Annotated in this window: 50 protein-coding genes and 3 tRNA genes (1 of these 53 running past the window's edge); 31 read left to right on the forward strand and 22 right to left on the reverse strand. The window is 31.1% G+C overall.

Features of this window, described 5'->3' with window-relative positions:
• Nucleotides 1-117: 117 nt before the first annotated feature.
• Nucleotides 118-1,908 carry a hypothetical protein gene (locus tag Q4512_RS12355; RefSeq protein ID WP_303425130.1) on the forward strand — a complete coding sequence of 597 codons (1,791 nt, stop codon included), beginning with the start codon at nucleotides 118-120 and terminating at the stop codon, nucleotides 1,906-1,908.
• A 92-nt stretch (nucleotides 1,909-2,000) separates the two neighbouring features.
• On the opposite strand, the gene lptB is transcribed toward Q4512_RS12355, so the two are convergent.
• From lptB to Q4512_RS12375, 4 genes are all read right to left on the reverse strand, one after another.
• Nucleotides 2,001-2,741, reverse strand: coding sequence for an LPS export ABC transporter ATP-binding protein (gene lptB / locus Q4512_RS12360; RefSeq protein ID WP_303425133.1), 741 nt, complete (start codon nucleotides 2,739-2,741; stop codon nucleotides 2,001-2,003).
• A 74-nt stretch (nucleotides 2,742-2,815) separates the two neighbouring features.
• Nucleotides 2,816-3,166, reverse strand: a complete 351-nt coding sequence (locus Q4512_RS12365; RefSeq protein ID WP_303425136.1) for a carboxymuconolactone decarboxylase family protein — start codon at nucleotides 3,164-3,166, stop codon at nucleotides 2,816-2,818.
• A complete protein-coding gene (gene tatC, locus Q4512_RS12370; protein ID WP_303425139.1) occupies nucleotides 3,159-4,001 on the reverse strand; it encodes a twin-arginine translocase subunit TatC in 843 nt (280 codons plus the stop codon). Before tatC ends, Q4512_RS12365 begins: the two co-directional genes overlap by 8 nt.
• Nucleotides 4,001-4,966: an SIS domain-containing protein gene (locus Q4512_RS12375; protein WP_303425143.1), complete on the reverse strand. Its 966-nt coding sequence runs from the start codon at nucleotides 4,964-4,966 to the stop codon at nucleotides 4,001-4,003. The genes tatC and Q4512_RS12375 overlap by 1 nt, the downstream gene beginning before the upstream one ends.
• A 197-nt stretch (nucleotides 4,967-5,163) precedes the next feature.
• Between Q4512_RS12375 and Q4512_RS12380 the strand changes: the two genes are divergently transcribed.
• The 5 genes from Q4512_RS12380 to Q4512_RS12400 all read left to right on the forward strand — a co-directional run bounded on the left by Q4512_RS12380 (nucleotide 5,164) and on the right by Q4512_RS12400 (nucleotide 10,530).
• On the forward strand, nucleotides 5,164-7,365 hold the full coding sequence (locus Q4512_RS12380; RefSeq protein WP_303425145.1) for an ATP-dependent DNA helicase RecQ: 2,202 nt from the start codon (nucleotides 5,164-5,166) through the stop codon (nucleotides 7,363-7,365).
• 178 nt (nucleotides 7,366-7,543) lie between these two features.
• Complete coding sequence (locus Q4512_RS12385; protein WP_303425148.1) at nucleotides 7,544-8,476, forward strand: peptidylprolyl isomerase; 933 nt, start codon at nucleotides 7,544-7,546, stop codon at nucleotides 8,474-8,476.
• A gap of 227 nt (nucleotides 8,477-8,703) precedes the next feature.
• Nucleotides 8,704-9,132, forward strand: coding sequence for a hypothetical protein (locus tag Q4512_RS12390; protein WP_303425151.1), 429 nt, complete (start codon nucleotides 8,704-8,706; stop codon nucleotides 9,130-9,132).
• Nucleotides 9,133-9,228: 96 nt separating this feature from the next.
• On the forward strand, nucleotides 9,229-9,927 hold the full coding sequence (locus Q4512_RS12395) for a lipopolysaccharide assembly protein LapB (RefSeq protein ID WP_303425154.1): 699 nt from the start codon (nucleotides 9,229-9,231) through the stop codon (nucleotides 9,925-9,927).
• A gap of 57 nt (nucleotides 9,928-9,984) precedes the next feature.
• Nucleotides 9,985-10,530, forward strand: coding sequence for a YfiT family bacillithiol transferase (locus Q4512_RS12400; RefSeq protein WP_303425157.1), 546 nt, complete (start codon nucleotides 9,985-9,987; stop codon nucleotides 10,528-10,530).
• A gap of 33 nt (nucleotides 10,531-10,563) precedes the next feature.
• Here Q4512_RS12400 and Q4512_RS12405 read toward each other — a convergent pair whose 3' ends face one another.
• Nucleotides 10,564-11,505, reverse strand: a complete 942-nt coding sequence (locus Q4512_RS12405; RefSeq protein ID WP_303425159.1) for a hydrogen peroxide-inducible genes activator — start codon at nucleotides 11,503-11,505, stop codon at nucleotides 10,564-10,566.
• Nucleotides 11,506-11,608: 103 nt separating this feature from the next.
• Here Q4512_RS12405 and Q4512_RS12410 point away from each other — a divergent pair, with 103 nt between their 5' ends.
• Nucleotides 11,609-12,088, forward strand: coding sequence for a Dps family protein (locus tag Q4512_RS12410; RefSeq protein ID WP_303425162.1), 480 nt, complete (start codon nucleotides 11,609-11,611; stop codon nucleotides 12,086-12,088).
• 94 nt (nucleotides 12,089-12,182) lie between these two features.
• Here Q4512_RS12410 and Q4512_RS12415 read toward each other — a convergent pair whose 3' ends face one another.
• Entirely contained in the window at nucleotides 12,183-12,647 is a 465-nt protein-coding gene (locus tag Q4512_RS12415; protein ID WP_303425164.1) for a DUF2141 domain-containing protein, read from the reverse strand.
• Between the two features lie 158 nt (nucleotides 12,648-12,805).
• On the opposite strand from Q4512_RS12415, the gene Q4512_RS12420 reads away from it, so the two are divergent.
• Nucleotides 12,806-13,417: a trimeric intracellular cation channel family protein gene (locus Q4512_RS12420; RefSeq protein WP_303425165.1), complete on the forward strand. Its 612-nt coding sequence runs from the start codon at nucleotides 12,806-12,808 to the stop codon at nucleotides 13,415-13,417.
• Between the two features lie 49 nt (nucleotides 13,418-13,466).
• Here the strand turns inward: Q4512_RS12420 and Q4512_RS12425 are convergent, their stop codons facing one another.
• The gene (locus Q4512_RS12425) at nucleotides 13,467-15,620 is read right to left on the reverse strand and encodes a M3 family metallopeptidase (protein WP_303425167.1); all 2,154 of its coding nucleotides are present in this window, start codon (nucleotides 15,618-15,620) and stop codon (nucleotides 13,467-13,469) included.
• Between the two features lie 54 nt (nucleotides 15,621-15,674).
• Nucleotides 15,675-16,382: a peptidylprolyl isomerase gene (locus tag Q4512_RS12430; protein ID WP_303425169.1), complete on the reverse strand. Its 708-nt coding sequence runs from the start codon at nucleotides 16,380-16,382 to the stop codon at nucleotides 15,675-15,677.
• 2 nt (nucleotides 16,383-16,384) lie between these two features.
• On the opposite strand from Q4512_RS12430, the gene Q4512_RS12435 reads away from it, so the two are divergent.
• Both Q4512_RS12435 and Q4512_RS12440 read left to right on the forward strand, forming a co-directional pair.
• Nucleotides 16,385-17,026, forward strand: coding sequence for a CoA pyrophosphatase (locus Q4512_RS12435; protein ID WP_303425172.1), 642 nt, complete (start codon nucleotides 16,385-16,387; stop codon nucleotides 17,024-17,026).
• A 50-nt stretch (nucleotides 17,027-17,076) separates the two neighbouring features.
• Complete coding sequence (locus Q4512_RS12440) at nucleotides 17,077-17,889, forward strand: 1-acyl-sn-glycerol-3-phosphate acyltransferase (protein ID WP_303425175.1); 813 nt, start codon at nucleotides 17,077-17,079, stop codon at nucleotides 17,887-17,889.
• Here the strand turns inward: Q4512_RS12440 and Q4512_RS12445 are convergent.
• Together Q4512_RS12445 and Q4512_RS12450 are read right to left on the reverse strand one after the other, a co-directional pair.
• The gene (locus Q4512_RS12445) at nucleotides 17,886-18,530 is read right to left on the reverse strand and encodes a hypothetical protein (protein WP_303425180.1); all 645 of its coding nucleotides are present in this window, start codon (nucleotides 18,528-18,530) and stop codon (nucleotides 17,886-17,888) included. The two genes, Q4512_RS12440 and Q4512_RS12445, sit on opposite strands and share 4 nt — an antisense overlap.
• A 4-nt stretch (nucleotides 18,531-18,534) precedes the next feature.
• Nucleotides 18,535-19,029: an RNA polymerase sigma factor gene (locus Q4512_RS12450; RefSeq protein WP_303425182.1), complete on the reverse strand. Its 495-nt coding sequence runs from the start codon at nucleotides 19,027-19,029 to the stop codon at nucleotides 18,535-18,537.
• A gap of 130 nt (nucleotides 19,030-19,159) precedes the next feature.
• Between Q4512_RS12450 and Q4512_RS12455 the strand changes: the two genes are divergently transcribed.
• On the forward strand, nucleotides 19,160-20,431 hold the full coding sequence (locus tag Q4512_RS12455; protein WP_303425184.1) for an NAD(P)/FAD-dependent oxidoreductase: 1,272 nt from the start codon (nucleotides 19,160-19,162) through the stop codon (nucleotides 20,429-20,431).
• 177 nt (nucleotides 20,432-20,608) lie between these two features.
• Here Q4512_RS12455 and Q4512_RS12460 read toward each other — a convergent pair whose 3' ends face one another.
• From Q4512_RS12460 to Q4512_RS12470, 3 genes are all read right to left on the reverse strand, one after another.
• Nucleotides 20,609-20,842: a hypothetical protein gene (locus tag Q4512_RS12460; protein WP_303425187.1), complete on the reverse strand. Its 234-nt coding sequence runs from the start codon at nucleotides 20,840-20,842 to the stop codon at nucleotides 20,609-20,611.
• Nucleotides 20,843-20,844: 2 nt separating this feature from the next.
• A complete protein-coding gene (locus Q4512_RS12465) occupies nucleotides 20,845-21,291 on the reverse strand; it encodes an SRPBCC family protein (RefSeq protein ID WP_303425190.1) in 447 nt (148 codons plus the stop codon).
• A gap of 107 nt (nucleotides 21,292-21,398) precedes the next feature.
• The gene (locus tag Q4512_RS12470) at nucleotides 21,399-22,250 is read right to left on the reverse strand and encodes a T9SS type A sorting domain-containing protein (RefSeq protein WP_303425193.1); all 852 of its coding nucleotides are present in this window, start codon (nucleotides 22,248-22,250) and stop codon (nucleotides 21,399-21,401) included.
• 212 nt (nucleotides 22,251-22,462) lie between these two features.
• Between Q4512_RS12470 and Q4512_RS12475 the strand changes: the two genes are divergently transcribed.
• The 9 genes from Q4512_RS12475 (at nucleotide 22,463) to Q4512_RS12515 (ending at nucleotide 35,907) form a co-directional block, all read left to right on the forward strand.
• Nucleotides 22,463-24,397, forward strand: coding sequence for a peptidylprolyl isomerase (locus Q4512_RS12475; protein ID WP_303425195.1), 1,935 nt, complete (start codon nucleotides 22,463-22,465; stop codon nucleotides 24,395-24,397).
• Nucleotides 24,394-25,257: a peptidyl-prolyl cis-trans isomerase gene (locus Q4512_RS12480; protein WP_303425198.1), complete on the forward strand. Its 864-nt coding sequence runs from the start codon at nucleotides 24,394-24,396 to the stop codon at nucleotides 25,255-25,257. Before Q4512_RS12475 ends, Q4512_RS12480 begins: the two co-directional genes overlap by 4 nt.
• Nucleotides 25,220-26,677 (forward strand): peptidylprolyl isomerase, encoded by a 1,458-nt coding sequence (locus Q4512_RS12485; protein WP_303425201.1) that lies wholly within the window; start codon nucleotides 25,220-25,222, stop codon nucleotides 26,675-26,677. Before Q4512_RS12480 ends, Q4512_RS12485 begins: the two co-directional genes overlap by 38 nt.
• A 1-nt stretch (nucleotide 26,678) precedes the next feature.
• A complete protein-coding gene (locus Q4512_RS12490; protein WP_303425204.1) occupies nucleotides 26,679-27,632 on the forward strand; it encodes a MoxR family ATPase in 954 nt (317 codons plus the stop codon).
• 401 nt (nucleotides 27,633-28,033) lie between these two features.
• On the forward strand, nucleotides 28,034-30,808 hold the full coding sequence (locus tag Q4512_RS12495; RefSeq protein WP_303425207.1) for a bifunctional aconitate hydratase 2/2-methylisocitrate dehydratase: 2,775 nt from the start codon (nucleotides 28,034-28,036) through the stop codon (nucleotides 30,806-30,808).
• 452 nt (nucleotides 30,809-31,260) lie between these two features.
• Nucleotides 31,261-33,531 carry an aconitate hydratase gene (locus tag Q4512_RS12500; protein ID WP_303425210.1) on the forward strand — a complete coding sequence of 757 codons (2,271 nt, stop codon included), beginning with the start codon at nucleotides 31,261-31,263 and terminating at the stop codon, nucleotides 33,529-33,531.
• A gap of 121 nt (nucleotides 33,532-33,652) precedes the next feature.
• Entirely contained in the window at nucleotides 33,653-34,324 is a 672-nt protein-coding gene (locus tag Q4512_RS12505; RefSeq protein WP_303425212.1) for a Crp/Fnr family transcriptional regulator, read from the forward strand.
• A 72-nt stretch (nucleotides 34,325-34,396) separates the two neighbouring features.
• Complete coding sequence (locus Q4512_RS12510) at nucleotides 34,397-35,272, forward strand: anti-sigma factor domain-containing protein (protein ID WP_303425214.1); 876 nt, start codon at nucleotides 34,397-34,399, stop codon at nucleotides 35,270-35,272.
• A 170-nt stretch (nucleotides 35,273-35,442) separates the two neighbouring features.
• Nucleotides 35,443-35,907 carry a TlpA disulfide reductase family protein gene (locus Q4512_RS12515; protein WP_303425216.1) on the forward strand — a complete coding sequence of 155 codons (465 nt, stop codon included), beginning with the start codon at nucleotides 35,443-35,445 and terminating at the stop codon, nucleotides 35,905-35,907.
• A 74-nt stretch (nucleotides 35,908-35,981) separates the two neighbouring features.
• Here the strand turns inward: Q4512_RS12515 and Q4512_RS12520 are convergent, their stop codons facing one another.
• From Q4512_RS12520 to Q4512_RS12545, 6 genes are all read right to left on the reverse strand, one after another.
• On the reverse strand, nucleotides 35,982-40,691 hold the full coding sequence (locus tag Q4512_RS12520) for a choice-of-anchor Q domain-containing protein (protein WP_303425218.1): 4,710 nt from the start codon (nucleotides 40,689-40,691) through the stop codon (nucleotides 35,982-35,984).
• Between the two features lie 129 nt (nucleotides 40,692-40,820).
• Nucleotides 40,821-41,573: a LytTR family DNA-binding domain-containing protein gene (locus tag Q4512_RS12525; RefSeq protein ID WP_303425220.1), complete on the reverse strand. Its 753-nt coding sequence runs from the start codon at nucleotides 41,571-41,573 to the stop codon at nucleotides 40,821-40,823.
• 10 nt (nucleotides 41,574-41,583) lie between these two features.
• A complete protein-coding gene (locus Q4512_RS12530; protein WP_303425222.1) occupies nucleotides 41,584-44,502 on the reverse strand; it encodes a sensor histidine kinase in 2,919 nt (972 codons plus the stop codon).
• A gap of 135 nt (nucleotides 44,503-44,637) precedes the next feature.
• Nucleotides 44,638-44,721 (reverse strand) — tRNA-Leu (locus tag Q4512_RS12535).
• Between the two features lie 54 nt (nucleotides 44,722-44,775).
• Nucleotides 44,776-44,848: transfer RNA gene (locus Q4512_RS12540), tRNA-Lys, on the reverse strand.
• A gap of 107 nt (nucleotides 44,849-44,955) precedes the next feature.
• Nucleotides 44,956-45,028: transfer RNA gene (locus tag Q4512_RS12545), tRNA-Lys, on the reverse strand.
• Between the two features lie 156 nt (nucleotides 45,029-45,184).
• Between Q4512_RS12545 and Q4512_RS12550 the strand changes: the two genes are divergently transcribed.
• On the forward strand, nucleotides 45,185-45,703 hold the full coding sequence (locus Q4512_RS12550) for a shikimate kinase (RefSeq protein WP_303425225.1): 519 nt from the start codon (nucleotides 45,185-45,187) through the stop codon (nucleotides 45,701-45,703).
• Here the strand turns inward: Q4512_RS12550 and Q4512_RS12555 are convergent.
• Complete coding sequence (locus Q4512_RS12555; RefSeq protein ID WP_303425227.1) at nucleotides 45,695-46,198, reverse strand: phosphoribosyltransferase family protein; 504 nt, start codon at nucleotides 46,196-46,198, stop codon at nucleotides 45,695-45,697. The genes Q4512_RS12550 and Q4512_RS12555 overlap by 9 nt on opposite strands.
• Before the next feature lie 53 nt (nucleotides 46,199-46,251).
• Nucleotides 46,252-46,626 (reverse strand): RNA-binding S4 domain-containing protein, encoded by a 375-nt coding sequence (locus Q4512_RS12560; RefSeq protein WP_303425229.1) that lies wholly within the window; start codon nucleotides 46,624-46,626, stop codon nucleotides 46,252-46,254.
• Nucleotides 46,627-46,792: 166 nt separating this feature from the next.
• Between Q4512_RS12560 and Q4512_RS12565 the strand changes: the two genes are divergently transcribed.
• Nucleotides 46,793-47,881, forward strand: coding sequence for an FKBP-type peptidyl-prolyl cis-trans isomerase (locus Q4512_RS12565; RefSeq protein WP_303425232.1), 1,089 nt, complete (start codon nucleotides 46,793-46,795; stop codon nucleotides 47,879-47,881).
• Nucleotides 47,882-47,951: 70 nt separating this feature from the next.
• Here the strand turns inward: Q4512_RS12565 and Q4512_RS12570 are convergent, their stop codons facing one another.
• On the reverse strand, nucleotides 47,952-48,539 hold the full coding sequence (locus tag Q4512_RS12570) for an outer membrane beta-barrel protein (RefSeq protein WP_303425235.1): 588 nt from the start codon (nucleotides 48,537-48,539) through the stop codon (nucleotides 47,952-47,954).
• 177 nt (nucleotides 48,540-48,716) lie between these two features.
• Between Q4512_RS12570 and tgt the strand changes: the two genes are divergently transcribed.
• The 9 genes from tgt to Q4512_RS12615 all read left to right on the forward strand — a co-directional run.
• Complete coding sequence (tgt, locus tag Q4512_RS12575; protein WP_303425238.1) at nucleotides 48,717-49,847, forward strand: tRNA guanosine(34) transglycosylase Tgt; 1,131 nt, start codon at nucleotides 48,717-48,719, stop codon at nucleotides 49,845-49,847.
• A 16-nt stretch (nucleotides 49,848-49,863) separates the two neighbouring features.
• Nucleotides 49,864-50,940 (forward strand): LptF/LptG family permease, encoded by a 1,077-nt coding sequence (locus Q4512_RS12580; protein WP_303425240.1) that lies wholly within the window; start codon nucleotides 49,864-49,866, stop codon nucleotides 50,938-50,940.
• Nucleotides 50,927-51,829, forward strand: a complete 903-nt coding sequence (locus tag Q4512_RS12585) for a DMT family transporter (protein ID WP_303425242.1) — start codon at nucleotides 50,927-50,929, stop codon at nucleotides 51,827-51,829. The genes Q4512_RS12580 and Q4512_RS12585 overlap by 14 nt, the downstream gene beginning before the upstream one ends.
• Before the next feature lie 54 nt (nucleotides 51,830-51,883).
• Nucleotides 51,884-52,837: an acetyl-CoA carboxylase carboxyltransferase subunit alpha gene (locus Q4512_RS12590; RefSeq protein WP_303425244.1), complete on the forward strand. Its 954-nt coding sequence runs from the start codon at nucleotides 51,884-51,886 to the stop codon at nucleotides 52,835-52,837.
• Nucleotides 52,838-53,005: 168 nt separating this feature from the next.
• The gene (dnaB, locus tag Q4512_RS12595) at nucleotides 53,006-54,541 is read left to right on the forward strand and encodes a replicative DNA helicase (RefSeq protein WP_303425247.1); all 1,536 of its coding nucleotides are present in this window, start codon (nucleotides 53,006-53,008) and stop codon (nucleotides 54,539-54,541) included.
• 36 nt (nucleotides 54,542-54,577) lie between these two features.
• Complete coding sequence (locus Q4512_RS12600) at nucleotides 54,578-55,591, forward strand: AI-2E family transporter (protein WP_303425250.1); 1,014 nt, start codon at nucleotides 54,578-54,580, stop codon at nucleotides 55,589-55,591.
• A gap of 55 nt (nucleotides 55,592-55,646) precedes the next feature.
• Nucleotides 55,647-56,564, forward strand: coding sequence for an aminotransferase class IV (locus tag Q4512_RS12605; RefSeq protein WP_303425253.1), 918 nt, complete (start codon nucleotides 55,647-55,649; stop codon nucleotides 56,562-56,564).
• A complete protein-coding gene (locus Q4512_RS12610) occupies nucleotides 56,557-57,288 on the forward strand; it encodes a sulfotransferase family protein (RefSeq protein WP_303425256.1) in 732 nt (243 codons plus the stop codon). The genes Q4512_RS12605 and Q4512_RS12610 overlap by 8 nt, the downstream gene beginning before the upstream one ends.
• A gap of 52 nt (nucleotides 57,289-57,340) precedes the next feature.
• Nucleotides 57,341-57,671 carry the 5' end (the start) of an asparagine synthetase B gene (locus tag Q4512_RS12615; RefSeq protein WP_303425258.1) on the forward strand. The gene runs 926 nt beyond the window's last position, so the window shows 331 of its 1,257 coding nt (coding positions 1-331); its start codon is at nucleotides 57,341-57,343; its stop codon lies off the right edge, out of view.

The raw sequence follows: 57,671 nt of genomic DNA on the forward strand, positions 1-57,671 counted from the left end.
TTAAAATTAAAAGGTATTTGTGTAACAAGAAGTAACTTCGGGCAAATCATTATGTTTTTTATATTAGCACGATGAAGAAGTTGAACCTATCACAGAAATTTTAAAATGGTATAGCTTATGATAGAAGTATTATTTGAAAAAAAATCAGCTGGTTTTAAAACGTTCCTATTTCTATTATTTATTGTTACATTTTATTCCTTTAGCCAAGAAAATGTTATTAATGCAAAGGTGGAAGTAGATAAGTTTGGAAATTTATTTGTTAATAATACAATTTCAAATTTAGACAAACAAAAAGACACAATAATAGTTCATAGTAGAATATTACTACATAAAGATCAAGCGTCTTTAATAGGAAGCATTAAGCTAGGTAAGGTTGTATATAAACAATACTTACCTAGAGCTAATGATTTTAGTTTTTCTGTAAATCTTTTAAAAGAAAAAACCGATAGTTATAGAATGACTAAAGATTTCTTTTTGGCTTCAATAAGTTATTTAGGAACTTTAAAACAAGATTTTGGTAAAAAAAGGAAATTTAATATAGAAGCTAAACTGCCAGAAAAATTTCCTTTAATTTATCCTAATATAGAAGATTTGGAAAGAGCTTATTTATATCCACCACCAATTATAGCTGGTGATTTTTATAATACTACAATAAATGGGTTTGATGTATATAATTTGAATGCCTTAAAAAAAAGTAAGGAAAAAGTAAAAGATATTATTGAGGTAATAAACGATGCTTATCGTTTTTATTTGCAAACATATCCAGAGCGAAATAGTAAACCAAAAATAATATTTGTGCCTTTTATAAGTAAAACGCTTTTAGGAAAAACCTTGGATAATGTTATTCTTTTAAATTCTAAAATGTTAAAAGATACAGCAAGGCTAGAAATACGTTTACTAGCACATGAGGTTGCGCATTTGTTTTGGGGCGTTAGTGGTTTGCGTTTTAAAGAGTCGGTTTTAACAGAAGGAATTGCCGAATATATGTCTTTAAAATATCTAGATTTTAAAAAAGAAAAAAAAGAATTAAAAAGTCTACTAAATAAAAAAGGCTATAGAAGTGAAGGCTTTAGAGAAGCTAGTTTAGTTTCAAAAAAAATAAAATCGGAAGATAGAAGTGTAATTAGTTATAGCTTTTCAACGCTTTTATTTTTATACAATGAAAAAGAGAATAATAATTTATATACGGTTTTGTCTCAGTTTTATAAAGAAAAATCGTCAAGCAATACTACTATTTCTTTAAATGAACTTCAAGAGTTTTTAGAAGGAAAGGAGTTGCCTTTGATAGCTTCAAATGTGCTTCCTGATTTTTTTATTACGGAAACAGAAAATAATTTAATTATTAACGGATTCACTATAAATAATACGAAAGTAGAAGTTGTAAAAGCGCTTACTAATGGTACAGAAGAAAAGCATTCTCTATCTTTTACTTATAAGAATGACACCTACACTTTTCCTAAAACTAACCTAGAAAAAATAACTATAGATCCAGATTATAAAGTTTTACAATTTTCAAGATTAAATGATGTTTGGCATAAAAATGAAACTTCTTATTCTAGTAAAAATAGATACTTTAATATAGAGGATGTTAATCCTAAGGTATTAACAATTTCAGATCAATTATTAAGCTACTTAGAGACAAAAGACAACTTAATTTTAAACGATTTGACTTGTGAAGCTAATGTTTGGTTAGCAGATAGTTATAAAAAATTAAAGGATGAAATCTACAAAGATGTAGAAGGTGATATTATAATTACAGGAGCTTCCACGTATTATAATAAAGGATCAAAAAGTATGACCATTAAAATGGTTTATTATACGAAGTCCTCCAATACCTCTCAACTTGTTTATTTACGACTTTATTTAGACGAAACGTTGCATTATGTTCAGAAGCTAAAAAAGTATTAAACTAACTTGTTTGATATTTTTTATTGCTAAGGTCTTTTTTTAATTAAATGCAAAAAAATCAAAATGAAGACTTATGCAATCAGGAGTAGTTGTTAGAAATCTAATTTTTTTCTTCTAAGTTCAAAGTTCTGACCAAGATATACTTTACGTACCATTTCATCTTCGGCAAGTTCTTCTGGTTTTCCAGCTTTTAAAATACCCCCTTCAAACATTAAATACGTTCTATCTGTAATGGCTAGAGTTTCTTGTACGTTGTGATCTGTAATTAAAATACCAATATTCTTTTTGGTAAGTTGTGCAACAATACGTTGAATATCTTCAACTGCAACAGGGTCTACTCCAGCAAAAGGTTCGTCCAATAGAATAAAATTAGGGTCTGTAGCAAGCGCACGTGCAATTTCGGTACGTCTACGTTCTCCACCAGAAAGTAAATCGCCTCGACTTTTTCTAATATGTCCCAAACCAAACTCTTCAATAAGCGATTCCATTTTATCATGTTGCTCTTTTTTGCTTAATTTGGTAAGTTGTAATACACTTAGAATATTGTCTTCTATACTTAGTTTTCTAAACACCGAAGCTTCTTGTGCTAAATAACCAATACCATTTTGAGCACGTTTGTACATGGGGTATTTGGTAATGTTGGTGTCTTCAAGAAAAATATTTCCACCATTAGGTTTTATTAATCCAACAATCATGTAAAACGAAGTTGTTTTTCCGGCGCCATTAGGTCCTAAAAGACCAACAATTTCTCCTTGATTCACTTCTAAAGAAACGTCTTTTACCACTTTTCTTCCGCTATAGGATTTCATTAAATGTTCTGCTCTAAGTTTCATATGTACAATGCTTGTTGTTAAAAATAATAAAAACCAAAATACTAGGGTGTATGTACTAGTAATTTAAGTAAAGTTTAACCTTGTGCTTCTTCTAAGGCATCCCAATATTCGTATGCTTTTCGTAAATGTGGAATCACTATAGTTCCACCAATTAAATTGGCAATACTTAAAGATTCTACTACTTGCTCTTTAGTAAGCCCTTCTTTGTGGCATGCTTCTAAATGGTATCTTACACAATCGTCACAACGTAAAACCATAGAAGCTACAAGGCCCAGTAATTCCTTTGTTTTTTTGTCTAAAGATCCTTCCGCGAAAGCGTTAGTATCTAAATTAAAAATACGTTTGATTACTTTATTATTATCTGCAAGAATTTTATCATTCATTTTAGAACGATACTCGTTAAACTCAGTTACTATATTAGACATGCTTTTTTATTTTATTTTCAGGGTTTTTTTTAGAATCTCTTTTTACTACAACTTTTGAAATATAAATACTTACTTGATATAGTATTAATATTGGTATCGCCACTATAATTTGACTTGCAATATCTGGAGGCGTTATAATTGCAGAAAGAATTAGTACGATTACTAAAGCGTATTTTCTGTATTTTTTAAGGAATTCTGGTGTCACTAATCCTACTTTAGTTAAAAAGTAGATAATAATAGGAAGCTCAAAAATTAAACCCGAAGCTATTACTGTAGCTCGAACCAAACCAATGTAGCTTGCTAAATCGAAATCGTTATGTACTTCTTGGCTAACAGAGTAGGTGCCTAAAAAGTTAATCGATAAAGGAGTTACTATATAATAACCGAAAAGAACACCTATAAAAAATAATATAGAGGAAATAATAATAAATCCACTGGAGTGTTTGCGTTCGTTTTGATGCATTCCCGGACTAATAAAGGCCCAGAGTTGGTATAATATATAAGGAAAAGAAATTATAAAGCCAGCGTATACAGAAGTCCATAAATGTGCTGAAAATTGTCCTGCAAGCGTTCTACTTTGAATTTCAAACGGAAAACTTTCTCCACAAAAAGACGAGTTTTCAATACCAATTAATTCGCTTGCACTACACAGCCATCTGTAGGTAGGGAAAGACATTTCTTTAGGTCCAAGAATAATAACATCGAAAATAAAGCCTTTAAATAAAAAAGCAACAATACCACAAAGCACTACTGCAATACAAATACGCACTAAATGCCATCTTAAATCTTCAAGATGATCTAGAAAAGACATCTCGTTTACATTTTTTTTCGCCATTATATAATACCTTCTCTAATTAAATCATGCACGTGTACCACTCCGGCAAAGGTACCGTTTTCTTCTACTAGAATTTGCGAAATGCCATAAGTCTCCAAAACCTCCATGGCATCTACAGCCATTGCGTTAACATCAATTCGTTTCGGGTTTTCGCTCATAATATCTTTAGCTGTGAGTTTCGAGAAATCGTCTACTTTAGTTAACATTCTACGTAAATCACCATCTGTAATAATTCCAATAATTTTATTGTTTTCAACTACAGCAGTAACACCAAGCATTTTTTCGGTGATTTCTACAATAACCTCTTTAATACTAGTTTCTGGAGAAACTTTTGGTTTCTGGTTTATAGAAGATATATCCTGCACTCTTAAATATAATTTTTTACCTAATGCACCGCCAGGGTGATATTTAGCAAAGTCTTTACTCGAAAAGCCACGTAATTCTAATAAACAAACAGCAAGCGCATCACCAAGTACTAGTTGTGCAGTGGTACTAGTTGTTGGTGCAAGGTTATTAGGGCAAGCTTCTTTTTCAACATAGGCGTTTAAAACATAATCTGCTTGTTGTCCTAAAAAGGAATCTTTATTACCAGTAATGGCAATCATCTTATTATTTGCATTTTTTATTAAAGGAACGAGTACTTTAATTTCTGGTGTGTTTCCACTTTTAGAAATACAAATAACGACATCGTCTTCCAGAATTAAACCTAAATCACCATGAATGGCATCTGCTGCATGCATAAAAATAGATGGAGTGCCTGTAGAATTTAATGTCGCTACAATTTTTGTCGCTATTATTGCGCTTTTACCAATTCCAGTAATGATTATTCTACCCTTAGAATTGTATATAAGGTTAACAGCATCTGCAAAATCATCATTTACTAAACTAGATAAATTTAAAATTGCTTTGCTTTCTAATTCAATGGTTTTCTTTGCTGTAGATATAATAGAATGAATATTGCTCAAAATTTATGAGTTTTTTAGGTTGTTGCTAATAAAGATTTTTTTATCTTTAATGTTGGTCAATTTTTTATAATTTGTATTCTATAAAAATGTAATGCAAAGTTAACGAAAAATAAATGAGGTTGATTATATACACTAGTAATTAATAGCAAAAAGAATTTAGTGTATTTTTATTATAATTTTAATATTAAAAGCAATACATGTCTATTATTGAAAAGGACTTACACGTCTCCCTAAAAAAATATTTTGGATTTAGTAAGTTTAAAGGATTACAAGAAGGTGTTATTCAGAGTATTTTGTCTGGCAAAAACACATTTGTTATTATGCCAACTGGAGGAGGTAAATCATTATGTTACCAATTACCAGCCCTAATGCAACAAGGTACAGCTATAGTTGTTTCTCCTTTAATTGCATTAATGAAAAATCAAGTGGATGCCATACGTAGTGTTTCCGAACACGATGGTGTTGCGCATGTTTTAAATTCTTCGTTAAATAAAACGGAAGTAAAACAAGTAAAACAGGATATAACAGATGGTGTTACAAAACTATTATATGTTGCTCCAGAGTCATTAACAAAAGAAGATAATGTAGAGTTTCTTCGTACGGTTAAAATTTCATTTATGGCTGTAGATGAAGCGCATTGTATTAGTGAATGGGGACATGATTTTAGACCAGAATACAGAAACTTAAAAAGTATTATTCAACGTATTGGCGATAATATACCAATAATAGGTCTTACAGCTACGGCCACACCAAAAGTACAAGAAGATATATTAAAAAATCTTGGTATGCAGGATGCTAAAACTTTTAAAGCATCTTTTAATAGACCAAATTTATATTACGAAATACGTCCTAAAACCAAAAATGTAGATGCAGATATTATTCGTTTTATTAAACAAAACGATGGGAAATCTGGAATTGTATACTGTTTAAGTAGAAAACGAGTTGAAGAACTAGCCCAAGCTTTACAAGTAAATGGAATAAAAGCAGTACCATATCATGCCGGTTTAGATGCTAAAACCAGATCGAAACATCAAGACATGTTTTTAATGGAAGATATTGATGTAGTCGTTGCAACTATTGCTTTCGGAATGGGAATAGATAAACCTGACGTTCGTTTTGTAATTCATCATGATATTCCAAAAAGTATTGAAAGTTATTATCAAGAAACTGGTAGAGCAGGACGTGATGGTGGCGAAGGGCATTGTTTAGCATATTATGCATATAAGGATATTGAAAAGTTAGAAAAATTCATGTCAGGGAAACCTGTTGCTGAACAAGAAATTGGGCATGCATTACTACAAGAAGTTGTCGCTTTCGCGGAAACTTCTATCTCTAGAAGAAAATTTATTTTACATTATTTTGGTGAAGAATTTGACACCAAAACTGGAGAAGGTGGTGATATGGATGATAATGTACGTCACCCAAAAAAACAACAACAAGCTAAAGAACAAGTGAAAATTGCTTTAGAAGTTGTAGCAAGTACGAACGAAAAATATAAATCTAAAGACTTAGTAAATGTATTAACGGGTAAAGAAAACGCCTTAATAAATTCGCATAAAACTAACGAACAACCCTTTTTTGGTAAAGGAAGTAGTAAAGATAAAATATATTGGATGGCTTTATTAAGGCAAGCACTTGTAGCTGGTCTATTAAAGAAAGATATAGAAACTTATGGTGTAATAAAACTAAAAGAGGCAGGTAAGGATTTTATAAAAAATCCGAAATCTTTTATGATGACCGAAGATCATGTTTTTAATAAAACCAATGACGATTCTATAGTTACAGCATCTAAAGGTAGTGGTGCCGTTGCAGATGCTACTTTAATGGCAATGCTTAAGGATTTAAGAAAGAAAAACGCAAAGAAACTTGAAGTGCCACCATTTGTTATTTTTCAAGACCCATCTTTAGAAGATATGTCTTTAAAATATCCAATTACTATGGAAGAGCTTTCTAATGTGCATGGCGTTGGTGATGGTAAAGCAAAAAAATATGGTAAAGATTTTATTTCACTTATTTCTAAATATGTTGAAGAAAACGATATTATTAGACCAGACGATATGGTTGTTAAATCTACAGGAACCAACTCCGCATTAAAACTTTATATTATTCAAAATGTAGACAGAAAATTACCATTAAGCGATATTGCTTCAGCAAAAGGAATGGAAATGGCTGCATTTATTAAAGAAATGGAAGCTATCGTGTTTTCGGGAACTAAGTTAAATATAGATTACTGGATTAATGATCTTTTAGATGAAGACCAACAAGAAGAAATTCATGATTACTTCATGGAATCGGAAACCGATAAAATTGATGTCGCTATTGAAGAGTTTGATGGCGATTATGATGATGAAGAATTACGACTTTACAGAATCAAGTTTATTAGTGAAGTGGCTAATTAGTGATTTAGACATATACTAAAGTATTAAAGAAAGAGTTAAGTAGCAAAAGTATTACTTGACTCTTTTTTTGTTACCTATCGTTCGTCATCAAAAATAGGATGCTATGAAACTTTCTATCATTAACTTTTTAACTTGAAACTTAGTTTCCTATCTTTGCAGCTTATTAAAAAACAACAAGATGCAAGACGGATTATACGCAAAATTTAATACAACAAAAGGCGAAATATTAGTAGCTTTAGAATACAAAAAAACTCCAGGAACAGTAGGTAACTTTGTTGCTTTAGCAGAAGGAAACTTAGAAAACGAAGTAAAACCACAAGGAACTCCTTATTATGATGGATTAAAATTTCATAGAGTAATCCCAGATTTTATGATTCAAGGAGGTTGCCCTCAAGGAACAGGAACTGGAAATCCAGGTTATAAGTTTGATGATGAGTTTCATCCCGATTTAAAGCACGATGCACCAGGAGTATTATCTATGGCAAATGCAGGGCCAGGAACAAATGGAAGTCAATTTTTTATCACACATATCGAAACACCTTGGTTAGACGGTAATCATACTGTTTTTGGTAAAGTAATAGAAGGACAAGATGTAGTAGATGCTATTGCACAAGGAGATGAAATTACAACTTTAGAAATTGTAAAAGTAGGAGCAGAAGCAGAAGCATTTAATGCTGTAGAAGCATTTAGAACTTTTGAAGGTTCTCGTGAAAAAAGAATAGCAGAAGAAAGAGCAGCTCAAGATGCCGCTTTAGATAAAATATCTGCAGGATTTAATAAAACAGAAAGTGGGTTACGTTACCAAATATTACAAGAAGGTAATGGTGCTAAAGCAGAAAAGGGTAAAACTGTTTCTGTACATTATAAAGGACAATTAGCAGATGGAACTGTTTTTGATTCCTCTTATAAAAGAAAAGAACCAATTGAGTTTCCATTAGGAGTAGGTCAAGTTATTTCTGGTTGGGATGAAGGAGTACAACTTTTAAAAATTGGAGATAAAGCACGTTTTGTAATCCCTAGCCATTTAGCTTATGGTAGTGCAGGAGCAGGTGGAGTAATTCCCCCTAATGCAACGCTTATTTTCGACGTAGAGTTAATGGATGTGAAATAAACGATCCTTTTATAGATTTAATAAACGCCTCATTTTAATGAGGCGTTTTTTTATATAAACAATAAAAATCGTTGAAACGCATTTAATTTCGGTTAAACGACTGTTTTTGTTTTTTTACACATTGTTTTTTAACTGTTTTAGTATACCGTTAGTCTAAAAATAGTAGTACTGTCTTCTCCTATTTTTATTTTTACTTTATTTTTGTAGCACCCCAAATTTACTGCATAATGAAAAGTATAAAAGAAACAAATCTCTATCAGGAGGTGTTAAAAGAGCTGAATTATAGTTACGGAAATGTATTTATTTTTAATGGCTATGTGGTTTCTGAAATTAATGAAGGAATAATTTTTACATGGGATGCACATGCAAAAAGAATTACTAAAGATATTTCTTGTTTTTTAGGGACAGATGGATCCGATTTAATATACATTTCCAATAGAATTAACCCTTATTCGATACAGGCTTTAGATTGGTTGAAGTATTTTAAAAGCAGTTACTCGTTAGAAGGATATTATGTTGTAGGACAAGAAAAGAGTAGTGTGATAAATACTATGTTTGAGAATCTTTTCTTTAACTCAAAAATTAGAAGATTCACTTCTTTATATGAAGCAATAGACGCAGCAAAAGTGTGTAAAGGTTTATTGGTAAAAGAATAATGATTATTTTTTTACAAAGAAAATAAGTAACAAAAATAAAAAACATTCGTCTCATTTATAATGAGACTTTTTTATTGTTAATCTAAAACCATCCAAATGAAAACCAGATTATTACTATCTTCTTTAATGTTAATCATTTTAAGTTGTTCTAAAAAAGTAACGTATTCTCCAGAATTTATAGAAGAAACATCGGGACGCTATTTATTTAATCAAGATGATGTTATTGAAGTGTTTTATGAAAATAATAAACTGCTTTTAAAATGGAGAGGTGCTAATAAATTTGAGCCTCTAGTTATAGATGAAAACACTTTTTTTATAACAGACTTATATAAAAAACTACGATTTGTACAGCATCCTGAAACCAAAAAACGCTACTTGTCTGTAATACCGAAAGTGGATAGAAACCAGATTACTTATGATTATTTAAAAGTTTCAGATACTTTTAAAACACCTAGTATGTATTTAAAAATTGGCGATTACCAAAATGCACTTAAAGGATTTCTTGAAATTAAAAAACAAGATTCTACAAGTTCGTTGATTAATGAAAGAGAATTTAATAGGTTAGGTTACCAATTTATAAGAGAAAAAAAATATTTAAAAGCAATAAGTGTTTTAAAGATTAATGCATCTTTACACCCAGAGAGTGATAATGTTTACGATAGTCTCGCAGCTGCTTATTTGGTAAATGGCGACAGTTTACTAGCATTTAATAATTATAAAAAAGCTCTTCAATTAAATTCCAGAAATAGAGCAGCAAAAAAATATATAGAAGCATATAATACTAAGAAGAATTAGTAGCTAAATTATATATAATAAGCACTTCTTTTTGAGTTGTGTTTTTTATATTTAAGGATGAATAATATTATATTAGAAAAACTAAAATTTCCTATAGGACCTTTTCAATGTCCTGAAAATATAACGGCACAACATATTGAAGAATGGATATCAGCTTTAGAATATTTTCCTAAGAAATTAGAAAAATTAATATCTTCTTTAACGAATGAACAGTTAGATACTCCATACAGACCAGAAGGGTGGACCGTGAGACAAGTGATTCATCATCTTTCAGATAGTCATCATCATAGCTACATTCGATTTAAATGGGCCTTAACCGAAGATAAACCGGTTATAAAATATTATTATGAACAACTTTGGGCAGAACTAGACGATGCTAAATATGCGCCAATAGACATGTCTATTAACCATTTAAAAGCAATACATGCTAAATTAGTGTATCTGCTTAAAAGTTTAAATGATGCAGATTTAAATAAATCTTTTATACATCCTGAGCACAATGAAGAAGTTGTTTTAAAAAAAAATATAGGTATTTATGCTTGGCATAGTAACCATCATTTTGCACACATCGAAAGTTTAATGCAACGTGAGGGCTGGTTGTAGGTTGTTTTTCTATTAGGCTTTAAAAAATATCATTTATTTTTTTGCTAAAGGACTAATAATTTCTACATTCTGAAACGCAATAGCACCTCTAATAATCCCAGCGATTACATCTTGTAATGCTTCAATAATTTGCATTTTAAGTTCGCTTTTGTGATATAGAATACTAACTTCTCTGGCTGGAGAAGGAGCATTAAAATAGTGTATGTTTTCTTTTGCAGTGGTATTCATATCTAAAGTGTGTAAGTATGGTAATAAGGTCATGCCTAAACCTTCGTTAGATAATTTTATTAATGTTTCGATACTACCGCTTTCTAATTGAAATGAATCTTCTTTATGGTCTTTAAAAGCTTTACATAAATTAATGACTCCATCTCTAAAGCAATGGCCATCTTCTAATAAAAGCATATCATCAATTTCTAAATCCGTAGTGCTAATTTTCTTTTTAGAATGCAATCTGTGACTTTGCGGTATATAACCAACAAATGGCTCGAAATAAAGTACGCGTTCTTTTATGTTTTCATTTAATAAAGGGGTAGCTGCAATTGCAGCATCTAGATGTCCTTCGTTAATTCTATAAATAATTTCTTCGGTAGTGAGCTCCTCGATAATGAGCTTCACTTTTGGGTATTTTTTAATGAACGTTTTTAAAAACATTGGGAGTAGTGTTGGCATTACGGTAGGTATTATTCCTAATCTAAATTCACCTCCAATAAAACCTTTTTGTTGGTCTACAATATCTTTAATTCGATACGATTCATTAACTATATTTTTTGCTTGATTTACAATCTTTCTTCCAACATTAGTAAGTTCTATAGGTTTTTTGCTTCTATCAAAAATTTGAATGTCTAACTCGCTCTCTAGTTTTTGTATTTGCATACTTAATGTTGGTTGCGTAACAAAACATTTTTCGGCAGCTTTCGTGAAATTCTGGTTTTCGGCAACGGCCAAAACATAATATAATTGTGTGATTGTCATCTGTATCAATTTAGACTATAAAAATATAAAAACTATCAATAAAGCTTATACTTAAAAGCGTTAATTATTGAATAAATTTGTAGTATAACAAAAAACAATAATTATGACTCTAAATAGTATAGGATTAGACTCCAAAATAACAAAAGAATTAGCACAAGATTTAAACGGATTATTAGCTAATTTTCAAACGTATTACCAAAATTTAAGAGGTATACATTGGAATATTAAAGGAAAAGCATTTTTTAATCTTCATGTAAAATTTGAAGAGTTATATACCGATGCAAATATGAAAGTAGATGAGATTGCAGAACGTATTTTAACTTTAGGGGAAACACCTTTACATACTTTTGAAGATTATAGTAAGCATGCAAAAGTTCCTGTAGGAAAAAATATATCTCAAGATACAAAGGCTGTAGAGTTAATTGTAAATTCTCTAAGTGAATTATTGCAAATAGAACGTGCTATTTTAGAGAAGGCAGGAGATGCAAACGATGAAGGAACTAACTCTATGATGAGCGATTTTATTGCAGAACAAGAAAAAACAGTATGGATGATGAAAGCTTGGTTAAATGAAACCGTCTAAGTAAGTAGTTATTCCCTAAATAACGGATTGATTATTAGTGAAAAAGCCACGAAAATTTTAATTTTCGTGGCTTTTGTTTTACATATATATTATACTATAAGCGAATAGTGATATTTGAATCTTCATTTTTTATTTCCACCTTTGCTAGATCAAAAGTTGGAGGTCCATAAAGTATTGGGTTGTTAGACATACCATAATGCTCTTTTGGCATTCCGTTTAATTCGAAGTCCATTTTCTTATTGTTATTTTCATCATGTACAGCCATAATAGCATATTCGCCAGGAAGTACATTTTTATACGTAATAGTAACCGTGTTTCCTTCAATTATAGTTTCGGCAGTTTGAAGTCCTTCTTTTCCAGTCATAAATGTACTTTTATCATGTAATGAAGAAAGTATTTTTCCGTTGGTGTTTCTAATGTTATTAACCGTTACGGTAACTGTATTTCCTTTGTTTTCATTTTGTGCTTGACTAGATATTGAGGAAGCAATAAATAGTGCTACTACTAATACAGATTTACTTACAGATTTTAAAATGTTGATTTTTGTTAAAGTGTTCATGGTGTGTTTTTTATTGATTACAGTGTAAAGATGCATTCGTTATAAAGAGTTTAGAAAAAAGGATTACTCAAATGTAGATTCATACCGATGAATTGTATTTTAAAAGTTAAATGGCATAAATTGCAGGCTTTAAAAATTGAAATTTTAAAATAAATCTTATGTTTTATATCATAGATATTTTAGGTACTATCGCTTTTGCTATTTCTGGGGTTTTAATAGCTATGAATAAAAAGATGGATCCTTTTGGAATTCTAATTATTGCATTTGTAACTGCAGTAGGAGGAGGTACTTTGCGAGATATATTAATAGGTCAAACACCAGTTTCTTGGATGACAAATATGACCTTTACCTATGTTATTTTAGCTACTACTGTTTTAACAATACTTTTTAGAAGTAAAATTAATTACTTAAGAACATCTTTGTTTTTATTTGATACAATAGGGATTGGTCTATATACTGTTGTTGGAGTAGAAAAAGGACTTTCAGCAGGATTAAACCCCGTTATTTGCATTGCACTTGGTACCATTTCTGCTTGTTTTGGAGGTGTGATTAGAGATATTTTGTGTAATGAAATTCCTGTCATTTTTAGAAAAGAAATTTATGCTACAGCTTGTATTCTTGGAGGTCTTACTTATTTTTTAATTAGAAAACTACCCATAGATAATAATTTTGTTTTTGTTATTGCGGGAATTGTAGTTATAATAGTTAGGCTAATAGCTGTTAGGTTTAAAATTAGTTTACCCAATTTATATAAGACTCAAAAATCATAAAAAAAAGCTACACATTATGTGTAGCTTTTTTAGCTTTTGGAGCTGTGTTTTATTTGGTTATAGGAAAACCTCGATCTTTCATTAATGCTTCAATTTTAGCATCTCGACCTCTAAACAATCGATATGCTTCTGCTGGATCCATTGCGTTTCTTGGAGCAAATAAATATTGAACTAATTTGTCTGCTGTTTCTTTATCGTAAAAGCCATCTGGTGCTTCTGCAAAAGCTTCCGAAGCATCGCTAGTTAAAACATCTGCCCACATATATCCGTAATATGCGGTTGCATAACCTTCCCCAGAAAAAACATGTCCGAAGTGCGGTGTTCTATGACGCATTGGTAATTCTTTAGGCATTTTTAAAGCGGCTAAAGTTTTTCTTTCAAAAGCATCAATATCTATATTAGTTGGATCTGCAAGATGTAATTTCATATCTATTAATGCTGAAGCTAAATACTCTGTGGTACCAAATCCTTGATTAAATGTAGCGGCTTTTTTAATTTTTTCAACTAAAGAAGACGGAATTGGTTTTCCGGTTTTATAGTGGACTAAAAATCGGTTAATTACTTGATCTGTAGATAACCAACGTTCTAATAATTGTGATTGAAACTCGGTGTAATCTCTAACACCTCCGTTTAAAGTTGGATACTTTACATTAGACGAAAAGAAGTGTAATGCATGACCAAACTCGTGAAAGAAAGTGGTGGCATCATCCCAAGAAACAAGTACTGCTTCTCCAGGAGCGGGCTTTACAAAGTTAGAATTGTTAGATGCAAGAACATTGGTTGCTCCTTCAAAAGTAGTGTGGCTTCTGTAGGTTGTTGCCCAAGCTCCAGAGCGTTTTCCTTGTCTTGCAAAAGGATCTAGATACCACAGCCCAATATTTTTTCCAGAGTCTTTATCTGTAACTTCCCAAACATTTACATCTTCATGAAATACAGGAACGCTCCCTTCTTTTACAGGGGTGAATTTATAGTTAAATAACTTTTCGGCAGTAAAGAATAGCGCCTCGGTTAATTTATCTAATTGTAAATATTGTTTTACTTCATCGCTATCTAAGTCGTATTTCTTTTTTCTTACTTTTTCTGCGTAAAATCTATAATCCCAAGGTTCTATAGTAATATTGTCTCCATTTTCATTAGCAACAGTTTGCATATCTGCAACTTCTTCAGCAACTCTGCCAATTGCAGCTGGCCAAACAGCCATCATTAAATTCATAGCGTTTTCAGGAGTTTTTGCCATGCGGTCTTGTAAACGCCAAGCTGCATAATTGTTGTATCCCATTAGTTCAACACGTTCTTTACGAAGTTTTAATATTTTTGAAATAATTGCATTGTTGTCATAATCGTCTCCATTGTCGCCTCTAGAATAGTAGTTTTCCCATACTTGTTTGCGTAATTCTCGATTGGTAGCATATTTTAAAAAAGGATCCATAGAAGATCTTGTATTTGTAATAGCATATTTACCTTCTTGTCCATTATCTAATGCGATTTTTGCTGCAGATTTTATAAAACCTTCCGATAAACCTCCTAATTGATCTTCATTTAAATAGGTAATGTAATTCTCTTCATCATGCAAAACATTGTCTGAAAATGTATTATATAAAGAGGAAAGCGCTTTGTTAATAGCAGCATAGCGTTCTTTTTTTTCCGAATCTAAATTTGCACCATTCATTTCGTAGCTTTTATAGGTAAGTTCTACTACGCGTTGTTCTTGAGCTTCTAAAGGTTTTTTTTGCGAAGCATTATACACTGCTTTTATGCGTTGAAATAGTTTTTCGTTTTGTGTTATTTTAGATCTATAATCGGATAGTTTAGGTGCTAATTCTGATTGTATTTTTCTAAATTCGGGAGAAGACATATTGCTGCTTAAAATACCATAATATGTATACACTCTTTTTAGTGTTTTTCCTGAGGATTCAAGTGCTTCGATAGTGTTTTTAAAGGTTGGTACTTCTGTATTGTTAGCTATTTTGTCAATTTCTGCTAAGCTTTCTGTCATACCAAAATGGATAGCTTCTTCAATGTCGCTTACTTGCATCTCATTAAAAGCAGGAACACCTTGGTATGGTCCAGTCCATGCTGTAGTTAATATGTTTTTACTCATTTTGGTATTTTGTTGTTTTTCTTCGGTTTTACAATTAGTAAGCGTAATTAAAACGCATAGACTTATTGTTTTTAGGTATTGTAAATGTTGTTGTTTTATCATTTTGTTGGGTATGTTTCTGGTTTATAAAGATACAAATATGTTGGTCGGAAAAGCTTAGTCTATTATCTCTACCTTTCTAATATAGACATTGTGTAAAGGCCATTCGGCATTATCGGTTTCTTGTTTTGCTATTTCGTCTACGACATCCATCCCTCTAATTACTTTGCCAAAAATGGTGTAATCGCCATCTAAATGATAGGCGCCATCTTTTTTCTGAACAATAAAAAATTGGTAGGGAGAAGCTAGTTTGTAAGGGTTTTCAATCGCTCCACTAGGCATACTGACCGCTCCTCGATGATGTTTATAGCCTCGTTTGGTATCTGTTGGTAATAAATATTTACCAATTTGTTTGCGTTTGCGTTTTACTTTGGCATCGTCTGTACTGCCTCCTTGTATGATAAAATTATTTACAATGCGATAAAATTGCGTATTATCAAAATACTTTTGTTTGGTTAAAAAGATGAAGTTTGCACGATGAAACTTGGTTTTTTCATATAGTAAAATATCAATTTCTCCATAATCTGTAGTTATACGTATTTTGTTTTCTTTGTTGTGTTTTTCGTATTCTAAAAAGAATTCCATCGCATTATCATCTGTAAGCAATGGAAATTCTCTTTTTGGCGTTATTACAGAGTCTTTTTTTACTAGTTCTTTTTCTTCGGAAGTATTTTGAATTACTTTTGAAGTATTCTTTATTTTCGTTTTTTTATCTTGACAATTCAGAAAAAGTATAGAAATAAAACATAATAATATAAGTCGCATAGATGAATTTTAATCAGTTTTTAAAAGCTACATCAAAAATAAGCAATCTTGAACTTCCTGCCGAAGCATCTCAATTTAAAATGTCTCCTCCTTTTAGAGAAGCCCTTTTAAAGCAACAACAAAGTAAGATTAAAAATGCAAAACAATCTGCAGTTATGGCGCTTTTTTATCCAGATGAGGAGCAAGAAACCAAGTTTGTTTTAATTTTACGAAAAACCTATAAAGGAGTGCATTCTGCACAAGTAGGATTTCCAGGAGGTAAAGTGGAAATAGAAGATACTTCTTTGAAACATACTGCATTGCGTGAAACGGAAGAAGAAATAGGTGTGCCAATGCAGACTATTGAAACGCTTAAAGCTTTAACGCAAGTGTATATTCCGCCAAGTAATTTTTATGTCCAGCCATTTTTGGGTTATAGTGTTAGTAGACCAAATTTTATAAAACAAGAAAGTGAGGTAGAAGATATCTTAGAGGTTTCGCTGGCTCATTTTCTAGAAGAACAGAATGTGGTAACTAAATACGTTTCAACATCTTATAATCGAGATGTGGAAGTTCCAGCTTATAAATTGAATAACCATATCGTTTGGGGAGCTACCGCAATGATGCTTAGTGAAATTAAAGACTTGTTAAAACTAGCCTTGTAAAGGCTTAGTTTTACTACATTTGTATTCTAATTAAATAGTAAAATATATTTATGGGATTGTTTAAAAAAAATCCTTTTGGACATAACCTTTTTATAAAAAAATGGTTAATACGTATTTTAGGAGCGATTTCGCATAGACGTTTTCGCGGCTTTAATGAACTACAAATTGAAGGTTCTGAGATTATTAAAAAGCTACCAGACACGAATGTTTTATTTATTTCTAACCATCAAACGTATTTTGCTGATGTAGTTTCTATGTTTCATGTATTTAACGCTAGTTTAAGTAATAGAGATGATTCTATTAAAAATATTGGGTACTTATGGAATCCTAAATTAAATCTATATTATGTTGCAGCAAAAGAAACCATGAGCGCTGGTTTATTACCTAAAATTTTGGCTTATGTTGGTTCTATTAGTATTGAGCGTACTTGGAGAGCGAAAGGCGAAGATGTAAATAGGCAAGTTAAAATGAGCGATATATCTAATATTAGAAAAGCTTTAGATGATGGTTGGGTGATTACATTTCCGCAAGGAACAACAACGCCTTTTAAGCCAATTAGAAAAGGTACTGCGCATATTATTAAACAGTATAAACCTATTGTTGTGCCAATTGTAATTGATGGTTTTAGACGTAGTTTTGATAAAAAAGGATTGCGTATTAAAAAGAAAAACATCATGCAGTCTTTCGAAATAAAACAACCTTTAGAAATTGATTATGAAAACGAAAGTATTGCAAGTATTGTTGAAAAAATTGAATATGCTATAGAGCAACACCCTTCCTTTTTAAAAGTAATACCTCAAGAGGAATTAGCTTTACAGGAAGAGCTTAATAAGAAGCGTAAATGGAAAGTTAAGGATTCTTAAACTTCTAGTTTTTTCAATTCTTTGTAATTTCTATTTAAACGTTTTAATAAAATACCATAAACTAAGTAGTAGAATAATAGTAAAATAGTTACGACAATAACTAATACTATAAGTACTCCTAGTATTAATCCAGCATAAAATTTAAATACTTCACCATTTGCTGTAGCGTTTTCTATAATACTTCTTGTGTTTTCATCATGATTTAATACATAAGGTAACATTGCTACAACACTAATTACAATAAAGGCTAAGTTAAAACCGACATATTGTTTTACAGTACGCCTGGTTTTAAGTATGTTTTCCATTAATTTACTAGCGTTATCTGTACTGTTTATTGTTTTATAATTCATATAAAACTTATAAAAGAAATATGCTAATACAGCATACGAAATAACGCTAAGTATAATAAAAATAGTACTAGATTCTATGTCTGCGATACTTTCACTATTTCTGTTAGCTTTCATTACTATGGCAAATACAAGCCAGAAAACAAATTCTAATAAGCTGATAATAAAAATCCATTTTACAATAGAAGAAGACTTCTTCAAAATCATACTGTAAATTTGGTTATAGGAAAGTTTAGGGTAACGTTTTGTATCCTCTTTCTTCCAGTCTTTTTTTAATAATTCTAATTCATCCATAGTTTTACGGATTTAAAATGGTTCTTAATTTGTTTTTCACTCTATTCATTTTCACTCTTGCATTTACTTCACTAATTCCCATTGTTTCACTAATTTCTTTATAGTTTTTGTCTTCTAAATACAAGAAAACAAGCGCTTTTTCAATATCATTTAATTGATGTACAGCTTTATATAACAATTTTAATTGCTCTTCTTCTGTGTCATCATACTCGTCTGCTTTTATTTTAAATTGTACAGCATCAAAGTCTTGTGTGTTAATACTACGTTTGCTTTTTCGGTAGAGTGTAATCGCTGTGTTTAATCCAACTCTATACATCCATGTACTAAATTTAGCGTCTCCTCTAAATTTGGGGAATGCACGCCAAAGCTGTATGGTTATTTCTTGAAACAAATCATTATGTGCATCTCGATTGTTGGTATATAGCCTACAAACTTTATGTACAATATTTTGGTTTTTTTCAAGCTGCTCTACAAAGCTATGTTCTAATTCTTTGTTCAATTTGATGGTTTAGTTATTGTATAAGTAGCATTAATTTTAAAATGTTACACGAAATAGTAAATATCTTTAAAAATAGTGTTTAAGAGGCTAATTTTGTATCTTTATAGTACAAATTTTTAGTCCTTAATTTATGAATATTCCAGAATCTAAAGTTCCTAGAATTGTTATAGTTGGTGGAGGTTTTGCAGGAGTTAAACTTGCTAAGTCTTTAAAAAATAAAAAAGTTCAAGTGGTTTTAATTGATAAACATAACTATCATGCTTTTCAACCTTTATTGTATCAAGTTTCTAGTGCTGGGTTAGAACCAGATTCTATTGCTTATCCTTTACGAAAAATTATAAAAAAGCATAAAAATGCTTTTTTTAGATTAGCAGAGGTGAAACAAATTTTTCCAGAATCTAAATCTATTAAAACAGATATTGGTGATTTAAATTATGATTATTTAGTGATTGCAACTGGTACTAAAACAAACTATTTTGGTAATTCGGATATTGAGAAAAATAGTATGGCAATGAAAACCATACCGCAGGCTTTAGATATTAGAAGTTTAATGCTTCAAAATCTAGAAAAAGCAGCTATTTCTAATTCAATTAAGGAAAGAAAAGCTTATTTAAATTTTGTAATTGTTGGAGGAGGACCAACAGGAGTGGAGTTAGCGGGTGCAATTGCAGAACTTAAGAATAATATTCTACCACGAGATTATCGAGATTTAAATTCTAGTGATATGTATATTCATTTGCTTGAAGGTAACGATCGATTATTGCCGCCAATGAGCGAGCATGCTTCTAAAAAAGCAGAGCAGTTTTTACTAGATCTAGGAGTACAAGTGCATTGTAGTACTTTTGTAAAAGATTATGATGGAAAAACTGTAATTACAAACTCAGAACTTAAGTTAGAGTCCGAAACACTTATTTGGGCAGCAGGCGTAACAGGAAGCCCTATAGATGGTTTAAATGCCGAAGTTTTAACGTCAAATGTTAATCGCTATTTGGTAAACGAATATAATCAAATTGAAACCTACGATTCTATTTTTGCTCTTGGAGATATTGCTTTAATGAAAACTAAAGATTATCCTAATGGGCATCCGCAAGTTGCACAGCCAGCTATTCAGCAAGGAGAGCTTCTTGGTCAGAATATTTTGAGATTGATACATAAAAAGCCGTTAAAGAAGTTTATTTATAAAGACAAAGGTTCTATGGCAACTATTGGTAGAAATAAAGCTGTTGTAGATGTTAAGCGCTTTAAATCTGCAGGATTTTTTGCTTGGTTTATTTGGATGTTTATTCACCTTATGTCGTTGGTAGGATTTAGAAATAAATTTATTGTATTTTTTAATTGGACCTATAATTATATTAATTTTGATAAAGCTGCAAGATTAATAATAAGACCTTTTAAGAGGTGAATTAAAGGTTTACGTGGTGTTTTTTATCTTTTTGATATAGAGTCAGGTAAATGTATTTGATAGATATTTTCTATCGTAGTTTTTTTGAAAGAATAACATGAATTAGTTAATTAGAATAGTAGGTCTATATATCAAAATTGTTTTGTTGTAAAAGTTAGTTTTTGCTAGCTAATTTTGTTAATCTACCCATTCTCCTCGATGTGGTTTTAATGTGTCTCTAAAGGTTTTTTTGTCTTCTTCGTTTATAATCATAAAAGCAATAGAGTGCATGTTATTAATAATTTCATGACCAGTCAAGTCTACATTTACGCTTTGGTTTTTTACATATTCTTTTAAATGAATTTCATGATGTTGTGCAGTTTTTTCAGCACTAGGACCTCTAAAATCCCAGATAAGTTTTAGTTTACGCATTTTTAGATAGGTGTTTTGTTTTCGGCAAATGTTTTAAAATCTGTTAAGTATTTTTTAGATTGTTTTTTAAATGCTCTAGGCATTAATATTAACATAATTCTTGTTAGAAAAGAAGTGGATGAGAATTCGTTTTCATTTATCCACTTAGTATGGCCTTCTGGAGTCGCGAAGAAATGGTTCTTCTGCGTGTTTAATATTCCTTTGGTTTCATAACTAAAATAAATTTCGTGTGGTAAATTTATATGCATTATGGTTTCAGTAAGTTCTATTTTACGGTTGTTTATGTTGTAATTTAGTTTCATTTTATTACCAATAGTTCCTGGTGTTCCAGAAATATGCTCATAGCTTGTTAAGTCCTTTTGCCAATGTTTTAAATTTGCAGTATGATTTAAAATTGCAATGCATTCTTCTAAAGGAATTTTAACAACAATCTCTGTGGTGTATTTCATTATAATCTATTAATTAAATAGTTTATAAAGATAGTTCTTTTAGAATTTTAATAACTAAAAAGCCACCTAAATTAGGTGGCTTTTGTTATTTGTTAAAAAGGATTGGACTATAAAATAGTTTTAAATGTTTTAATTCCGCTTGGAGATTGTAGTCTTATTAAGTAAAGCTGATTGGCTTTCAATTCTAAGTTAAAACTAGCGTTTGCATTCACATTTATGTTATTGTATGTTTTAACTAATTGCCCAGATACATTGTAAATATTAATGTTAACCTGTTCATTTAGGTTTCCATATAAATGGCCATTTATAACTTTATAGCTGTTGTTAAAATCAAATTCTTCTATACTTAAAGAAGATTCAGTAATAGAATAAGCTAATGTTTCTATATTAAATGAGATATCATAATCTGTATTAGAAGGAATAGTAATATTTGTAGAATTTGGGGTTGCAGTTCCTGTAAGCGAAGTCCCTCCGTAATTTAAAGACCAACCTGCATTTCTTCTAAATTTTAATTCTCCAGCAGTTAAAGTGACATCTGTAGCGGTATACGTAATGTTGTCTGTTGTCGATAGAACAAAATCCCCTGCCCAAGCGTTGAAATCTCCAATCACACTTACGTTTTGGTCTGTTGGAGTTACTGCTGTAAAACTATATTCTGTGGTTGCTATATTAATGCTAATATCGTAAAATCCAGCAACTACTGGGATATTATTGCTAGACCATGTTCCAGCAGGGAAGGTGTCTCCACCCCAGTTATTTGCCCAATCGTCATCCTGTCTAAACTTTAATCCTGTTGCTGGTAAATAGTAATTGTTTAAAGTAAAAGTAATGTTGTCTGTAGTGGTCATGTTCACATCGTCTCCCCAGCCATTAAAATCACCTAAAAAACCAATATCTTGAGCATTAACTATAAATGAAGATAAAAGTAATGTTAAAATAAAAAGTAGTTTTGTTTTCATAATTGTTTGTTTTAAAATTGTTTGTCAAAGTAATTATACAAATAATATTTAAAAATATTTTTACTACAAGGTTTTCGTGTTAATAAGTTTTATTGCATTCTAGTTCTTTTCAAATAAAATAAAACTTATTAATGCTTTGTTAATACAGCTTGCTAAATAGGTTTATATTTCTATTTTTGCAAGAACCTATATATTATATATTTATCTGTACTATGAGATTTTTTTCAACCCTATTCTTTTTTGCATTTACAATTAGCTTTTATGCTCAAAACAATAACAAACAAGTACTTTTTACTGTAGACGAAGATCCTGTTTATGCTTCCGAATTTATTCGTGTGTTTAATAAAAATTTGGACTTAGTTAAAGATGAGTCCCAAAAAGATGTGGATGCGTATTTAAAACTTTTTGTAAGCTATAAGCTTAAGCTAAAAGAAGCTAAGACATTAGGTTTTGATACTATGCCTAAATACAAACGTGAATTGAGTAATTATAAAAGCCAATTGGCTAAAAATTATTTAACCGATAATAAAGTTACAGATGCATTAGTAAATGAGGCTTATGAACGTACGACTAATGAGGTGAATGCTAGTCATATATTAATTCGAATAGATGAAAACGCAAGTCCAAAAGACACCTTAGTCGCTTATAATGATTTATTAAAACTAAGAGGTCGCGTAATTGACGAAGGATATAAAGCAGTGCAAAAAGAAGTACATAATGGTAAGACAATATATGCAGAAGATTTAGGTTATTTTTCTGGATTTAAAATGGTTTACCCTTTCGAAAACGCTGCGTATAATACTTCAATAGGCGAGGTTTCATTACCTTTTAGAACGCAGTTTGGTTACCATATCGTTAAGGTTTTTGATAAACGTAAATCTAGAGGGCAAAGAGAGGTCGCTCATATTATGATTAATCTGGATAAGGAAGATGCTGAAAGTAGAATTCAAGATATTTATAAAAAATTAGAACAAGGGGAAGATTTTGAGCCTTTAGCAAAGCAGTTTTCTGAAGATAAAAGCACTTCAACTAAAGGAGGAAAATTATCTCCTTTTTCTAGCGGTGAATTACGTTCTCAAGAATTTGAAGATCAAGCTTTCTCTATAGAGGAAGAAGGGGTTTATACAAAGCCATTTAAATCTAATTTTGGTTGGCATATTATGAAGCTTATTAAAAAAATAGAAACGCCACCTTTTCAAGATATGAAATCTACGCTAGAAGCTAAAGTAAAGCGAGATAGCAGATCTAAATTAATAAGCACCTCAAGAATAAATAAATTAAAAGAGCGTTATGCAATATCTAATGTAGATAAAGACTTGGCATATTTTACCTCTATACTAAATAACGAGTTTTATAAAAGTAAGTGGAAAACACCGGAGAGTTTTCAGCCTGAAAAAGCTTTTGTTACAATAGAGAAAAAACAATTTACCTATAAAGATTTTGCAGACTTTTTAATTAAAAGTCAACGTAGAAACAAGAAACAATTACCTTTAAATAAAATTGTAGAAAACACTTATAATGCCTTTTTAGAAGAAAAAATGCTTGCGTATCAAGAAGAAAATCTAGAATTTGAAAATGAAGATTTTGCAAACATTCTTGGTGAGTATCGTGATGGCTTATTGTTGTTTGATTTAATGGAAAATGAAATCTGGAAAGCAGCCGCAAATGATTCCGTTGCAGTACAAGAATTCTTCAATGCAAATAAAACAAACTATTTCTTTAACGAAAGAGTAGATGCAGTAGTAGCTTCTTCAGCAAAAAAGAAAGATATAAATAAAGTAGCGAAACTATTAAAAAATGGAATAACTATTGAAGAAATTAAAAGCATAGTAAATACAGAAGATCAAGTACATGTAATATTTACTTCTGGACTTATGGATGCAAAACATCAAGCATTACCAAAAGGTTTTTCATTTAAAAAAGGCGTTTCTAAAGTGTTTACTCACAATGATTCTTTTGTTGTAGTTAAGGTTAATGAAATACTTCCTAAAACACAAAAAACATTCGAAGAAGCTAAAGGTAAAGTCTCTAGTGATTTTCAAGATGCAAAAGAAAAAAAATGGTTAGTAGATTTAGAAAATAAATACAAGGTTACTATACATCAAGACGTACTAACAACAGTAAAATCTAAATTAAATAAAGATTGAAATTAACATCATACATATTTCTTATCTCCATTGTGCTCTTCTTATTTTCTTGTGATTTTTTCAAAGAACCAGATGATAGAATCCCTGTAGCGAGAGTAAAAGATGCGTATTTGTATAAAGAGGATATACAGGATTTAATTTCTTCTGAAGCTTCTAAACAAGACAGTATTGTTTTAACTAATAATTATATTAATGGTTGGGCTACACAGCAATTGTTAGTGCAAGGAGCAAAGTTAAATTTAAACGAAACAAAACTAAATCAATATAATAAATTAGTAGAGCAATATAAAAACGATTTATATGCAAAAGGGTATTTAGAAGCACTAGTAAATAGAGACCTGGATACCGTAGTTTCTTATCAAGAAGCAGCGGCTTACTATGAAAGCAATAAAGAAGCTTTTAAGTTAAATGAAGAATTAGTTATGTTTCGATACATTAATTTAGATGAAAAAATGCAGGAAGCAGACGCTATAGAAATTGCTAAAAAATTTAGAAGATTTGATGCAAAAGATAAAAAAGATCTAGATTCTATATCCATTCAGTTTAAGTCTTACTCTTTAAATGATTCTATTTGGATAAAATGGGACCAAATTGTGAAAAAAATACCAGCAATAAACTTAGATAATAAAGACGAACTGTTAAAAAAAACTAATTTTATACAACTCAAAGATTCATTAGGTTTATATTTGATGCAAATTAATGACGTACTATTGCAAAACAGTACAGCTCCTTTAGAGTATGTAAAGCCAACAATAGACCAAATTGTTATTAATAAAAGGAAATTAGAAAAAATAAGAGAATTAGAAAAGGATATTACAAAAGATGCAATTACAAACAAAAAATTTGAAATCTACAAATAAATTGAAACACCTATTTATATTAAGTATCGCAGTATTTATTACAAACGTAATCACTGCTCAAGAGATCATAGAAGATCCAGTAAAAGAAAAAACAACGACAGATAGTGTAAAACCACAACTATCCAACCAAGCAATAAAAGTAGATGGTGTTGCTGCAGTAGTAGGAGAACACATTATATTAGATTCAGATATAGACAAAACTATTTTGCAAATGAAAGCACAAGGTGTATCTACAGATGATATTCCAAGATGTCAATTATTTGGTTCCCTTTTAGAAAATAAATTATATGCGCATCATGCAGTACAGGATAGTATAGAAATTTCAGATGCAGAAATAAGATCTAATGTAGATTATCAAATTCAACAATTTCTATCACAAACAGGTGGAGATATGAAAGAGCTTTTAGATTTTTATAAAAAAGATGACGAAAAAAGCTTTAGAGAAGAAATGTATGAAATTAACAGAAGCAATGAATTAGCAAAGCGTATGCAAAGCAAAATTATTGACGAAGTAGAAGTTACTCCAGAAGAAGTAAGAATATTTTTCAATAAAATACCTGAAGACGAAAGACCAACATTTGGTACAGAGCTTAAAGTATCTCAAATAATAATAGAACCAAAAGTAGCACCAGAGGAAACACAAAAAGTTATAAACAGACTAAAAGAATTTAAATCCGATGTGTTAGAAAATGGAGCAAGTTTTCGCTCTAAAGTGGTACTGTACACAGAAGATAAAGCATCTGTAGCAAAAGGAGGTTTATATACCTTAAACAGAGAAAAACCTTTAATGGTTAAAGAATTTAGAGATGTTGCTTTTGCATTACAAGAAGGCGAAATATCAGACCCCTTTAAAACAGATTTCGGATATCATATTATTCAATTAGAAAAAATTAGAGGACAAGAATTTGATGTTCGTCATATATTATTAATGCCTCAAGTTTCAGAATCTGCAATTACTGAAGCAAAAGAAGAACTAGAACGTGTACGTGAGCAAATAGTAAATGGAGAAATTACTTTTGAAGATGCTGCAAGAAAATATAGTGACGAGAAAGAAACCAGAAGTGAAGGCGGATTTTTAATTAATCCTGCAACACAAGATTATAATTTTGAATTAACTAAAATGGATACAGAATTGTATACACAAATTCAAGAACTAAAGGAAGGTGAAGTGAGTTTAATTCTAACAGATCAAGACCGAACTGGAAAAGTTAAATTTAAAATTTTACGCGTAACAGATAGAGTAGACGAGCATGAAGCTAATTATTCTCGCGATTATTTAAAAATTAAAGAATTAACATTAACAGAAAAACGTTTTAAAGCTATTGAAAAATGGCAAGATGAAAAAATCAAGGATACCTATATTAAAGTAAATGGTGAGCATAGAGATTGTGATTTTTCTAGTAATTGGTTAAAAAAATAATATGTCAGACGTAGCAGCTGTAGAACAATTTGTAAAAAAATATAAAAACTTAAAGCAAGAAATTGCTAAAGTTATAGTAGGACAAGATGCGGTAGTAAACCAAATACTTATTTCTATTTTTTCAGGTGGACATGCACTTTTAATAGGTGTGCCAGGATTAGCAAAAACGCTAATGGTAAATACAATTGCGCAAACGTTAGGATTAGATTTTAAAAGGATACAGTTTACTCCAGATTTAATGCCTAGTGATATTTTAGGGAGTGAAATTTTAGACGAAAACAGAAACTTTAAATTTATTAAAGGACCAATATTTGCTAATATTATTTTAGCAGATGAAATAAACAGAACACCACCTAAAACGCAAGCTGCACTTTTAGAAGCAATGCAAGAAAGAGCAGTAACAGTTGCAGGACACCATTATAAATTAAGTTTGCCTTATTTTGTTTTAGCAACACAAAATCCTATCGAACAAGAAGGAACCTATCCGCTTCCTGAAGCACAATTAGATCGATTTATGTTTGCTATTCATTTAGACTACCCTTCTTTTCAAGAAGAAGTACAAGTAGTTAAAGCTACAACAACAGATTTAAAGGCAAAAGTAAATGCATTATTTAATGCGCAAGAAATTATAGATTTTCAACAACTAATTCGTCGTATTCCAGTGGCAGACAATGTTATCGAATATGCTGTGAAAATGGTTGCTAAAACTAGACCCAATAGGGATACTGCAGCAGATTTAGTGAAAAAATATATCGATTGGGGAGCTGGACCTAGAGCTTCACAAAACTTAATTCTTGCAGCAAAAACACATGCTGTAATAAATGGGAAGTTTTCACCAGATATCGAAGATGTGCAAGCTGTTGCAACAAGTATTCTACGTCATCGAATTATTAAAAATTATAAAGCTGAGGCAGAAGGTATATCCGAAGAACAAATTATCAAAAGTTTATTTTAATAGCTTCCTTATCCATATTTTTTATTCCTTTTTTTGTAAATATTTTCACTAAAATAATAATTTAGAATCGTTGTAAATAATTAGTTTCACAATATTTAGAGCTAAATTTATTAATTTGTTATTTTTAGGTGTTCAAATTTATTTATTCGTAATTTATAATGGCTAAATAAAGTTTTGTTGCACTATATTCAATCATTCTCACAGATCTTTATATATTTTTTAGTATCTCTTAAATTTCGTAATTTCGCTTGATATTTTAAAATCAACCTTAACCTTTTTCAAATGAATATTTTATCATTAATATACAAATATTAGTGAAGCTAACGAAAACGATTGATTTATAGTGTTTTCCAGAAATAAATTGACATTTAATTAAGATTAAAAAGAATTATTCTATTTATATGAACACTTATAAAGATTACCTTAAAGAGATAGAAGACAGAAAAGAATTAGGTCTTCATCCTAAACCTATTGATGGTGCTGAGTTACTTAGCGAAATCATTGCGCAAATCAAAGACGTAGATAATAAGTATAGAGAAGAATCTCTAAACTTTTTCATCTATAATGTTTTACCAGGAACCACAAGCGCTGCAAGTGTAAAAGCAAAGTTCTTAAAGGAGATTGTTTTAGGGGAATCTGTTGTTAAAGAAATTACACCTGCATTTGCTTTAGAGCAATTATCACACATGAAAGGTGGCCCTTCTGTTAAAGTACTATTAGATTTAGCCCTAGGAACGGATGCTGCCATCGCAAAAGAAGCTGCAGAAGTTTTAAAAACACAAGTATTCCTTTACGAAGCAGATACAGCTCGTTTAGAAGAAGCTTTTAAAAATGGAAGCGAAATTGCTAAAGATATTATTGAAAGCTACGCGAAAGCGGAGTTCTTTACTAAACTACCAGAGATTGACGAAGAGATTGACGTAGTAACTTACATTGCCGGTGTTGGTGATATTTCTACAGATTTATTATCTCCAGGTGGTGATGCACATTCTCGTTCAGATCGTGAATTACATGGTCAATGTATGTTTGAACATAACAAAGACATGCAAAATGAATTGTTAGCTTTAAAAGAACAACATCCGGATAAACGCGTAATGCTAATCGCTGAAAAAGGAACCATGGGAGTAGGGTCTTCTAGAATGTCTGGTGTTAATAATGTTGCATTATGGACCGGTATTTCTTCTAGCCCTTATGTGCCATTTATTAATATTGCGCCTGTAATTGCAGGTACTAATGGTATTGCTCCAATTTTTTTAACTACCGTTGGAGTTACTGGTGGTATTGGTTTAGATCTTAAAAACTGGGTGCAACAAAAAGATGCTGACGGAAACACTATTGTAGATGAAGATGGAGAACCAATATTAAAACAAATGTATTCCGTAGCAACAGGAACTGTTTTAACCATAAACACAAAAGAGAAAAAATTATACCACGGTAAAGTTGCATTAAAAGATATATCTGCTGCATTTACACCACAAAAAATGGAGTTTATGAAAGCGGGAGGTTCTTACGCTGTCGTATTTGGTAAAAAATTACAAACTTTTGCATGTAAAACTTTAGGTATAGATGTGCCTCAAGTATATGCTACCTCTAAAGAAGTGTCTATTGAAGGACAAGGTTTAACAGCCGTTGAAAAAATATTCAATAAAAATGCAGTAGGAACTTCTGGTGCAACTTTACATGCTGGTTCTTATGTTCGTGCAGAAGTTAATATTGTAGGGTCACAGGATACTACAGGATTAATGACTTCTCAAGAATTAGAGATGATGGCTGCTACAGTGATTTCACCAATTGTAGATGGAGCTTACCAATCGGGTTGTCATACCGCTTCTGTTTGGGATGATAAGTCTAAAGCTAATATTCCAAGATTAATGCGTTTTATGAACGATTTTGGTTTAATTACGGGACGTGATCCTAAAGGAAAATACTTCCCAATGACAGATGTTATCCATAAAGTACTAAACGATATTACAGTAGGGGATTGGGATATTATCATTGGTGGTGACTCGCACACACGTATGTCTAAAGGTGTTGCCTTTGGAGCAGATTCAGGAACAGTTGCATTAGCGCTTGCAACTGGGGAAGCTTCTATGCCAATCCCAGAATCGGTTAAAGTAACCTTTAAAGGGCAAATGAAATCCTACATGGATTTCCGTGATGTAGTACACGCAACGCAACAACAAATGTTAAAGCAATTTGGAGGCGAAAACGTATTCCAAGGTCGTGTAATTGAAGTGCATATTGGTACTTTAACAGCAGATGAAGCTTTTACATTTACAGATTGGACAGCAGAGATGAAAGCTAAAGCTTCTATATGTATTTCTGAAGATGAAACGTTAATAGAATCATTAGAAATTGCAAAAGGACGTATCCAGATCATGATTGATAAAGGTATGGACAACGCGAAACAAGTACTTAAAGGTCTTGTAGATAAAGCGGAAACCAGAATTACAGAACTTAAAACTGGTATCAAACCTTCTTTAAGACCAGATGCAAACGCTAAATATCATGCAGAAGTTGTTATTGATTTAGATGAAATTGCAGAACCAATGATTGCAGATCCTGATGTAAATAATGAAGATGTTTCAAAACGTTATACACACGATAATATCAGACCATTATCTTTTTACGGCGGTACTAAAAAAGTAGATTTAGGTTTCGTAGGTTCTTGTATGGTGCATAAAGGAGATATGAAAATTTTAGCTCAAATGTTAAAAAATATAGAAGCACAACATGGTGAAGTAGTATTTAAAGCACCTCTAGTAGTAGCTCCTCCAACTTATAATATTGTAGACGAACTAAAAGAAGAAGGCGACTGGGAAGTTTTACAAAAATATTCCGGATTCGAGTTTGACGATAACGCACCTAAAGGCTTAGCACGTACAAAATATGAAAACATGTTGTACTTAGAACGTCCAGGTTGTAACCTTTGTATGGGGAATCAGGAAAAAGCAGAACCAGGAGATACCGTTATGGCCACTTCCACACGTTTATTCCAAGGAAGGGTTGTAAAAGATTCTGGTGAGAAAAAAGGAGAGTCTTTACTGTCTTCTACTCCAGTTGTAGTTTTATCTACCATTTTAGGAAGAACTCCAACCATGGCAGAATATGAAGCTGCTGTAGATGGTATCGTTCTAACTAAATTTAAACCTTCTCAAAAACAATTAGTGAGATAATTTTTTTAAAATTAATATAATAAAAATCCCGAGTCTTAGATTCGGGATTTTTTATTTTATTTACATTACCATTAATTTCCAAGTAGCATAAATACGATTCATAAGTTGGGCGTTACCACAAGGGTCGGGCTTTCCGTTATATCTTTTTTTTTCTTATTTGTTAGAATAAATAAAAGAGAAAATCGAGCTCATTATTTCGATCTATTAAATATCTAGTTGTTATAAAAAAAGGATGCTACTACAATCCCTAACGCATCCAAAAAATAAACATTTATTTTTATATATATGTTTCAATAATTAATACAAAAGATGACGTTAAAGCGGCTTTTCCATTTTAAGAAATATGGGTATAGAAAAAACTTATTTCAGTATCATTATATATATGTAATTAACCTTTTTAAAGTCATCTTACATTTTGTATATTAGTAGAAATAAATTTAAAATAATAGACTATGGCATTCGATATTGATATGATCAAAAAGGTTTATGCACAAATGGCAGAGCGCGTAGATAAAGCTCGTGAAGTTGTTGGTAAACCATTAACACTTTCAGAAAAAATATTATATAATCACCTTTGGGATGGAAGTCCAACTAAGGCATTTACAAGAGGTAAAGATTATGTAGATTTTGCTCCAGATCGTATTGCTTGTCAAGATGCAACTGCACAAATGGCATTACTGCAATTTATGCAAGCTGGAAAACCTAAAGTAGCAGTGCCAACAACTGTACATTGTGATCACTTAATACAAGCTAAAGATGGTGCTTCTACAGATTTAAAACACGCAAATTCGGTAAGTAGTGAAGTCTTTGATTTCTTGGCTTCCGTATCCAATAAATATGGAATTGGTTTCTGGAAACCAGGAGCAGGAATTATTCATCAAGTAGTTTTAGAAAACTATGCCTTCCCAGGAGGAATGATGATTGGTACAGATTCGCATACCGTAAATGCTGGTGGATTAGGAATGGTTGCTATTGGTGTTGGTGGAGCAGATGCTGTAGATGTAATGGCAGGAATGGCTTGGGAACTTAAATTCCCTAAATTAATAGGAGTGAAGTTAACCGGAAAACTTTCGGGTTGGACAGCGCCAAAAGATGTAATATTAAAAGTTGCAGGTATTGTTTCTGCAAAAGGAGGAACCGGAGCTATTGTAGAATATTTCGGACCTGGAGCTACCTCTATGTCTTGTACAGGAAAAGGAACCATTTGTAATATGGGAGCAGAAATAGGTGCTACTACTTCTACCTTTGGATACGATGATTCTATGGAGCGTTATTTACGTGCTACAGAAAGAGCAGATGTTGCAGATGCTGCTAATAAAGTGAGAGAGTATTTAACAGGAGATGCAGAAGTATATGCAAATCCAGAACAATATTTCGATCAAGTTATCGAAATTAATTTATCCGAATTAGGGCCATTGTTAAATGGACCTTTTACACCAGATTTATCTACCCCAGTCGGAGTGAAAATGAATGAAGCAGCTAAAACTAACGATTGGCCAATTCAAGTAGAATGGGGATTAATAGGTTCTTGTACTAACTCTTCTTATGAAGATTTATCTAGAGCGTCCTCTATTGCGCAACAAGCTTTAGATAAAGGCTTAAAAATGAAAGCAGAACTTGGTATTAATCCAGGGTCAGAACAAGTACGTTATACAGCAGATAGAGATGGTATTTTAGGAATCTTTGAAAGATTAGATGCTAAAATATTTACAAACGCATGCGGACCCTGTATTGGCCAATGGGCAAGATATAGCGATCCTAAAAATGCACCAAAAAATAGTATAGTGCATTCCTTTAATAGAAACTTTGCAAAACGAGCAGATGGTAATCCAAATACGCATGCTTTTGTAGCTTCTCCAGAAATAACAGCTGCAATTGCAATTGCAGGAAGGTTAGACTTTAACCCGTTAACCGATAAGTTAATAAATGAAGAAGGGCAAGAGGTAATGTTCGATGAACCAACAGGATGGGAGTTACCTCCAAAAGGCTTTGCTGTAGAAGATGCAGGTTTTGTAGAACCAGTAGCAGATGGTAGTAAAGTAGAGGTTTCTGTAAGCCCTACTTCAGAGCGTTTACAATTACTTACACCATTTGAACCATTAGGTGATACCATTAATGGTGCAAAATTGTTAATTAAAGCTTTTGGTAAATGTACCACAGATCATATTTCTATGGCAGGACCTTGGCTACGTTTTAGAGGGCATTTAGATAATATATCGAACAACTGTTTAATTGGAGCTGTTAATGCTTTCGGTAAAAAAACAAACTTTGTTAAAAACCAATTGACTGGTGAATTCGAAGGAGTGCCAGATGCTGCAAGAGCATATAAGGCTGCAGGTGTAAAAACAATTGTAGTTGGAGATCATAATTATGGAGAAGGCTCTTCTCGTGAACATGCTGCAATGGAGCCAAGACATTTGGGTGTTGCTGCAGTTATTGTTAAATCGTTTGCAAGAATTCATGAAACAAACCTTAAAAAACAAGGGATGTTAGGTTTAACGTTTGCTAATGAAAATGATTACGATTTAATTCAGGAAGATGATACATTTAATTTTACAGATTTAAACGCATTTGCACCAGACAAACAGTTAACATTAGAAATTGTTCATGCAGATGGTTCTAAAGATACTATTAAGCTAAACCATACGTATAACCAACCTCAAATAGATTGGTATAATGAAGGTTCTGCTTTAAATTTAATTAAAAAAGAAAACAATTCTTAAATAAAGAGTAAAATAAATTAGTAAAAACTCCTGATGAAATTCAGGAGTTTTTTTATGCTTTATTGTAAGCTTTTATAGAAAATGTCGACTGTTAAGGAAATATTTATAAAATAAAACACCTATGAATTCACTTTGGTTTTTTGATGATGTTAATCTCTTTAAGGTACTTTGTCCTCATAAATTTAAAGCGTATAAGAAAGGGCATGATTTTGATGCGTATAAGAAAAAAGATTATATATATTTTGAAGAGGATTCGGCAAATAAGGTGTATTTAATTGAAAAAGGAAAAGTAAAAATTGGTTACTACAATGAAGATGGAGAAGAAGTTGTAAAAGCAATTTTAACGAAAGGAGAGTTATTTGGTGAAAAAGCAATTTTAGGACAAATAACCAGAAAAGAATTTGCCCAATCCGTAGATAATCTAACTTCTATTTGCCCAATTGGCGTAGATACAATGCATGATTTAATGCGAGATAATCAAACCTTCAGTTTTAAAATATATAAGTTTATTGGATTTAAATTTCAAAAACTAGAACGAAGACTACAATTACTTTTATTTAAAGATACCAAATCACGTTTAAAAGAATTTTTAAATGAATTATGTGATGAGTATGGTTATAATTGCCCAAAAACTGGAGACCATATAATTAAGCATCCATATACACAAAAAGATATAGCTTCTTTAATAGGTACTTCAAGACCTACACTTAATATTCTTTTAAATGAGTTAAAAGAAGAAAAAGTGTTAGAATTTAACAGAAAAGAGATACGAATATTAAAAAAAACTGCTTAGTGTTAGCTAGCTAACATTTTATCATCGCTCTAGTATATAATTTTGAACTATTAATAATAAAATTATATAGCAATGATTAAAAAAACAATTTTAGCAGTTTTGGCATTAGGGATTTTTGCCACTTCTTGCAGTAGTGATGATGACAATAACAGCACTCCTACAACAACAGATTTAACATTAAACTTAACAGGTTTAGAAGAACTAGGTAACGATTTCGTTTACGAAGGATGGATAATAGTAGATGGTTCGCCAGTTTCTACAGGAACTTTTTCAAGCGTATCTTTTCCACAAAATTTCACAGTAGATGCTACACAGTTAGCTGAAGCAACAACATTTGTATTATCTATTGAACCAACAATTGATCCAGATCCAGCACCAGCAGATACAAAAATTTTAGCAGGAGATTTCTCTGGTAGTTCTGCTACCGTAAATTCTAATTTAGTAGCAGATTTTTCTTCGGCTGCGGGAGCTTACATTTTAGCAACACCTACAGACATGGATGATACTAACGAGGAGAGTGGTGTTTGGTTTTTAGATAATACTTCAGGAACTGCAGTAACAGGATTAGATTTACCAACACTTTCCGATGGATGGAAATATGAAGGTTGGGCTGTAATTGATGGTACTCCAATTAGTACAGGTACTTTTACAGATGCTGCAATGGCCGATGATAATGCAGCAACATCACCATTTAAAGGAGATGCTGGTAATGGACCAGGATATCCTGGAGAAGATTTCTTGCAAAATGCGCCAACAGGAATGACATTTCCAACAGATTTAAAAGGAGCTACTATTGTGATTTCTGTAGAACCTTACCCAGATAATAATACAGCACCATTTACTTTAAAACCTTTGGCGCATTTGGTTCCTGCAGATGCAATGAATCATAGTACAATTACTATGGGAACCGGACCAATAGTATCTCTTTCTGGATCGGTTACTAGATAAAAATATATAGGTTTAATCCTTGTTTTTTTGTTAGATTTGAAGCGTTGTTTATCTATTAAATTACGCTTCATTTTTTTTGTGTTATGAATAAATTAAAATTTAAAAATATACTCTTTGTTGTAATCCTTGTTCTTCTGATTATACCGCAAACAAGAAAACCTATTCAAGTAATGTTGCATAAAGGATTGGCTTTGTTTAGTCCATCTGTTGAAGCAGAAGCAGATACCAAGTTGGTACACTATGCTAGTTGGCAATTACAAGATGTAAAAGGAAATGCAATTGACTTTAAAGATTTAAAAGGTAAAGTTGTGCTAATAAACTTCTGGGCTACTTGGTGTCCGCCTTGTATTGCGGAAATGCCTAATCTTCAGAAATTACACGATGCGTATAAGGATAAGGTCGTTTTTCTATTTGTTTCCAACGAAAAAAAGGAAAAGATAGAAGGGTTTTTATCTAAAAACAAGTATTCGTTTAACGTATTTACTTCTTTAGAAAATCCTTCAGAATTTGAAGTATCTAGTATTCCGAGAACATTGCTAATAAACAAAGAGGGAAAAATTATAATAGATAAGGAAGGTGCTGCAAATTGGAATAGTGAAACCGTTAGAGAAACACTGGATGATTTACTAAAATAGTAAGGTGTAAAAATAGAAAAAGAGAAGCCAACGTGGACTTCCCTTTTTCAAAAAAAACTGATTAATAGCTTCTTCTATTTCTTAATGAAACGTTTTACAGTTTCCGAATTATCTTTAGTTATTATTTTCATAATGTAAATGCCTTGTGATAAGTTAGATACATCAATTGTTTTTGTTTCCGCTTTTAAAACTTTTTTTCCTAAAACGGAATAGATAGTAACCGTTTCTACATCTTGTTTTGATTTTATATTTAAAATGGATGATGTTGGATTTGGATAAAGTGAAATTTCGTTTGTATTTAATTCAAAATCTGTTGTGCTTAATGTGGAAACAGATTCATAAGCTCCCATATCTACAATTGAGTTGAAAATTCTAGCATTTCCTACTAAATCTGTTAAAACATTTGATGGAAAATATTGATTTCCTCCTGTATCTATACTTGGCGAATTACTATTTAAGGTAAAGTCGTTTGCAGCTTCATTAGAGAAGTTAGGATTTGAATTTAATATACTCATTGTATTACTTTGGTTACTAAAATTATCTTGAGATAAGGAGTTACGAATAATTACAGAATTTGCTGGAGCGAAAGTATCTTGAGTATCTACAGCAACATTGTTACTTCCATTATTCCAAAGTATACTGTTATAAAGTTCAATATTTGTTGTACCATTTACACGAGTTCCTGATATTAAACCTGCTGTAGGTGTACCAGGAAAATTATTATTAAATACTGTTTGGCTTATTGTCATATTAATAAACTTACCATTATTAATACCACCAGCCACATCAGAACGTAACCAAAATAAAGAGTTAAGCGAAGACGCACCAGTTGTCGATCCAGGATAATCACTTACGGAAGTTACCCTATTATCAAATATAAGACAATTTACAAATGTAGAATTTACACCAGCTGTAGAAAGTGGATTTGCATAATAAAATATAGCTGCAAAGCGTCCTAAATTTCTATCAAACACGCAATTTGTAAACATATAATCCGACGATAGATTGGTGTTTGTGCTTTGAGTTCCAAAAATAATACCACCATCAAATACACGGTTATAGTTAAACCTTACATCATTTACTGTAAGGGTTCTTGCATCTTCTTTTATGTCTATTGCAGAGCCACGACGATCTTCGGATGTACCTCCATTTGCATTTCCACCTTTAATGGTTACACCATCAATTATTACATTATTACCTATAATTGTAATAACATGGTAGACGTTGTCTGATCCTAAACTACTGTTAGAAGAGTTATGATCAAGAAAAACAGTACCATCATCATTATCACGATCACCATCAAGAATTACAATATTTGTAGCTGGATTACGCTGAGTTAAATTAGTTTCTGTACCATCAAAACCACCATAAATTTTTTGATCTGCGCCTATCTCATAAGTATTAGAACGTGATCCATTTGCTACAACATATCTACCAGCAGCCATCCAAAATTCTCCTGCGGGGTTGTCTGCAAGTGCTGTTTCTAAATCTACATAAGCATCTGCCCAACTACTACCATCATTAGATCCTGTTGCTTGTACATCTAAATATATTTGAGGTACACAATTAGAAGAAAAACTAGTTTGCGAATCAATACTAGTCCAATTAGCATTTGCAAAAGGTAAATCATTAACTTCTATACATGTTAATGGGCTATTCATTGTTGCATCAAAAGTTGTTATAGCTGTATTATTTCCGTTTTTTACATTTAAAACAGCTAACATATTATTAGATACATTAAGTGATGTTAGCATACTGTTATTAAAAATACTTAGCTGATTTAATGAGTTATTGCTAAGATTTAGTTCTAATAAACTTGTGTAATTTGAAACATCAATAGTGGTAAACGCATTACTTGATAAATTCAAATCAGTCAAAAGTGTATTAACTCCAAAATTAGCAGAGGATAACTGATTGTTTTCTACGTTTATTTCAGTTATTAAATTATTTGAAGATAAATCAACATCAGTTAATGAATTATTAGATGCGTTTACAGATGTAATACCCGGAAAAAACTCAATACCGCCAAGGGATGTAATAGATTGGTTTGGTACGCTTATAACTCCAGAATATACTTGTGCTTCACTTACCTGAATTTCAGTATCTCCATTTAAGTTTACTGTGGAATCACCTACAAGTGCTGCTTTAAAGTTAGCATCTACAAAAGGCACCACAACCGAATTATCATCTATCTCATAAGCGCCAATATCTACACTCGTACCAGATATTCTGTTGTTACCTTCCAAATCCGTTTGCACATTTATAAATTGACTGTCTCCCGCATTTAATGCTGGTGATGTTACTAGCAAGGTATAATTATCTATATTAGAATCTGTAAATAATGGATCAGATGATAGTGTGTTTTGTTTATTAGAGTGACCAGGGAAATTATTATTAGACAAACTGTTTCTAATAATTACCGCACCTACTGTTTCGATAGCATTTAAGGGTGTGTTACTTGAGTTTACATTATTCCAAACAATACTATTATACATATTTGTAGAAAGGTTACCGCCATTATTTAATATAGTAGCTACAACTGATGATCCGTTATTAATTGTATTATCCGTAATTGTGCTATTTGTAAACGTTATAATTTGCGTACCTCCAACATCTTGTCTTGTCCAGAATAAAGCACCATGAGAACCTGAAACAGTAGTTTTTGATTCGTTATTAGTAATTAAACAAGATTCAAAAGTAATTTCAAGTAGTCGTCCATTTGCTGCTCGACCGTAATAAATTGGTGTATTTGTGTAAATATTACTATCAAAAGTTGTTCTTGCTACTGCAATGTTAACATTTCCGTTTACATCAATAGCTTTTATTACACCACCGCCAGTACCAGTATTGTTAATGACTTTACAGTCTACTATATGAACTGTAGTGGCTGAAGTTACTAAAACAGCACTTCCAGCATTATCACTTCCGCCGTTACCATTAGCATTTCCTCCAGTTATTGTAAATCCATCTATAATAATATTCGTTCCACCAACTTTTATAACTTGATAATTATTATCCGATAATGATGCATCTCCAAAAACAACAGGCATGACATCATTACTATTTACGTCACCTGTTAAAACGGTTTGATTTAAACTTGTATTACGCTGAGAAAGGCTTGTTTCAGTACCAACAAATCCACCATAAATATGTTGATCTTGACTTAATAAAAAGCTATCTGTTAAATTTGAGCCAGGATTATAACTACCTGTTTTTACCCAAAACGAATTAGAAGGATTTAATGCAAGTGCATTAGCTAAGTCTGTGTAAGCATTAGCCCAACTCGTACCATCATTTGTTCCTGTTGCATCTTTTGCGACATATATTGGTGCAACTTGAGTGGTTGTAATTGTCGCTAAAATCCAATTACCGGTAACACCATTACAAACACTACGCACATAGGTTTGGTATTGTGTATTAGCCATAATATTAGATATGGTAGCGTTAGTTACAGTAAGTCCTGTAATTTGTATTGCAGATGAGAAAGGTTGAGAAGATTCATGATATGCAACATCCCATGATGTAGCTACAGGGTTTGTTTGCCATTCTAACTGAAAAGAATTAATCGCAACCAAAGGAGTAGAAAACGCAAAAGGATCACAAGGATCTGGAGTTATTTCATAAGCACCAATATCTACAGTTGTATTTATAATTCGTTGCGCACCTGATAAGTCGGTTGTATTGGTTACATAAATGTTATCGCCATTATTTACAGCAGGTGAACTTCCTAATATAGAATAATTATTATTGCTTGGATTTATAAAGAAAGGATCTGCAGTAAGATTATTAGCAGTGTTAGAATTTCCTATAAAACCATTATTAGAAATATTATTTTTAGACTCACCAACCGCATTAGTCTGTAAGGCATTTACGTTACTATTATTAGCACCAACATTATTCCAGAAAATTGAATTATAAACATTAACAACAGTTGCAGTATTTGTACACGTAATAACAGTAGAACCATTAGTGATGGTATTGTTTGTAAGTGTTGAATTTATAATTTCTAATGTTTGATTACCTTGTACATCTTGACGTGCCCAAAATAATGATCCACCAGTATTTGTTGTGGAAACATTATTATAAAACAGACAGCCTTCAAATTTTGTGTTTAATGATCCCATAAAACCATTACGGCCGTAAAAAATAGTAGCAAAAACGGTTTCGTTATCGCTAAAAACACTATTCTTAACTAATATATCTCCAGATGTATCGATGGCTCTAATTACACCAGCTCTACTTGCTATATGATTGGTTATTTTGCAATTGTTAATTTCTAAATTTCCAGCAGCAGCCTTGTATATAGCAGGACCTTCTTCGTAGCCACCAGTACTAAAAGTTGCTTTACCATTTGTTATTGTAAAACCATCGATAATTACATTTGCACCAACTATTGTTATAACTCTGAAACTATTATCTGCTTTATTTGGGTCTAATGGATTAAAAATTACAGCATCATTACCATCTATATCACCAGAAATAATGGTCTCATTAGTAATTACATCTCTTTGTGTAAAAATAGTTTCTGTGCCATTAAAACCACCATAAATTTTTTGATCAAGACTTATAGAAAATGTAGATGTATTTAAATTTCCAGGAATATAATTACCTGAAGCAACCCAAAATGTTTCTGCTGGGTTATTGCTTAAAGCAGTATTAAGATTTGTGTAAGCATTTGCCCAAGATGTACCGTCATTGTTTCCTGTAGCATTAATATCGACATAAATTTGAGAATACCCTATTCCATAAAAAAGGATAAAGAACAATAGTAATTTTGTTTTCATAATAAAATGTTTTTTATAATTATGAAACAAAAATGCTAATGCATTGTAAGAAAATTTCTAACTTTTTTGTGAATGGTAAGATTTTGCTAATGAATGGAAAATAAAAAGAATTTTAAGAAGGTAGGGAAGTTAAAACACTCTATTAATGATTTCCATAAAATCCTCTTTACGTTCTCGAGCAATAGGAATACTTTTATTATTACTCATAATAACTTGTAGTCCATCTTTTTTTGTAATCTCTGTCATGTATTTTAGATTAATAAGAAAGGAACGATGTGGTTTATAAAACAAAGGCTTATTAACAAGTTGTTCTGCAAAGTGTTTTAAAGTTTTACAGATGAGTTCCGTTTTTCCATTTTGTAAATACACCTTTGTATATGCGCCATCTGCTTCAAAAAATAAAATATCTTCATGGGATACAAAACGAATCCCCTTAGGTACCTCTAAAGCAATTTTATTTAAAGCTAATTGTTCAAAACTACGTTCTAAATTTATTAATTTTTCTTTGATGAAGTTTTCTTCCGCATTAGAAGTGGCTTTAGAAATGGCTGTTTTTATTTCTTCAATATCTATAGGTTTTAAAAGGTAATCTACAGCTGATAATTTAAAGGCTTCTATAGCATAATGTCCATAAGCAGTAGTGAATATGATTTGAAAATGGATAGGCTCGTTTTTAAAAAATTCTAAAATTTGTAAACCAGAATGGTGAGGCATTTCAATATCTAAAAATACAATATCTGGTTTTTTAGTTTTGATTATAGATACGCCATTCTTTAAATTTTCAGCTTCAAAAACACTTTTAATTTCGGGGCATTCTTCCTTAATGATTGTGCTTAGTATTCTTCTAGCTCGTTTTTCGTCATCTATAATTATTGCTTTCATTACTTTAAGTTTAAAGTGTTAATGCTATTTTAAGGATCACTTTGGTTCCTTGTACTTCCAAATTTTTGTCTACTACATCTTCGATCTTTAAGGTTACTTTTTTATTTAGGCTTCTGTTTATTAAGTCAATGCGTTTTTGGTTCGCAGAAGTAGCAAAGGGTTTATGATTTATGGTTTGCTGGGTTCTAATTTTTGCAGATGCTTCACGACCAATACCGTTATCTATAATTTCGCAGATTAAGAAATTGGAATCGTTATCTTTTAAAAAGTTTAATTGGAGTTTTTTGTTCTTTGTTTTATGAAGTAATCCATGCTTTAAAGCATTTTCTACATAGGGTTGAATAAATAGAGAAGGCACAAGAATGGCATCAACATCTAGACTTTCATCTATATGTATATGAAATGAAAGATCGTCGTCAAATCGTTCTTTTTCTAGCTCTAAATATAAGTTTAATGTTTTTATTTCTTCATTTAGAGTCACTTCGTTTGTCTGACTGTGCTCTAAATAGGTTCTTATTAATCGGGAAAATTTCACTAAATATTGACGTGCTAGTTTTTTTTCATTTAAAATAATATAGTCCTGAATCGAGTTAAGCGCATTGAAAATAAAATGCGGATTCATTTGCGAACGTAAGTTTTCAAGTTGTGTTAAAACGAGTTCTTCACTAATGATTGCCTTTTCAAGTTGTATTGCTTGTTCTTTTTGTAAACGTTTGGTTTTTTTATTGAAGTAGTACCATATAATACTTGCTATAATTATTAACATTAGGAAATAGAATACCCATGTTTTATAAAAAAGAGAAGTGATTTTTAGCTGTATACTTATAGGCTTAGAAAAGGTGGTGCTAAATTTATTCTTAGCTTTTACTTTAAAAGTATATTTTCCGCTAGGTAAGGTGTTTATTTTTACAAAATTGACATTGTTTTCTAAAGGAATCCATTGTTTGTTGTATCCTTCAATTTTATAAGCATATTCTACAAATTCTTTGGTTTGAAGTCCATTGGTGTTAAATGCAATTCTTATTTCGCTATTGTCTTGTTTTAAGGTATAGGTTTTTTGTAATATGGTATCTTTTTCAGCAATAGAAATAGAGGTGAAGTATGGTTTTAATGTTTGTCTTTCTTTTTCAATTTTATTCGTGTCAAAATGAAATAACCCCAAATTAGAACCAAATACTACTTGATTATCTACTACTTTTAAAGTATTAATATTTCCAGAAGCTAAGCCATCTTGTTTGGTTATGTTTATAGATTTCTTAGTGAGGTAATTATAGCTTTGAATCCCTTTATCTGTAGCTACCCAAATGGTATTGTCTTTAAATTGTAATCCATTAATGGTATTCGATTGTAATCCGTTTTTTGTGTTAAAATGAAATAGCTTCTTATTATTTTTAAAACCTATAACACCATTATTATGTGTGGCAATACACGCTATCTCGTTGTTATTAATTGCTACTATAGAGCCTAGAACAGGTTTGTTGTTGTTTAAGATTTCGGTCACGGTATTTGTGTTTAAATCATGAACACGAAAACCATCTATATAACTTACATATGCTTTATTGGTATTATTATCATAAACAGAGCTGTAACTTCTTGCGTTGCGTAAGATAGAAACGCTGTCTTTTTTTACGTTGTAAATGGCAGCACTATAAGGTAAACTTAATAAATAGTTGTCTTTATCTATAGTTGTTATCGATTTGGAGTAAAAACGATATATTGTTTGCTGTTTTTTTGTTTTTAAATTGTAAATAATATTAGACTCTCTACTAGAAACTAAAAGCGTATTATTTTGTTTGTTGTAAGCAATGTTAAATACTTCATTAATATTTTGGATATCTATGTTTTCAACCTTATTTGAAGATATTTTAGATATTTTACCATTTAATGTTGCTACATAATAGTTTTCAGAATCGATAATAGCAATATCACTAATATCTTTTTTATTGTTTTTATAAATGGAATTGTAAATCTTTAACTCTTGATTTGGCACAACAAAAACACCATTATTAATTGTTGTAAACCAGTAGTTTAAATTGGAGTCTACCAGAACATCTGAAATAAAATACTCAGGATATAAATGCTCTATTGTTATGAGCTCATCATTAATTATTTTGGATATAAAAACGCCTGAGTTGGTTAAAATCCATAGTTTATTATCTATAATATAAGCGTGATTAACTTTAGTTTTTGCAATATTTTCAGGAAAGGTAATGCGAACACTCTCATTGTTAACAATTTTTGATAGGATTAGTTTACTTTGGTTTGAAAAATCCTCTTTAAAATAGAATAGCGTGTTTTCAAATTCAAAAAATTTGATTTGACCTCGCTCAGTAATATTATGTTTTGTAAATGTTTTTATGAGTTTTTTATTTTTAAAAAAAGGATCTTCTATCTTATAAGTTGATCTACCTAGAGTTTGATGAAAATGAGAGGGGTTAGGTTCTAAATCGCTAAAAGAATTGCCTTGATTTAATTTTATTGAAGTAAATGTTTCTTCTTTGGTTTCTATATTTACACTTAATGCTTCATTATTATTATTATTAATGATTAAATGATTTTTAAAAATGATGAAATCGCAAAGAAATTTTACGCTTTCAAATTCCTTGAACAGAATAAGCTTCTCATTTTCAACATAAAAAAACTGACCAGCAAGATTGTTACACCATAAACGTCCTTTTGCATCAAAAGTTAATCCGAATAAGGATCTTCCTTTTTTCTGAGGGTTGGTAAATAAGGTGTATTCACTACCATTATATCTATAAAGCCCTTTGTCTGCTGCAAGCCAAATATAACCTTCTTGGTCTTCCGCAATATCATAAAACTCAATATCGGGTAATCCATCTTTTTCTGTTAGATGAATACTTACAGCTTGCTGTCCATAATGAACTTGAACAGATAAAAAGCATAGAATAAGTAAAAGTCTTCTCAAAAAAAAGAATTGCGTTAAGTGAAACGTAAATCTATTAAATTAGAAGTAAGAATGTAAGAAAACTTTGTAAAATGCTTAATTCTTTTTGTGAATGGTAGAAAGTAAGTGAAAGTGTTACTCTGTTAATTTTATAAGTGCGCACGAGAAGATTCGAACTTCCACGTCCTAATGGACACTAACCCCTCAAGCTAGCGCGTCTACCAATTCCGCCACGTGCGCAAAATTTAAAAGCAATATAAATAAAAAAAGTTAAGCATATGCTTAACTTTTTTGTGACCGGGCTGGGGCTCGAACCCAGGACCCTCTCCTTAAAAGGGAGATGCTCTACCAACTGAGCTACCAGGTCGTTATTAATATCCATTTTATATATAATGGTTATTAAAAAAGAAAATAATACTCTAGCATTTAGAGTTAAATAAAAAAACCACTAATTTACAAATTAATGGTTTTTAGTGACCGGGCTGGGGCTCGAACCCAGGACCCTCTCCTTAAAAGGGAGATGCTCTACCAACTGAGCTACCAGGTCATTATTTCAATAACAACTTATATATTGTTGTTAGCGGGTGCAAATATAAAATGTTTAATTAATAAAACAATGGTTTTTTTAAGAAATTTTTAAAGTTTTTTTGTTTTTTTGTATCCTTATTAATGTATGTTTTTAATAATCAATTTATAACAAAATATGATAATAGTTTTACTTGGCTATATGGCTTCAGGAAAATCTCATTTTGGAAAAAAAATAGCTAATATTCTAGATTATGAGTTTATAGATTTAGATGATTTTATTGAAAAAGAAGAAAATGCTACAATTAGCGATGTGTTTTCTCGTAAAGGAGAAATCTATTTTAGAAAAATGGAGCACGAAAGTCTTAAAAAAGTAATAGCAACTAATAAAAAAGCAGTAATTAGTTTAGGTGGAGGTACACCTTGTTACGCTAACAACATGAATTTGCTTTTAAATACTTCTAATGTAAAAACTATTTATTTACAAGTTTCTATACCTAATTTAGTAGAAAGGGTAATAAATGAAACCGATAAAAGACCAGTGATTTCTCATCTTAAAACAAAAGAGGAGTTAATGGAATTTATAGGGAAGCATCTTTTTGAAAGGTTAGCATATTATTCTGAAGCAGAATTTACTATTGATGCCAATAAAACAGAGAACGAAATAATAGAATCTATTTTGATGCAATTATTTTAAAAATGCTTCAAAATTACTTCCTTCTAAAATAACATCTATATGTTCATGCAATGAAGTAGAAAGGGAAATACCTTTAAAATCTGCTTTTACTGGATATTTTTTATGATTTCTATTCACCAAAACTGCAGTTTTAAACTGTTTTAATGGCACATCTAAAAAATGCTTAACACCATAGACTAAAGTGGTTCCGCTATTTAATACATCATCTATTAATATTACAGATTTGTTAGTGTACTCTTTTGCCGAAATCGAAGTGCTTATCGTATTTAAAGGATTTTTTTTGTCTATTATAACCTTGCAGAGTATAGGTTTAATAGTTGAGATTTTAGATAAAATAGTTTTTAATTTTTTTGCAAGGATATAACCATTACTATCTATTCCAGCTAAAACAACTTCTTCTTCATTAACATTACTTTCATAAATTTGATAGGCAATTCGTTTAATTTTATGATTAATTTCTTCGTGAGTTAGAATACTATTTTTTTTTGTAATCATTATTTTAAAGTTGTTTTTATAAAGATAAAGGAGAATATTTAAATGTAATAATTTTAATCTTCATTTTCTTCATTATAATCTTCAATATCTCTTCTGTCTTTTTTTGTAGGTCTTCCAGTGCCTTTTTTTCTATAATAATCTTTAGAATATTTTAAAAGTTCTTGTGCTTCAAAAGCCTCTTTAGGCGTAATATCTGTTCTGTAAATGTCTACTAGTTTAGCTCCAATTCTATTTGGTGGAATATCATTCACTTTTAATTTGTAGTTAATTTGATTTTTTCGTACTTCAATGACATCAGTAGCATACACATCTCTACTTGGTTTTACCGTATCGCCATTAACTTTAATATGTCCTTTTTTACAAGCAGTTGTTGCTATACTTCTTGTTTTGTAATACCTAACACACCATAAAAATTTATCTATTCGCATAAAATTTTTTATAAAAAACTACGTTAATGTTCTTGCGCAAAATTAGTTTAAAATTGTATCTTGCAAGCTAAAAAAAATAGGAATAATAATATAAACTTTCAGTTTTTCGATAATTTTTTTAAAACTAAAAGGCTATTATATTTTATATTAAGTTAAAAAAGCACCAATGAAATTAAGAAAAATAGCATTAATAGTATTTGCATTAATGATTGTAATTGCATCTTGTACTCCAGATGATGACGGTACAACAACAGTCCCTGCAAGAGATAGAACAGAAGTTTATGCTGAAGATTTACTAGAAATAGAAACGTTTTTAGAAACTCATTACTTGAACCTAGAAGATAACCCATTTGATTTTGTAAATCTATATAATCCTGATAACGATGATTTTAAAATTGTTTTTAGTGAATTAGAAGCCGGTTCTACAGAAGTCGCTTTAATTGATATGCCACAGCTTAAGTTTAAAACTGTTGAAGATCCTAGTGAAGAAGGATTGTTTTATAAACTATACTATTTAGAAATGAGACAAGGCCTTGGGAATGAAGTGCATTTTATAGATGAAGTCTTTGTAACCTATGAAGGTAGTACAACAGAGTCTATAGTTTTTGATGATGCAATAAACCCTATAAATTTTGAACTTACTAGTGTGTTAAATGGAGGTGTTGTTACTGGATTTATGGAAAGTTTAATTGAATTTAAAACAGCTACTAGTTTTGATACTAATAATGATGGAACTTCAAACTACCATAACCATGGTATTGGTGCAGCTTTTTTACCGTCGGGATTAGCTTACTTTAATCAAGTATTAGAGGACGTATCTAGTTATACGCCATTAATTTTTAAATTCAATGTTTTAGATAGAGTATTACTTGATCATGATAATGATGGTATTCCTTCTTTTTTAGAAGATTTAGACAATAACTCAGATGTTTTTGACGATGATACAAATGACGATACTGCACCTAACTTTTTCGATGGTGATGATGATGGTGATGGTACTAATACCATAGATGAAATTACAATAAAATCATATACCGTTGATGATAATATGATAGCATTTGCATCTACTGAAGAAGCAAATGATTATTTTGAAAATGGTGCAGAAATTGACGAAAACGAAGTTTTTATTAGTGTAGAATACACTAAAAATACTGCTACAACACCTACAGTGTATACATTAAAAACTTTTGTTGCTACCGACTCTAACGGTAATGGTACTGCAGATTATTTAGACGAAACCTACCCAGAAGATTAAATAAAATTTTTCTTTAATAAAAAAGCCACTTTCTTACTAAGAAAGTGGCTTTTTTTAGTTTAGATTCTTATTATAATAGAATAGAAACACTTAAAATTAATTGGTCTGGTCTCGTGTCAATTCTATCAACACCCTCTAAAACATTATTACTAATAAAAGTTGCTTCGTTTTCACTAAAACCTCTTTCATATCTTAAATCAATTCCAATAGAATTAAAGCTTACTCCAAAACCAAAATTTAAACCTACTGTAAAATCATTTTCAACCTCACTAATAGTAATGCCATCAAATTCAGTATCTAAAATATATTGTAAGGATGGTCCACCAAAGGCATTAAAAAACTTTAAAAACTTCACTCCAACTAATAAAGGAGCGTCTAGTTTTTGCATAATAAATGCGTCACTATCATATTCACTCTTTGTTTTAGTATATACTAACTCTGGTTTAAAAAATACTTTTCCATCTATTTTTCCAAAAACACCAACATGAAAACCAACATTTCTTTCTGGATTTTCATAAGTAGTTTTAGTAGATTCAAGATACTTTCCATTTGCATTATAATTAAGACCTGCTTTAAAACCAAATCCAGACCCTTGTTGTGCGCTTGAATTAACGATAAAGGCAAAAAGCAAAAGACATGTAATTAAGACATTTTTCATAATAATTTGTTTTATTGATTTTTTATTAAAACGAAGATACAAAGTAATTATTTTCTTTTACAAATGTTTCTTTGCCTTTTCTTAAGATTATAATGTACTAGAAAATGTAATTTTATTAAATGTTTAAGAAGGTATCTTGTTTAGTTAATTATATTTGCCAATTCATAATATATTTAGATGAAATTTGAATTAAAAGCAAAAGATCCACTAAGTAGTGCAAGAGCTGGATTAATGACTACCGATCATGGAGTAATTGAAACCCCAATATTTATGCCTGTAGGTACAGTAGCTTCTGTAAAAGGAGTGCATCAAAGGGAGTTGAAAAATGATATAAATCCAGATATTATTTTAGGAAATACCTATCATTTGTTTTTAAGACCTAAAACAAGCATTTTAGAAAAAGCAGGAGGATTACATAAATTTATGAATTGGGATAGAAATATCTTAACAGATTCCGGTGGTTATCAAGTATATTCTCTTTCTGCAAATAGAAAAATAAAGGAAGAAGGTGTTAAATTTAAATCGCACATTGATGGAACCATGCACATGTTTACTCCAGAAAATGTAATGGAAATTCAACGTAGCATTGGAGCAGATATTATTATGGCTTTCGACGAATGCACACCTTATCCTTGCGATTACAACTATGCGAAACGATCCATGCACATGACCCATCGTTGGTTAGATCGATGCATAAATCATTTAGAAAAAACACCCTTAAAATACGACTATAATCAAACGTTTTTTCCAATAGTTCAAGGAAGTACCTATAAAGATTTACGTCGTCAATCTGCCGAATATATAGCAAATGCAGGAGCAGAAGGAAATGCTATTGGAGGACTGTCTGTAGGGGAGCCAGCTGATGAAATGTATGCAATGACTGAAGTGGTTACCGAAATTCTACCAGAAGATAAACCGCGTTATTTAATGGGGGTTGGTACGCCAATTAATATTCTAGAAAATATTGCTTTAGGAATTGATATGTTCGACTGCGTAATGCCAACACGTAACGCCAGAAATGGGATGTTGTTTACTGCACACGGAACTATGAATATGAAAAATGCCAAATGGAAAGACGATTTTTCTCCAATTGACGAAATGGGAATTACCTTTGTAGATACCGAATATAGTAAAGCATATTTGAAACATTTATTTTCAGTAAACGAATTATTAGGAAAACAAATAGCAACCATTCATAACTTAGGTTTTTATATGTGGTTGGTTCGTGAAGCTAGAAAACATATATTAGCAGGAGATTTTAGAGCCTGGAAAGATAAAATGGTAAAACAAATGGATAAACGTTTGTAAAAAAGACAATAGGAAATTGAAAATACTGGATTGGTACATATTAAAACGCTATTTGTCAACATTTTTTATGATGTTGCTACTTTTTATTCCTATAGGAATAACGGTGCATCTTGCCGAAAAGATTGGTAAAATTCTTGAAAATGATGTACCAATTGGAGAAGTGTTACTTTATTTTGTAGATTTTACAATCTATTTTGCGCATCTACTTTTTCCGCTATTTTTATTTTTATCGGTTATCTTTTTTACTTCAAAACTTGCTAATAATACAGAAATCGTTGCTTTTTTAAGCTCAGGGGTTTCTTTTACTAGGTTTTTAAGACCTTATTTAATTGGTGCGTCTATAGTTGCCGTTTTTGCTTTAATCTTAGGATTGTATTTAGCTCCAGAAGCTAGTAAGGGGTTTAATGACTTCGATTTTAAATACTTTAAAAAAGGGAAAAGTGCAGCAAATACCAAAAACGTGTATAGGCAGATTAATGATCATGACTATATATATGTAAGTAGTTTTAACATTAAAGAAAAACTAGGACACAATTTTACTTTAGAACATTTTGAAAATGATAAAATGATCTATAAAATGGAAGCACAAAATATTCGATATATTGAAAAAGATTCTACCTATAGAATGATTAAATATTTAAAAAGAACCATAGGCGAACACGAAGATATTATTGAAAAAGAAAGAAGAAAAGATACTTTGTTTGCTTTTGACTTAGAAGATTTAACACCTGTAGAATATATTGCAGAAACGCTAACCTATGGAGATTTAACTAAATTTATAGCTAAAGAAGAAAAAAGAGGTTCTTCTAATATTGGGCGTTATAAATTAGTCAAATATAGAAAATGGAGCTTGCCAGTATCGGTATTTATTTTAACCATTATTGCCGTTGCAGTATCGTCTATTAAACGCCGTGGAGGTATGGGAGTAAACCTTGCTTTTGGTATTTGTATAGCAATGATTTTTGTCTTTTTTGATAAAATATTTGGAGTTATGGCAGCACAATCCGATTTCTCTCCATTATTGGCAGTCTGGTTTCCAAATATACTCTTTGGTATTTTAGCTATATATTTATTATACAATGCTAAACGATAAGCTAAAAAATTATCTACACTTACATGTCCTCGTTTTTATAGCTGGTTTTACAGCAATACTTGGAGAACTAATAAGTATTAGCTCTGTGCCATTAGTCTGGTTTAGAATGTTAATAGCAAGTATATTAGTTGGTATTTATATTGCCGTTTCTAAAACGAAAATAAAACTTTCCTTAAATGCGATAGTAAAATTATCGATAGCTGGAATTATTATTGCCTTACATTGGATTACTTTTTTTGGAGCCATAGATGCTTCTAATATCTCTATAACATTAGCAATGTTCTCTACAGGAGCCTTTTTTGCTTCTCTTATTGAACCAATAATTTATAAACGAAAAATTATTTGGTATGAAATCCTTTTTGGATTTATTGTAATTTTAGGAGTGTATATTATTACACAAAGTGAAATGAAATATTTAAACGGAATTATTCTAGGTATTACTTCTGCTTTTTTATCTTCATTGTTTGCTGTCCTTAACGGAAAGTTTTTAGAAAAATATTCAGCAACTAGCATTTCTTTTTATGAATTTATTAGTGGCGTTGCTTTTATAACCATTTTCCTATTGGTCTTTTATGATGGTTTTTCACTTTCTTTTTTTCAATTACCAACATCCGATTATATATATTTATTTATTCTTGCATCTATTTGCACTGCTTATGCATTTATAGCTTCTGTGTATGTAATGCGCTATATAAGCCCATATACTGTCGTTCTTACCTATAATTTAGAACCTATTTATGGTATTTTATTAGCTGTTTTACTTTTTCCAGAAAAAGAAAAAATGACAACAAATTTTTATTATGGAGCTTCTTTAATTCTTGGAGTAGTGCTACTTAACGGGATTTTAAAAAATAGAAAAGCTTTAAAAGCAAAGAAGATAAAAGAGTAAACAAAAAAATACGTAATTTTGTACACTAACTATTAATTAAACTTAAATTCAAAAATGGAATATTTAGAATTTGAACTACCAATAAAAGAATTAGAAGATCAATTGCAAAAATGCCAAGTTATTGGTACAGAAAGTGAAGTGGATGTTACAGAAACTTGCAAGCAAATTGAAAAAAAACTTTTAGCTACCAAAAAAGATATATACAAAAACTTAACACCATGGCAACGTGTACAAATGTCACGTCATCCTAACAGGCCTTATACTTTAGATTATATTAAAGCGCTTTGTGGGGAGTCTTTTTTAGAGCTTCACGGGGATAGAACTTTTAAAGACGATAAGGCAATGATTGGTGGTCTTGGTAAAATTGGAGACCAGAGTTTTATGTTTATAGGACAACAAAAAGGATTCAATACTAAAACAAGACAATATAGAAACTTTGGGATGGCAAATCCTGAAGGATACAGAAAAGCATTGCGCCTAATGAAATCTGCCGAGAAATTCGGTATTCCTGTGGTTACTTTGTTAGATACTCCTGGGGCATACCCTGGATTAGAAGCCGAAGAACGAGGACAAGGAGAAGCTATTGCTAGAAATATACTGGAAATGACAAGACTAAAAGTGCCAATTATAACAATTGTTATAGGTGAAGGTGCTTCTGGTGGAGCATTAGGTATTGGTGTAGGTGATAAAGTACTAATGCTTGAAAATACTTGGTACTCTGTAATATCACCAGAATCTTGTTCTTCTATTTTATGGAGAAGTTGGGAGTTTAAAGAACAAGCTGCAGATGCTTTGAAACTTACTGCAACTGATATGAAAAAACTTAAAATAGTTGACGAAATTATAAAAGAACCTTTAGGTGGAGCACATCAGGATAGAGAAAAAACGTTCGCTTCGGTAAGTACTGCAATTCTCAAAACTTTTGAAGAACTTAAAAACTTATCACCAAAAGATCTGGTAAACCAACGCATGGAAAAGTATGCAAATATGGGAGTTTATAAAAGCTAAACCTTATAAACCCACTTGATGAAAAAATCTGAAGTACTACGCTTCAGTTTTTTTTATGCTTATTAACAATTTTTATTACTTATTAACAGTTAAAATGTTAACTACCTGTGAAGATTGAACTATCTTTATACGTACAATTATCTTAACAATTTATTTACATTCGCTCCTATGAAGCAACCAAACCCAATAAAAGGCTATCCAGTCGATAAAAGCACAATAATTAATCTTGAAAGAGGCAAGATACCTCCGCAAGCTCTTGATTTAGAAGAGGTTGTGCTTGGTGCGATGATGATAGATAAAAAAGGGGTAGATGAGGTTATTGATATTTTAAGTGCCGATGCTTTTTACAAGGAAGCACATCAACATATTTTTGAAGCAATTTTTCAATTGTTCGAAAATAGCGAACCTATTGACTTATTAACCGTTTCTAGTCAATTAAAGAAAAATCGAAAGCTAGATCTATCTGGTGGCGATTTTTACCTAATATCGCTTACGCAAAAAGTGTCTTCTTCTGCGCATATAGAGTTTCATGCTCGTATTATTTTACAGAAATTTATTCAACGTAGTTTAATAAAAATCTCTTCAGAGATCATTGAAGATTCCTATGATGAAACTCAAGATGTTTTTGATCTATTAGATAAAGCAGAGTCTAAATTATACGAAGTAACACAAGGAAATATTAAAAAGTCGAGTGAAACTGCTCAAGATTTAGTAATTCAAGCAAAAAAGAAAATTGAAGAGATATCTAATCAAGAAGGATTAAGTGGTATTGCTACTGGATTTAATAAATTAGATAAACTTACTTCTGGTTGGCAACCTTCCGATTTAATTATTGTTGCAGCTCGTCCTGGTATGGGTAAAACAGCATTAACCTTGTCTATGGCTAGAAATATTGCTGTAGATCAAAATGTACCCGTTGCATTTTTCTCTTTAGAAATGGCTTCTGTTCAATTAATTACTCGTTTAATTTCTAGTGAAACTGGACTTTCTTCCGAAAAATTAAGAACAGGTAAACTAGAAAAACACGAATGGGAACAATTAAACGTTAAGGTGAAAGGTCTAGAAAAAGCACCGTTGTTTATTGACGATACACCTTCGCTTTCTATTTTCGATTTACGTGCAAAAGCTAGACGTTTGGCATCGCAACATGGTATTAAATTAATCATGATCGATTATTTGCAGTTAATGACTGGTGGGCCAAGTCATGGTGGAAATAGGGAACAAGAAATCTCGATGATTTCTAGAAACCTGAAAGCACTAGCTAAAGAATTAATGGTGCCTGTAATCGCACTATCACAACTTTCACGTGCTGTAGAAACTCGTGGAGGAAGTAAAAGACCATTGCTATCCGATTTACGTGAATCTGGAGCAATCGAACAAGATGCAGATATTGTAAGTTTTATTTACAGACCAGAATATTATAAAATTGACGAATGGGATGATGAAGAGCGTTCTCCAACCGAAGGACAAGCCGAATTTATTATTGCAAAACATAGAAATGGTGGACTAGAAAATATACGTTTAAAGTTTATTGGACACCTAGGAAAGTTCGATAATTTAGATGATTTTGATTCGCCTTTCGAATTTCATTCTAAAATGAATGCCGCTGCAAATGATGATACTTTTAAAACAGAAAATTTACCATCACCAAATGATGCATTTGGAGGTCCTGATGATTTTGACGATAATGATGTGCCATTTTAAATTTAAAAAGGCCGATTTTTTTAAACAAAAACCTACATGCTAAACGAACGCAGAACTACGAATATACTACTGTTAATTATTGTAATACCAATAATGTTTTATTTATTAAAAGTATTATCTTTTATATTCATTCCTTTGGTTTTTGCAATGTTTATTGCTTTGTTGTTTTTACCTGTAATGCGTTGGTTAAGTAAACGTAGAGTTCCAAAAATTATAAGTATTCTTATTGTATTATTGTTAATAGCAGTAGGTTTAAAAATAGGAGTAGAGTTAATAAAATTATCTAGCAAACAAATAATGGCAAGCGATACTGCCTTTTTTGACAAAGCTGAAGTAAAGCTTAGTGATGCTGCGCTATATTTAGAAAATACTTTTGGATTAGAGCTTCAACAGGATAAAAATTTCTTATCTCAGTTTATTGAAAAAGAAAACATAGGTACTACTGTTGGCTTTTTACGTAAGTTTTTCACCATGTTACTCATGACTGCTTTTTTTGTAGTTCTCTTATTAGCAGAATCAATTAATATGCAGGACGTTTTAAATAAAATGGTTTTAAAGAAAAAACGAACCTCCTTACTTGCTTATGGCAAAATACAAAAAGAGTTAAATACCTTTATCAAAGTAAAATTTCTGGTAAGCTTTTTAACAGGAGTTGGTACAGGTTTAGCTTGTTATTTCTTTGATGTTAGTTTCCCTATTTTTTGGGGCCTTTTTGCCTTTGTAATAAACTTTGTGCAAATGGTAGGTTCCTTTATCGCAGTAATTGCGCTTTCTATTTTCGCATTTGTAGAACTAGATCCAACTAGTACTTTATTTTTCTTTATAGTAGCCATTTCTGGAGTTCAAGTATTGTTTGGCGCGATTTTAGAACCTGTTTTTATGGGTAAATCCTTCTCGATAAATATTATTACAGTATTAGTAATGTTAATGTTTTGGGGATTTCTTTGGGGGATTCCAGGACTTATTATGGCAATTCCTATTACTGTTTTTCTTAAAATTATTTTTGAACAGTTTCCTAGTACCAAAAAGATTTCCGATTTAATTTCTTAGATTAATTTCTTCATTTTTATTACCTTACTTCTTTAAATAAAAAGACAATAAGTTAATGGTTCATGGTACACATAATGCTGTAGAAGACAGCAGAAATAGAGATATTCAAGTTTATATTAATGGTGAATTCTTCCAAAGAGAAGATGCTAAAATTTCGGTTCTAGATAGTGGTTATCTTGTTGGCGATGGTATTTGGGAAGCCCTTCGTTTACACAAAGGAGTGCTCGTTTTTCTTAAAGACCATTTAGATCGATTATGGCAATCTGCTGCAAGTGTTGGTATGAAATTTCCTTTTACCAAGGAAGGTTTAGTAGAGGAAGTTTGGAAAACACTTCATAAAAATAATATGCAAGACAATGTGCATGTTAGAATAATGATTACTAGAGGAATTAAAAAAACACCATCGCAAGACCCTAGACTTACTATTTCTGGACCTAATGTGGTTATTTTACCGGAATACAAAAAAGCATCACCAGAAAGTAAAGAAAAAGGTATAACTCTATTTACAAGTACAATTCGTAGAGGTTCTCCCGACTATCTGGACCCTAGATTAAATTGCCATAGTAAATTGCATGAAGTTCAGGCGCTTATTCAAGCTATTGAAGCGGGAGCAGACGAAGCCTTAATGTTAGATATAAATGGCTTTGTTTCTACCTGCAATGCCACCAATTTTTTTATTGTAAAAGATGAAGAAGTATATACTTCTACTGGACAATATTGTATGAATGGAATCACCAGAGCTAAAGTTATAGAGGCTTGTAAATTAAATAATATAGCGTGTCACCAAAAAGATTTTTCTTTATTTGATGTATATGGAGCAGACGAAGCTTTTGTTACCGGAACCTTTGGAGGGCTAACTCCTGTAACTAATATTGATGGTAGAAAAATTGGTGAAAAGTCGTTTGGAGATTTTACAAGAAAATTAAGTGGCTTATATCATGAATTAATTGATAAAGAAGTGAAAAATGGATAATACGAAACGCATTTGTTTATGGTCTGGTCCAAGAAATATTTCTACTACTTTAATGTATAGTTTTGCACAAAGACAAGATACTAAAGTGGTTGATGAGCCTTTGTATGCACATTATTTAAATAATACAGATGCAAAAGAGTACCATCCAGGAACACAAGATATTTTAGATACTTTAGAAAAGGATGGTAATATAGTACTCTCTAAAATGATGACAAATAATGAAAAACCTGTTTTCTTTTTTAAAAACATGACGCATCATTTATTGCATATTAATCGCGATTTTATGAAAGAAAAAAATGTGTATAATGTTATTTTAACTCGAGATCCTCTAGAAATGCTTCCGTCGTTTGATAAAGTAATTAAAAACCCTAGCATTGCAGATGTTGGCTATGCAAAACACACCGAGTTATTAGATTATTTAGAAGCAAATAACATAAAACCAATTGTTTTAGATTCTAAACGAGTATTATTAAACCCTAAGAAAGTATTAACTAAATTATGTGAATTTGTAGGAATTCCATTTGATGAACAAATGCTTCATTGGCAAGCTGGAGCAAGACCAGAAGATGGTAGTTGGGCTAAATATTGGTATACAAGTATCCATAAATCCACAGGTTTTTTAGAATATAAACCTAAAACAGAAACCTTTCCAGAACATTTAAAACCACTATTAAAAGAGTGCTTACCACATTATAATAAACTAATTAAATATGCAATTGGTTAAAATTGTACTAATGCAGTTACAAAAGGAATAATTTTTGAGTATCTTTCATACAATGAAAAAAATAATAACACTTCTACTAATACTCTTAGTAACACAAACATACGCTTCTTACATCCTAATTCCAATGGATGCAGAAACGCAAAAAAACCATTTAAAAGCATACGGAATTACCTATTGGACCTTAGAAAAACAACTAAAAGTTAAATGGTTGCTTAATTATAGAGGTGGATCTTTTCTTGTTCCAGATAGTCAGGAAATTCAACGCGAATGCCAAATTAGAGGTGTTTCGTTCGAAATATTATCTAACGCTAAAGCCGAAAGTATTCTTCAAGAAATTAGTAGCCCTAGTAAAAATATGGAAGCTGTCGTGTTAGAAAAAGCAC

The sequence above is a fragment of the Oceanihabitans sp. 2_MG-2023 genome, from assembly GCF_030547245.1.
Classification (GTDB): Bacteria; Bacteroidota; Bacteroidia; order Flavobacteriales; family Flavobacteriaceae; genus Oceanihabitans.

Excerpts from the sequence above, each read along its gene's own strand:
- Q4512_RS12355 (WP_303425130.1), top strand. The coding sequence starts at position 118 with ATGATAGAAGTATTATTTGAAAAAAAATCAGCTGGTTTTAAAACGTTC.
- lptB (WP_303425133.1), bottom strand. The coding sequence starts at position 2,741 with ATGAAACTTAGAGCAGAACATTTAATGAAATCCTATAGCGGAAGAAAA.
- Q4512_RS12365 (WP_303425136.1), bottom strand. The coding sequence starts at position 3,166 with ATGTCTAATATAGTAACTGAGTTTAACGAGTATCGTTCTAAAATGAAT.
- tatC (WP_303425139.1), bottom strand. The coding sequence starts at position 4,001 with ATGGCGAAAAAAAATGTAAACGAGATGTCTTTTCTAGATCATCTTGAA.
- Q4512_RS12380 (WP_303425145.1), top strand. The coding sequence starts at position 5,164 with ATGTCTATTATTGAAAAGGACTTACACGTCTCCCTAAAAAAATATTTT.
- Q4512_RS12385 (WP_303425148.1), top strand. The coding sequence starts at position 7,544 with ATGCAAGACGGATTATACGCAAAATTTAATACAACAAAAGGCGAAATA.
- Q4512_RS12390 (WP_303425151.1), top strand. The coding sequence starts at position 8,704 with ATGAAAAGTATAAAAGAAACAAATCTCTATCAGGAGGTGTTAAAAGAG.
- Q4512_RS12395 (WP_303425154.1), top strand. The coding sequence starts at position 9,229 with ATGAAAACCAGATTATTACTATCTTCTTTAATGTTAATCATTTTAAGT.
- Q4512_RS12400 (WP_303425157.1), top strand. The coding sequence starts at position 9,985 with ATGAATAATATTATATTAGAAAAACTAAAATTTCCTATAGGACCTTTT.
- Q4512_RS12405 (WP_303425159.1), bottom strand. The coding sequence starts at position 11,505 with ATGACAATCACACAATTATATTATGTTTTGGCCGTTGCCGAAAACCAG.
- Q4512_RS12410 (WP_303425162.1), top strand. The coding sequence starts at position 11,609 with ATGACTCTAAATAGTATAGGATTAGACTCCAAAATAACAAAAGAATTA.
- Q4512_RS12415 (WP_303425164.1), bottom strand. The coding sequence starts at position 12,647 with ATGAACACTTTAACAAAAATCAACATTTTAAAATCTGTAAGTAAATCT.
- Q4512_RS12420 (WP_303425165.1), top strand. The coding sequence starts at position 12,806 with ATGTTTTATATCATAGATATTTTAGGTACTATCGCTTTTGCTATTTCT.
- Q4512_RS12425 (WP_303425167.1), bottom strand. The coding sequence starts at position 15,620 with ATGATAAAACAACAACATTTACAATACCTAAAAACAATAAGTCTATGC.
- Q4512_RS12430 (WP_303425169.1), bottom strand. The coding sequence starts at position 16,382 with ATGCGACTTATATTATTATGTTTTATTTCTATACTTTTTCTGAATTGT.
- Q4512_RS12435 (WP_303425172.1), top strand. The coding sequence starts at position 16,385 with ATGAATTTTAATCAGTTTTTAAAAGCTACATCAAAAATAAGCAATCTT.
- Q4512_RS12440 (WP_303425175.1), top strand. The coding sequence starts at position 17,077 with ATGGGATTGTTTAAAAAAAATCCTTTTGGACATAACCTTTTTATAAAA.
- Q4512_RS12445 (WP_303425180.1), bottom strand. The coding sequence starts at position 18,530 with ATGGATGAATTAGAATTATTAAAAAAAGACTGGAAGAAAGAGGATACA.
- Q4512_RS12455 (WP_303425184.1), top strand. The coding sequence starts at position 19,160 with ATGAATATTCCAGAATCTAAAGTTCCTAGAATTGTTATAGTTGGTGGA.
- Q4512_RS12460 (WP_303425187.1), bottom strand. The coding sequence starts at position 20,842 with ATGCGTAAACTAAAACTTATCTGGGATTTTAGAGGTCCTAGTGCTGAA.
- Q4512_RS12465 (WP_303425190.1), bottom strand. The coding sequence starts at position 21,291 with ATGAAATACACCACAGAGATTGTTGTTAAAATTCCTTTAGAAGAATGC.
- Q4512_RS12470 (WP_303425193.1), bottom strand. The coding sequence starts at position 22,250 with ATGAAAACAAAACTACTTTTTATTTTAACATTACTTTTATCTTCATTT.
- Q4512_RS12475 (WP_303425195.1), top strand. The coding sequence starts at position 22,463 with ATGAGATTTTTTTCAACCCTATTCTTTTTTGCATTTACAATTAGCTTT.
- Q4512_RS12485 (WP_303425201.1), top strand. The coding sequence starts at position 25,220 with ATGCAATTACAAACAAAAAATTTGAAATCTACAAATAAATTGAAACAC.
- Q4512_RS12490 (WP_303425204.1), top strand. The coding sequence starts at position 26,679 with ATGTCAGACGTAGCAGCTGTAGAACAATTTGTAAAAAAATATAAAAAC.
- Q4512_RS12495 (WP_303425207.1), top strand. The coding sequence starts at position 28,034 with ATGAACACTTATAAAGATTACCTTAAAGAGATAGAAGACAGAAAAGAA.
- Q4512_RS12500 (WP_303425210.1), top strand. The coding sequence starts at position 31,261 with ATGGCATTCGATATTGATATGATCAAAAAGGTTTATGCACAAATGGCA.
- Q4512_RS12505 (WP_303425212.1), top strand. The coding sequence starts at position 33,653 with ATGAATTCACTTTGGTTTTTTGATGATGTTAATCTCTTTAAGGTACTT.
- Q4512_RS12510 (WP_303425214.1), top strand. The coding sequence starts at position 34,397 with ATGATTAAAAAAACAATTTTAGCAGTTTTGGCATTAGGGATTTTTGCC.
- Q4512_RS12515 (WP_303425216.1), top strand. The coding sequence starts at position 35,443 with ATGTTGCATAAAGGATTGGCTTTGTTTAGTCCATCTGTTGAAGCAGAA.
- Q4512_RS12520 (WP_303425218.1), bottom strand. The coding sequence starts at position 40,691 with ATGAAAACAAAATTACTATTGTTCTTTATCCTTTTTTATGGAATAGGG.
- Q4512_RS12525 (WP_303425220.1), bottom strand. The coding sequence starts at position 41,573 with ATGAAAGCAATAATTATAGATGACGAAAAACGAGCTAGAAGAATACTA.
- Q4512_RS12550 (WP_303425225.1), top strand. The coding sequence starts at position 45,185 with ATGATAATAGTTTTACTTGGCTATATGGCTTCAGGAAAATCTCATTTT.
- Q4512_RS12555 (WP_303425227.1), bottom strand. The coding sequence starts at position 46,198 with ATGATTACAAAAAAAAATAGTATTCTAACTCACGAAGAAATTAATCAT.
- Q4512_RS12560 (WP_303425229.1), bottom strand. The coding sequence starts at position 46,626 with ATGCGAATAGATAAATTTTTATGGTGTGTTAGGTATTACAAAACAAGA.
- Q4512_RS12565 (WP_303425232.1), top strand. The coding sequence starts at position 46,793 with ATGAAATTAAGAAAAATAGCATTAATAGTATTTGCATTAATGATTGTA.
- Q4512_RS12570 (WP_303425235.1), bottom strand. The coding sequence starts at position 48,539 with ATGAAAAATGTCTTAATTACATGTCTTTTGCTTTTTGCCTTTATCGTT.
- tgt (WP_303425238.1), top strand. The coding sequence starts at position 48,717 with ATGAAATTTGAATTAAAAGCAAAAGATCCACTAAGTAGTGCAAGAGCT.
- Q4512_RS12585 (WP_303425242.1), top strand. The coding sequence starts at position 50,927 with ATGCTAAACGATAAGCTAAAAAATTATCTACACTTACATGTCCTCGTT.
- Q4512_RS12590 (WP_303425244.1), top strand. The coding sequence starts at position 51,884 with ATGGAATATTTAGAATTTGAACTACCAATAAAAGAATTAGAAGATCAA.
- dnaB (WP_303425247.1), top strand. The coding sequence starts at position 53,006 with ATGAAGCAACCAAACCCAATAAAAGGCTATCCAGTCGATAAAAGCACA.
- Q4512_RS12600 (WP_303425250.1), top strand. The coding sequence starts at position 54,578 with ATGCTAAACGAACGCAGAACTACGAATATACTACTGTTAATTATTGTA.
- Q4512_RS12605 (WP_303425253.1), top strand. The coding sequence starts at position 55,647 with ATGGTTCATGGTACACATAATGCTGTAGAAGACAGCAGAAATAGAGAT.
- Q4512_RS12610 (WP_303425256.1), top strand. The coding sequence starts at position 56,557 with ATGGATAATACGAAACGCATTTGTTTATGGTCTGGTCCAAGAAATATT.